We start from the raw sequence: 57671 nt of genomic DNA, 5'->3' as shown, positions 1-57671 counted from the left end.
GCCGCCGGTGTACTCGCGGATGCGCTTGCCGAAGCGCTTCCACTCCTTCGGGTCCTGGGTGCGCTCGTCCTTCCAGAACTTGTAGCCCTCGGCGTTGCGGTCGATGACCGCCTCGGCGCCCATAGCCCGGCAGATGTCGGCCTTCTCCGGGCTGGAGACGACACAGATCGGGTTGGCGCCGCCGGCCAGCGCGAACTGGGTGGCGTAGGAGCCGAGTCCGCCGCTCGCGCCCCAGATCAGCACGTTGTCGCCCTGCTTCATCCCCGCGCCGTTGCGCGAGACGAGCTGGCGGTAGGCGGTGGAGTTGACCAGGCCCGGGGCCGCTGCCTCCTCCCAGCTGAGGTGCTGGGGCTTGGGCATCAGCTGGTTGGACTTGACGAGCGCGATCTCCGCCAGCCCGCCGAAGTTCGTCTCGAAACCCCAGATGCGCTGCTCGGGGTCGAGCATCGTGTCGTTGTGCCCGTCGGAGGACTCCAGTTCGACGGAGAGGCAGTGCGCGACGACCTCGTCGCCCGGGTTCCAGGCGTTCACGCCGGGGCCGGTGCGCAGGACGACGCCCGCCAGGTCGGAGCCGATGACGTGGTACGGCAGGTCGTGGCGCTTGGTGAGCTCGCTGAGCCTTCCGTACCGCTCCAGGAAGCTGAACGTCGACACCGGCTCGAAGATCGAGGTCCAGACGGAGTTGTAGTTCACCGAACTGGCCATCACGGCGACGAGGGCCTCGCCGGGGCCGAGTTCGGGGACCGGGACCTCGTCGAGGTGGAGCGACTTGCGGGGGTCCTTGTCGCGGGATTCGAGCCCCGAGAACATCTCCGCCTCGTCCTTGTGCACGGTGATCGCGCGGTAGGACTCGGGGAGGGACAGGGCCGCGAAGTCCGCGGCGGTGCTGTCCTGGGATTGGATCGCGTCCAGGATTTCCTTCACGGTGTTGCCTCCGGTGATGCGGCGTCGAGGGAACGCTTGAGGGGCCCTGCTGGCAGGGGTGCGGTGTGGTGTGGAGGTGTTGCCGTCGGTTCGGCGGGGTGGAGCTCGGCTTTGCTCGGTGGAGCAGAAGGGTGCCTGTGACGCAGGCGTCCGGGCGCGCAGCACGGTGGTTGCGGGGACAGCCGGCGTACGTGTGAGTTCTCAGCACGCCGGCCGCCCGGACACCTTCAACGTATGGCACTCTGTGACACCTGACAAGGCACCCAGTGCCAACAATTTCTCTCACTTGTCATCTCGTAGGCACGCATGAGCAACACGATGGGCGTTGTGAGACGTTCTGTCCTGCTGGCGGACGGTTACCGGCCGGGTCGGTACACATACGGCGTCGTCGCCCCAAGCTCCCTGAAGCCGAGCCGGACCAGGATCGGGGCCGACATGTCGCTCGCGTCGACCTGGAGATACCGGTAGCCGCGCTCGGCGGCGATCCGCGCCCGGTGGGCGACCAGTGCCCGGTAGATGCCCCTGCCTCGCCAGGCGGCGACCGTCCCGCCGCCCCAGAGCCCCGCGAAGCCCGTCCCCGGGTACAGCTCCATACGGGCCGAGCTGACCGGCTCCCCGCGGGCCGTGACGACGAGCGCCACGAAGTCGTCGGGGGCCGCTTCCAGCCGCTTCACGACCTGGTGCAGGAGGCGGGTGCCGTCCGTGCCGAACGCCCGCTCATGGGCCAGCGCCATCAGCTCCGCCCCCGCCGCGTCGCTCACACGGTGCAGTGTGACGCCATCGGGCAGGGCGACCGCCCCGGTGAGCGGCCCGGCCGGGGCCGCCAGCAGGGTTTCCGGCGGCTCCGGCACGAACCCGGCCGCCCGCAGCCGGTCACCCAGATCGGCCGGCCGGTCGTGCGCGTACAGCTTCCACTCGAATTCCGGGAGGCCGAGCGCCGCGCAGTGCCGGATCTGGGCCGCGATCGCCGCGTCGGCCCCTTCGCCGTCCAGGTCCGGGGACGACCAGACGACCCCGTTCCAGTCGCTCCGGCCGCCCACCTGGCGCACCAGGGGTCCATCGCGCTCGACCCGGACGCCGGGGCCGTCGGGTCGGGCGTGCTCGCGCATCGTGCGGTCGTACAGGGCGCGTACTTCGTCGGTTCGCATGGCCGGAACCCCACCACGGGGCCGTGGCCCTCGCGAACGGTTTACGGCTCCGCCCGCGCGCCCTCAGCGGTCCTGGAGCGCCTGCTGGATCGTGCGCATGACCTCGTCCAGCGGGGCGTCGGTGCGGGCCACCGCGACCAGCACCTCGCCCTGCTCGGCGATCGTCGCGGCCGGGGCGCGCTCGGGATCGGCCCCTGCGGTCCGGCCCGCGCCGATGCCCGTGCCGAAGGTGTCGCGCACGATGGCGAAGGCCCGGTCGAGCTGGGCCTCCACATCGCCCTGGCCGCCCGCCCGCAGCCAGCGGCGCAGTACGTGGTTGTGCGCGGTGACCACGGCGGAGGCGGCGACCTCCGCCAGCAACGGGTCGTCGTTGCCCACATGGTGGTCGCGCTCGTCGAAGTGGCCCAGGAGATAGCGGGTGAACAGCCGCTCGTAGCGGGCCACCGAAGCGATCTCGGCCTCCCGGAGGGTCGGCACCTCGCGGGTCAGTTTGTAACGGGCCACGGAGACGGCGGGCTTGGCCGCGTACATCTTCATGACTTCCTTGATGCCGCGGCAGACGGTGTCGAGCGGATGCTCGTGCGCGGGGGCGGCATGGAGGACGGCCTCTGCCCTGACGAGGGTGTCGTCGTGGTCCGGGAAGATCGCCTCTTCCTTGGAGCGGAAGTGCCGGAAGAAGGTCCGCCGGGCGACGCCCGCGGCGCCCGCGATCTCGTCGACGGTCGTCGCCTCGTAGCCCTTCGTGGCGAAGAGCTCCATCGCGGCGGCGGCCAGCTCGCGGCGCATCTTCAGCCGTTGGGCGGCGGCGCGGGTTCCCGCGGTGGTGGTCTCCGGGGCGTCGGACGCTGCGGTGGCACGGGGTGGCCTGGCGGGCTGGGACATGGCATGAACGTAACGCATCGGTGCAGGAGAGCGCGCCTTCGGGGGCGGGCCGCCGGAGGGTCCCAGCAGCCCGCCCCACCCGGCTCCCGGGTCAGCGACGGGCATATTCGCGGAAGCCGCGCCCCGTCTTGCGGCCGAGGCAGCCCGCGGCGACCAGGTGCTCCAGCAGCGGCGCCGGGGCCAGGCCCGGGTCGCGGAACTCCTTGTGCAGCACCTTCTCGATGGCCAGCGAGACATCCAGGCCGACCACGTCGAGCAGCTCGAACGGGCCCATCGGGTACCCGCCGCCCAGCTTCATCGCCGCGTCGATGTCGTCCAGCGAGGCGTAGTGCTCCTCGACCATCTTGATCGCGTTGTTGAGGTACGGGAACAGCAGCGCGTTCACGATGAACCCGGCCCGGTCCCCGCAGTCCACCGGGTGCTTGCGGATCTTCGTGCACACCGTACGGACCGTGGCGTGCACATCGTCGGCGGTCAGGACCGTACGGACCACCTCGACCAGCTTCATCGCGGGCGCCGGGTTGAAGAAGTGCATCCCGATGACGTCCGCGGGCCGCGCGGTCGCCCGGGCGATGGCGATGACCGGCAGTGAGGAGGTGGTGGTGGCGAGCACCGCGCCGGGCCGGCAGACCTTGTCCAGCGTGGCGAACAGCTGCTGCTTGATCTCCAGGTCCTCCGCGACCGCCTCCACCGCGAGGTCGACCTCGGCGAACGCGTCCAGCGAACCGGCCGCCGTGATCCGGCCCAGCGTCTCGTCCCGGGCCTCGGCGGTCAGCCGCCCCTTGGACACCGATCGCTCCAGCGACTTGGCGATCCGGCCTTTGGCGAGGTCCGCCTTCTCCTGGCCGCGGGCCGCCAGGACCACGGTGTACCCGGCCTTGGCGAACACCTCCGCGATCCCGGAGGCCATCGTTCCGGAGCCCGCGACGCCGACGGAGGCCACTGCGCGCCCGGCTCCGGCGGCCGATTCCGCCGAAGGGGTCAGGGCGTCGGGCACCGCGGTCTGTCCGCCCGGGGCGTCGTACGTGTAGAAGCCGCGCCCCGCCTTGCGTCCGGTCAGGCCCGCCTCGCTGAGCTGGCCGAGGACGGGGGCCGGGGCGTGCAGCCGGTCGTGGGAGGCGGCGTACATGGCCTCCAGGACGGTGCGGGCGGTGTCGATGCCGATCAGGTCCAGCAGGGCGAGCGGGCCCATCGGCAGCCCGCAGCCCAGCTTCATCGCCGCGTCGATGTCCTCACGGGAGGCGTAGTTCGCCTCGTACATCGCGGCGGCCTGGTTGAGGTAGCCGAACAGCAGCCCGTCCGCGACGAACCCGGGCCGGTCGCCGACCGCGACGGGCTCCTTGCCCAGCTCCCGGGCCAGCCTGGTGACGGCCTCGACGGCGGGCGGTGCGGTCAGCACCGAGGAGACCACCTCGACCAGCTTCATCGCGGGCGCCGGGTTGAAGAAGTGCAGCCCGAGGACGCGCTCGGGGTGCCGGGACTCGGCGGCGAGCCGGGTCACCGACAGCGCGTTGGTGCCGGTGGCCAGGATCGCGGTGGGCGAGACGATCGCGTCCAGCTCCCGGAACACCTGCTGCTTGATCTCGTACGTCTCCGGCGTCACCTCGATGACCAGTTCGGCATCGACGGCGGCCCGCAGATCGTCGGACGTACGGAACCGGGCGAGCGCGGCGGCCCGCTCCTGCTCGGTGATCCGCCCGCGCCCCACGGCCCGTGCGGTGGACGCTTCGAGGGAGGCGATGGCCTGCCGGGCGGCCGCCTCGCTGATGTCGATGCCGATGACCTCGCGGCCCGCCAGGGCCAGGACCTCGGCGATGCCGGTGCCCATGGTGCCGAGGCCGACGACGGCGATGGTGGAGAGAGGGGTGTCCATCACGGGACTCCAGGGTGAGTGACGACTGTGGGAGCACGGCGCGCGCGGCGATGAGGGAGCGGCGCGAGGCGTACGGAAGCTGCGTGTCGTGGAGCACGGGGCCGACGCGCTGCGAGCGCGCGCCAGGCCGTGAGGGGTGACGGACTCTGTCCCGGAGTCACGTCATACAGAAACTGCCGAACCGACAAGCACTCCGGGTGGCTGCGTCACCAGGCCACCGGAGCCGGCGGGGAGTGTGTCCCGCTCAGATGAGATTAACCGGCGAGTAACGAGCGCGCCACCCCTGGATGCTTGTGCGCCGGCTCACACCGGTCCGTCGATGCCGTCCCGCACGCAGCGTGTCCGCCGTTACGCTGAGCGTCATGGATGAGGAGTTCCGTTCGCTCATGGACCGGCTGGAACCCGAGGCCGACGGGTCGCCGCTGTACGGGCGGCTCGCCGCCACCGAGGACGCCGAGGAGCTCGCCCGCGTCCTCGTCGAACCGCACCGCCCCCTGTGGGCCAGGGAGGTGGCCGCGTTCCGGCTCGGCTGCGCGGGCGACCGGCGGGCCTTCGAGGCGCTGGTGCTGCTGCTCAACCACCGCGACCCCGAGCGCTGTGTCTCCGCCGCCCACGCCCTGGCCCGCCTGGCCGACCCCCGCACCCCGAGAGCGGCCGCCGCCCTCGCCACGAACACCCTGCGCACCGCCTACGCCCTGCACCCGGTCCGCCTGCTCACCGCCCTGCGCGCCCCCGAGTCGGTCCCCGCCCTGGTGCTCACCCTCCAGGGGCTGCTGGCCCCCGGCGAGCCCCACTGGCGCGTCGCCCTGGCCTGCGTCGAGGGCCTCGGCCACCTCGGCGACGACCGGGCCCGCCCGGTCCTCACGGCGGCGCTCCCGCACCCCCGGCTGGGCCGGGCCGCGGCGGAGGCGCTCAGCCGGTTGCCGGGGGAGTGAGCGGGCGGACGTGGTGCGCCTCGGGCGCCATGGCCCCGTCGGCCTCGAAGTCCTCCACGCCTCGCAGCGGGCGAGGCGCCGGGCGGGTGCGGGGGAGCGGCGGAGCGCCTCATGCCGGCGTCCTCGTCCACGCCTCCCCCGCATCCCGCCCACCGCTTCCCGCGGGCCGCCGGGTCAGCGGTCGGTGCTCAGCGGCGGAAGCCGAGCAGGCCGTGCAGTCGGCTGCCCTTGCTGTTGTCCACCGACTGGGCCGTCGCCTTCTCGGCGGGCAGCGGCTTCGGGTCCGGCAGCGCCGGGCAGACCGCGTCCGCCTCGCCCCGGCCGCGCGGAACGGTCCCGTCGGCCAGATAGGCCGTCAGATGCCGGTCCAGGCAGTCGTTGCCGCTCAGCGTGATGCCGTGGTTGCCGCCGCCCTCCTCCACGACGAGGCTGGAGCCCTTGAGTTTGCGGTGCATGCTGACCGCGCCGCCGTACGGGGTCGCCGCGTCGTCGGAGGCCTGGAGGATGAGCGCCGGGCGCAGCTCGCGGTTGTGGACCGGACGCGGACGCAGCGGCGCCACCGGCCAGTCGGCGCACGGCGCGTTGTACCAGGTGTTGTTCCACGTCATGAACGGTGCCTTGTCGTGGATGCGGCGGCTGTCGTTGCGCCAGGTGCTCCAGTGCCGGGGCCAGCCCGCGTCGCGGCACTGGACGGCCGTGTAGACCGAGTAGCTGTTGTCGCCGCTCGCGTCGACCGCGCCGAAGTTCTCGTACACCTGGACCAGCGCCTCGGTGTCCCGCTTCTTCACGTACGCGGCGAACGCCTCGGCGAGATAGGGCCAGTAGCCGTTGTAGTACCCGCCCGGCAGGAAGGTGTCCTCCAGCTCGCTCGCGCCGACCTTGCCGCCCGCGGGCTTGCGCGCAAGGTCCGCCCGCATCCGGTACCAGGCGGCCTCGACCCGGGCCGGGTCGGTGCCCAGACGGTACGCGGCGTGGTGCTTCGCCACCCACGCGGCGAAGGCCTTGTGGCGGTCGTCGAACGCGTAGTTCTGGCCGAGGTTGCCCCCGTACCAGACCGCGTCGGGGTCGACGACGGAGTCCAGGACCAGGCGGCGCACGCGCTCCGGGTGCAGCTTGGCGTAGACCGCGCCGAGGTAGGTGCCGTAGGAGTATCCGAAGTAGTTGATCTGCGGGGAGCCCAGCGCCCGCCGGATCACTTCGAGGTCCTTGGCCGCGCTGACCGTGTCCATGTACGGCAGCACGTCGCGGTGCTTCTCGCCGCAGGCGCGGGCGAAGGCCTCGGCCCGGTCGCGGTTGATCCGCTCCGAGCGGTAGGAGTCCGGCACCGAGTCCGGGCGCACCGGATCGAAGTGCCCGGGCAGGCAGTTCAGGGCCGGAGTGCTCTTCCCGACCCCGCGCGGGTCGAACCCGATCACGTCGTACTGGGCGGCGACCTTCTTCGGCAGCGAGGACGCCACGAACCCGGCCATCGACAGACCGCTGCCGCCCGGACCGCCCGGGTTGACCAGCAGGGGGCCCTGGTAGGCCTTCCCGGTGTGCCGGACGCGGGACAGCGCGAGCGTGATCTGGCGGCCCGACGGACGGGTGTGGTCCAGCGGGGCGCGGACCTTCGCGCACTGGAGCTTCGGGTAGTTCTCGGTCGGGCAGTCGGTCCACTTGAGCGGCGGGGCGGGCGGGGTGCTCGCCCCGGTGGCGGCGGCCGGGGCCGGCGCCGCGGTCAGCAGACCGGCGACGGTCGCGCCGACGGCGACAAGAATTCCTGCACGTTTCGTCATGGGGCCTCCCGGGAGTGACGGGAACGCGGCGCCGGATCACCGGGTCCCCGCCGCATGGTCCCCGAACCGGCCGCCGGAAGGGGTCGTTCCGGGCTGAGTCGACCCGTACGGTCACGCCATCGGCCCTGCGAAAGCCTTTCTCGGCAGGCCCCGGGCTACAGAGGGCCGGCTGGCTGCGGCCGGGTTACAGCAGAGTCAGCTGGGTGGGGCCGGACTCCGGGGTGGCGGCCGGGGCCGGGTCGGGAGCGATACGGCGGGCCTCGCCGCGGTGCGCCGGTCCGATGCCGAACTCGTCCGCCAGCTCGTGCACCTGACGGGTGATCCGGCGCTGGTACCACGTGGGGGCGTACGAGCCGTCCGCGTACATCCGTTCGTAGCGCGGCACCAGCCGCGGATGGTGCTGACCGAGCCAGTGCAGGTACCACTCGCGCGCGCCGGGGCGCAGATGCAGGACGAGCGGGGTCACCGAGGTCGCCCCGGCGGTGGCGATGGCGGCGACGGTGGTGCGCAGCTGCTCCGGGCGGTCGCCGAGGAAGGGGATGACCGGGGCCATCAGGACCGAGCAACCGATCCCCGCGTCGGTGAGGGCCCGCACCACGTCCAGGCGGCGTTCGGGGGAGGGAGTGCCCGGCTCGACAGTCCGCCACAGCTCCCGGTCGGTGAAGCCCACGGAGACCGAGACACCGATCTCGGTGACCTCGGCCGCCTGCCGCAGCAGCTCCAGGTCCCGCAGGATCAGCGTGCCCTTCGTCAGGATCGAGAAGGGGTTCGCCCGGTCGCGCAGGGCGGCGATGATGCCCGGCATCAACCGGTACCGGCCCTCGGCCCGCTGGTAGCAGTCGACATTGGTGCCCATCGCGATGTGCTCGCCCCGCCAGTGCCGGGAGGCCAGCTCCCGCTGGAGCAGCTCGGCCGCGTTGACCTTGACGACGATCTGGGAGTCGAAGCCGATGCCCGTGTCCAGGTCCAGGTAGCTGTGGGTCTTGCGGGCGAAGCAGTACACGCAGGCGTGAGTGCAGCCCCGGTAGGGGTTGACCGTCCATTCGAACGGCATCCGCGAAGCCCCGGGCACCCGGTTCAGGATCGAACGGGCCCGGATCTCGTGGAAGGTGATGCCCCGGAACTCCGGGGTGTCGAACGTGCGCGTGGTCACCGCGTCCGCGGCGAAGAGCGCGCTGTTCCCGGCCGTCGAGCGGTTTTCGGCCAGATTGTCCCAGCGCATGGACGCCTCCTCGGTAGCACTGGCCACAGAATAGAACACTTGTTCCCTTGATCGTGCGGACCGGCCCGTCGGCCCCGATTTTGAGCGGCTGTGCCCGAGGTGGTTGGCTCAGCTCACCCACCGAACCACCGACTGCTGGAGGAACAGCCATGGCGCAGGTCGAGGCCACGACGGAGCGGATCATCGCGGCGGACGCGGAGGCGGTGTTCGACGCGCTGGCCGACTACAAGGACGTCCGCGGCAAGGTGCTGACCGGGCACTTCAGCGAGTACAAGGTCCGCGAGGGCGGCGACGGCGAGGGCACCCTGGTCCACTGGAAGCTCCAGGCCACCAGCAAGCGCGTCCGGGACTGCCTGCTGGAGGTCAGCGAGCCGACCGACGGGCAGCTCGTCGAGAAGGACCGCAACTCCTCCATGGTCACCACCTGGACCGTCACCCCGGCCGGTGAGGGCAGGTCCAAGGCCGTGGTCACCACCGTCTGGGACGGCGCGGGCGGCATCGGCGGCTTCTTCGAGCGGACCTTCGCCCCCAAGGGCCTCGGCAGGATCTACGACGAGCTGCTCCAGAACCTCGCCACCGAGGTCGAGAAGTAGTTCCGGGCGGCTGTCCTCCCCGCACCAGGGCTCGAACAGTCAGGCCTCACCGGAACGGGTGGTTTTCCGGGGCGGCCGGTTGTGCGCCGTAGCGGCTCCCACCGGCGCATGAGCCCTCCGTGCGCGCCCTGTACGCCCCTCGTCGCGTTCACCCCGCCTCGCCCGCACGATGCGAGAAGCGGGCGTCGCAGACGCGACGAGGGGAGCGGTACGTGGTGGGCGGCGGCGCGGGACGCCTCGCCGGGTCCGTCCTCACCGCCGACGGCACCCCGCTCAGCGTGCAGGCCGCCCGCGAGACCCGGCAGGACGTCGAGCCGGCGGGCGGGGCCGTGCTGCGCGGCGTCGTCCGGGCCACCGGCGGACTCCGCGTCGAGGACACCCGGGTCACCCTGCTCGACGCGGCGGGCCATGCGGTGGACACCCTCACGACCGGGCCCGACGGCTCGTTCCGGTTCGTCGACCTGTCGGCGGGCGAATACACCGTGGCCACCGCCGGGTACCCGCCGGTGGCCACCGTGCTCCAGGTCCCCGGTGAAAGCGTTCGACGCCTCGGACAGGAAAGGGACCGGCGGAGGGACCTTCGCCGGACTGGACCTCTGGCGAGCCGGATCTCCCTGGCCCACGCCGCTCGCGGCGCGTACGGTGTGGCGGCATGAAGATCCTCATCAGCGCCGACATGGAGGGCGCCACCGGAGTGACCTGGCCGGCCGACGTGCTGCCGGGGACTCCTCAGTGGGAGCGCTGCCGGTCGATGTTCACCTCCGACGTGAACGCGGCGGCCCTCGGCTTCTACGACGGCGGCGCCGACCAGGTCCTGGTCAACGAGGCCCACTGGTCGATGCGGAACCTGCTGCTGGAGCACATGGACGAACGGGTCCAGATGCTCACCGGCAAACACAAGTCGCTCTCCATGGTGGAGGGCATCCAACACGGCGACGTGGACGCGGTGGCCTTCGTCGGCTATCACACAGGCGCCGGCACGGAGGGCGTCCTCGCCCACACCTACCTCGCCAACTCCATCACCGGCGTCTGGCTCAACGGGGTCCGCGCGAGCGAGGGCCTGCTCAACGCGCATGTCGCCGCCGAGTACGGTGTCCCCGTCATCCTTGTCACCGGCGACGACCTGACCTGCGTGGACGCCGAGGGATACGCCCCCGACGCCCGCAAGGTCGCCGTCAAGGACCACGTCTCCCGCTACGCGGCGGTGTGCCGCACCCCGGCCCGTACCGCCGCCGACATCCGGGCGGCGGCGAAGGGCGCCACCGCGCTCGCGGGGCGGCGGGAGCCCGTCACCGGGGGGACGTTCACCGTGGAGCTGGAGTTCGACGCCGAACATCTGGCGGCCGCGGCGACCGTGGTGCCCGGTGTGGCGGCGACCGGCGAGAGGCGCGTCGCGTACACCGGCGCGACGATGTACGAAGGAATTCGCACGTTCAAGGCGGTGACGACGATCGTGTCGGCCGCTGTGGAGGAACAATATGGCTGACGCCCCCGGCCGGCTCGGTCCCGTGGACCGGCAGGCGCTCGACGAGGTGGTGACGTTCACCTCCGAGCTCATCCGGATCGACACCACCAACCGGGGCGGCGGCGACTGCCGGGAGCGACCGGCCGCCGAGTACGTCGCCGAGCGGCTCGCGGACGCCGGACTCCGGCCGACCCTGCTGGAGCGGACCCCCGGCCGGACCAACGTCGTCGCCCGCATCCCCGGCACCGACCCGACGGCCGACGCGCTGCTCGTCCACGGCCATCTCGACGTGGTGCCCGCCGAGCCCGCCGACTGGAGCGTGCACCCCTTCTCCGGCGAGGTGAGCGACGGAGTCGTGTGGGGGCGGGGTGCCGTCGACATGAAGAACATGGACGCGATGGTCCTCGCCGTCGTACGCGGCTGGGCCCGCGAGGGGTTCCGGCCCCGGCGCGACATCGTCATCGCGTACACCGCCGACGAGGAGGACAGCGCAGCCGACGGCTCGGGCTTCCTCGCCGACCGGCACGCACAGCTCTTCGAGGGCTGCACGGAGGGCATCAGCGAGTCCGGGGCGTTCACCTTCCACGCCGGGGGCGGCCTCTCGCTGTACCCGATCGCCGCGGGCGAACGCGGCACCGGCTGGCTGAAGCTCACCGCCGAGGGCCGGGCCGGGCACGGCTCCAAGGTCAACGGGGAGAACGCGGTGAGCGCGCTCGCCGCCGCCGTCGCCCGGATCGGCGAACACGAGTGGCCCATCCGCCTCACCCCGACCGTGCGCGCCGCGATCACCGAGATCGCCGCCCTGCACGGCATCACCGCCGACCCCGACGACCCCGGCTTCGACGTCGCCGAGCTCCTCGGCAAGCTCGGCCCCGCCGCTGCCCTCGTCGAGAACACCGTCCGCAACAGCAGCAACCCGACGATGCTGGACGCCGGTTACAAGGTCAACGTCATTCCCGGCCATGCCACCGCCTTCATCGACGGGCGCACGGTCCCCGGCGGCGACGACGAGTTCCGGGCGACCCTGGACCGGCTCACCGGCCCCCGCGTCTCCTGGGAGTTCCACCACCGAGAGGGGGCCCTCCAGGCCCCGATCGACTCGCCGACGTACGCCAAGCTGCGCGCTGCCGTCGAGCGGTTCGACCCGGGCGCGCACACCGTGCCCTACTGCATGTCCGGCGGCACCGACGCCAAGCAGTTCGCCCGCCTGGGCATCACCGGCTACGGCTTCACCCCGCTGAAGCTCCCCGTCGGCTTCGACTACCAGCGCCTCTTCCACGGCGTCGACGAACGCGTACCCGTCGACGCCCTCCACTTCGGCGTCCGCGTGCTCGACCACTACCTGCGCACCGCCTGACCGCACCTGGGGGGACCGACCGACGTGAACACCGTGCCCGCGCCCGCAGCCCCGTACGGAACCTGGCCGTCGCCGATCGACGCGGCCCTCGCCGCCTCGCACGACGGCAGGCCCGACCATCTCGGCACCGTCGGCGACGAGGTGTGGTGGACCGAGCCGCGCCCCGCCGAGGGCGGTCGCCGCGCCCTGATGCGCCGCCGCGCCGACGGCAGCACCGCCCCGGTGCTGCCCGTCCCGTGGAACGCCCGCAGCCGGGTCATCGAGTACGGCGGACAGCCCTGGGCGGGCGCGGTGCGCGAGGACGGCGAACTCGTCGTGGTGTTCGTCCACTTCACCGACCAGCGGCTGTACGCCTACGCCCCCGACGGGACCGGTGAGCCGTGGCCGCTCACCCCGGTCTCGGAGCTCGGCGGGGGGCGGCGCTGGGTCGACCCCCAACTGCGCCTGGAGCAAGGGGCCGAGGGGGAGGTGTGGTGTGTGCTGGAGGAGTTCACCGGACCCGCCCCGACCGACGTGCGCCGGGTCCTCGCCGCCGTACCGCTGGACGGCTCGGCGGCCGACGACCGCTCGGCGATCCGCGAACTCTCCGACGGCCGTCACCGGTTCGTCACCGGCCCCCGGATCTCCCACGACGGGCGGCGGGCCGCCTGGATCGCCTGGGACCACCCGCGGATGCCCTGGGACGGCACGGTGGTGATGCTGGCGGAGATCACGGAGGCCGGTGAACTCGGCGGCGTACGGCCCCTGGTGGGAGATGTCCAGGAGTCGGTCTGCCAGATCGAGTGGGACCGCGACGGCAGCCTCCTGTTCGTCTCCGACCTCGCCGGCTGGTGGGAGCTCCAGCGCATCCGCCCCGACGCCGTGGCGGGTGGCGTGGTGCCCAGCAGTCGCCTTCTGCCTCCCCGGGGCGAGGAGTTCGGCGGGCCGCTGTGGAAGATCGGGCTGCGCTGGTTCCACCCGCTGGACAACGGGCTGATCGCCGTCCTGCACGGCAAGGGCACCACCCGCCTGGGCATCCTCGACCCGGAGACCGGTGAACTCGCCGACGTGCCCGGCCCGTGGACCGCCTGGGCCGACACGCTCACCGTCCACGGCAGCCTGGTCGTCGGCGTCGCCGCCGGCCCCCGCACCGGCTACGAGGTCATCGAGCTGGACACCGCCACCGGGCACACCCGGACCATCGGCGCACCCCACCGCGACCCGGTCGATCCGGCCTACTACCCCGTGCCCGAGAACCGCACCTTCACCGGCCCCGACGGCCGCGAGATCCACGCCCACCTCTACCCGCCGCACAGCCCCGACCGCACCGGACCCGAGGGCGGGAAGCCCCCGTACGTCATGTGGGCGCACGGCGGCCCCACCGGCCACGCACCGCTCGTTCTCGACCTGGAGATCGCCTACTTCACCTCGCGCGGCATCGGCGTCGCCGAGGTCAACTACGGCGGCTCCACCGGCTACGGCCGCCGCTACCGGGAGCGGCTGCGCGGCGAGTGGGGCGTCGTCGACGTGGCGGACTGCGCGGCCGTCGCCTCGGCCCTGGTCGAGGAGGGGACCGCCGATCCGGACCGGCTCGCGATCCGGGGCGGCAGCGCGGGCGGCTGGACCGCCGCCGCGTCCCTGACCGGCACGGACCTGTACGCCTGCGGGACGATCATCTACCCCATCCTGGACCTCGAAGGGTGGGCCACCGACGAGACCCACGACTTCGAGTCGCGCTATCTGGAGTCCCTCGTCGGCCCGTACGCCGAGGTGCCCGAGCGCTACCGCGAACGCTCCCCGATCAACCGCACCGACCGGCTGACCTCCCCGTTCCTGCTGCTCCAGGGCCTCGACGACGTGATCTGCCCGCCCGCCCAGTGCGAGCGGTTCCTCGCCGCCGTCGCGGGCCGGGGCATCGCCCACGCCTACCTCGCCTTCGAGGGTGAAAGCCACGGCTTCCGGCGCGCGGAGACGCTGATCCGCGCGCTGGAGGCCGAACTCTCCCTCTACGCACAGACGTTCGGCATCGAACACCCCGACGTGCCCCGACTGGAGCTGACGACGTGACGCGCCAGAAGCGCGGCCCGGCGGCTCCCCTCGCTCGGCCGCCCCGGTTGCGCCCCGGTTCCCGGGTCGCCGTCGTGGCGCCCAGCGGTCCTGTCCCCGCCGACCGGCTGGAGGAGGGGCTCGCGATCCTGCGCGACTGGGGCCTCGACCTGGTTATCGGCCCCCATGTCCTGTCCGTACACCCGGAGTTGGACTACCTCGCCGGGTCGGACGCGGACCGGGCGAAGGACCTTCAGGCCGCGTGGTGCGACCCGTCCGTGGACGCGGTGCTGTGCGCCCGGGGCGGGTACGGCGCGCACCGCATGGTCGACCTGGTCGACTGGGCGGCGATCCGGGCCGCCGGGCCCAAGGCCTTCGTCGGCTACAGCGACATCACCGCGCTGCACGAGGCGTTCGCTCTGCGGGCCGGGTTCGCCACGCTGCACGGGCCCATGGTCGCCACCGACGCGTTCCTGAAGGACCCGGCGGCCCGGGAGCATCTGCGCGCCACCCTCTTCGAGCCCGAGACCGTGCGCACCCTCGGCCTGGACACGGCGGCCGCCCTGGTCCCGGGGCGGGCGCGGGGCGTCACGTTCGGCGGGTGCGTCAGCCTGCTCGCCGCCGGCACCCCGGGCGGCCGCACCGAGGCCCGGGGCGGGCTGCTGGTGATCGAGGACACCGGGGAGGAGCCCTACCGGCTCGACGGCATCCTCACCCGGCTGCTGCGGTCCGGCGCCCTGGAGGGGGTCGCCGGGATCGCCTGCGGGTCCTGGCAGGAGTGCGGACCGTACGAGAAGGTCCGCGCCGTGCTCGCCGACCGGTTCGGGCCGCTCGGCATACCCGTGGCCGAGGAGCTGGGGTTCGGGCACGGGTATGCCGCGCCGACGATCCCCCTGGGCGTGCCCGCGGTGCTGAACGCGCCGTCGGACGGCGGCCGTTGCACGCTGACCGTCGAGGTCCCCGCCCTGCTCTGAGCCTCCTCGGCCACCCGTCGTATCCGCGCCCGCGCCGCAGGCCGTGTGGGCGCGGAGTTGGCGTGTTTCCGCGCGCAGAACGTGAACATCCGTCAAGAACCACTGACAGAAGCGTTGACGCCGCTATGACGTGTGTCACAGCATGAGTGCGGCCCAATACTTACCGGTCGGTAAGGTTACCTCGGTGTGGAGGTCCTCGTGTCAGGTGCTGTTTCCCGATTGCGCTCCCCGCTCGTCGCCGTCGCCGGGGCGGCTCTCGTCGCCCCCCTGGCCCTCGCCGGCCCGGCCCGTGCCGCGGCGGACCCGGCGTACACCGTCACCCCCCTGACGTTCACCGTCGAGGCGGGCGACCGCTCCTGCGCGGTGGACGCCGATCTCTACCGCCCCGCCGGGGTCGACGCGGACCGGCCCGCTCCCGCCGTCCTCGCCACCAACGGCTTCGGCGGCAGCAAGTCCGACGGCTCGACCGACGCCATCGGCAAGGCCTTCGCCGAGCGCGGCTACGTCGGCCTGGTCTACTCGGGCCTCGGCTTCGGCAAGTCCGGCTGCCTGATCACGCTGGACGACCCCGCCGTCGACGGGCGGGCGGCGAGCGAACTCCTCGACTTCCTCGGGGGCGTCCGCGCGGCCGACGACGGCACCAAGGCCGACTTCGTCACCCAGGACGCCGACGGCGACCCGCGCGTCGGCATGATCGGCGGCTCCTATGGCGGCGCGATCCAGCTCGCCACCGCCGCCGTCGACCCCCGTCTCGACGCGCTCGTCCCGCTGATCACCTGGAACGACCTCGCCTACGCACTCGCGCCCAACGGCACCGGGGCGCACACCGGCGTCACCTCCGATGTGCCCGGCGTCTTCAAGTGGCAGTGGGCCAACGGCTTCTACCTCATCGGCGAGGGCCAGCCGCTCCTGAACCCGAGCCTGGACCCGTCCCGGATCAACCGGCTGGACTGCCTGCACTTCGCCACGCGCGCCTGCGAGACGATCCGTCTCCTCAACTCCGGTCGCTACCCCGCCGACAAGGCCGAGGCGATGCTCGCCTACGCGCGCAGTGTCTCGCCCGTCTCCTACCTCGACCGGGTCAAGGCTCCCACCCTGATCGTCCAGGGCCAGGCCGACAGCCTGTTCAACCTCAACGAGGCCACCGCCACGTACAGGACGCTCAAGGCGCAGGGCACCGAGACCAAGATGGTCTGGCAGTCCTGGGGGCACAGCGGCGGCCAGGTGCCCGGCGAACTCGACCTGGGTCAGGGCAATCTGGAGACCAGTCACGTGGGGCAGCGGGTTCTGGCCTGGTTCGACCGCCACCTCCGCAGGAAGGCGGACACCGACACCGGACCCGCGTTCTCCTACTACCGTTCCTGGCAGAGCGGTTACGGCACCGCCGACGACGTCCCGGACCTCTCGCGGACGATGTACCTCTCCGGCGACGGCAAGCTCGTCGACAACCGCTCCAAGGTGGCGCGCGGCAGCCGCAAGTACGTCAACTGGCCGGTGCCGACCAGCCACTCGGAGAGCTCGATCGCCCCGCTGATCGGACTGCCCGACCCCAAGCCGTACGACACCAAGGGCACCTACCTCGGCTGGCGCAGCGAACCGCTCACCGAGCCGCTCGACGTCGTCGGCGCGCCGAAGGCCACCCTGAAGGTCGTCTCCCCGAGGGCGGAACGGGTCCAGAACAGCGGCGACGCCTCGGACAAGCTCGTCCTGTTCGCCAAGGTCTACGACGTCGCGCCCGACGGCAGCCGCAAGCTCGTGAACCGGCTCGTCTCCCCGGTGCGGGTCCCCGATGTCACCCGGCCCTTCACGGTCGAGCTGCCCGGCATCGTCCACCGGTACGGGAAGGGGCACCGCCTGGAGTTCGTGATCGCCGCCAGTGACACCGCGTACTTCGGCAACCGGGGCATCAAGCCCGTCACCGTGGTCCATGCCCCCGAGGACACGGGTGTCCTGGAGCTGCCCGTGGTCCCGGCCGGCTGACACGGCTGTACCGCCGCTCACCCGAACGGCGGTACAGGACCGCCCCCCGGGCCCGGCGGACAGGCATGCTGGGGCTCCGGGGGCGGCCGCGTGCGCGATGGGCGGCGGGCCGAACGGCGCAGGGCGAGCGGAAGGGCCGGACCATGAGCCCCAAGGACGTATCGAACGGCAGGGGGCGCGTCGCGGGATGGTTCACTCCCGGGCGCATCGCGGTCTCCGTGCTGGTCGTGCTCGTCATCGTGTTCATCTGCGTGAACACGAAGAAGGTCACCATCCGCGTGCTGATCCCCGAGGTGACCATGCCCCTCTGGTTCGCCCTGCTGGCCATGTTCCTGATCGGCGGGGTCTGCGGCGGCTACCTCTTCCGCCGCCGGGGCAAGTGACGGCAGGCATGCTCCCGTGAGGGCCGGGTCAGGCCGTGACGTTGCGGTCCACGTACTCGAAGACCGAGCCGTCCGGGTGCAGCGCGATGAGGTTGCGGCCGGCCGGGGTCGGCACCGGGCCCGCGACGATCCGCGCGCCCGCCCGGGTCAGCGCAGCGTTCGCCTCGTCGACGTCCTTCACCGCGATGGTCGCGCCCACCTTGCGCAGCACCTCCAGCTCCGATTCGGGCCCGCTCATCAGGAGGAAGCAGCCGATCGCGGCGACCGACACCCCGCCGCGCTCGAAGCGCAGGGCCGGGGTGCCCGTCAGCCCCTCGTAGAAGGCCACCGCGGCCTCCAGGTCGTCGACGCAGATACGCAGCGTGGTTCCGAGGATCTCCATGACCACGAGGGTAGTTGGCGGCCGGTGGGAGCGTGATCGATTCTGCCCTGCCGGACTCCGGCTGCCGGACTCCGACTGCCGGGGGAACGGCCAAGCCCGCGCTCTCGTGGAGCGCGGGCTCCCGGCCGCCCCGGGGCGTCGCACCCGGCTGCGCGCCGGGCCCTCACGCCCGGCACAGCACCTCGCCGTGCGGGACCATGAACCAGCCGTCGCCCTCCTCGCCCCAGGCGCGCCACGCCGCCGCGATGGCCGTGAGCCGCTCGGCACTCGCATGGCCGCCCCGCACCGCCAGTTCGGCGTAGACCGAGTCCGTCGTACGGTCCGCCCACAGCCTGCTCCACCAGGCGCGGCTCTCCGGGGTCGCGAAGCACCAGGCGGCCGCTGTCGGGGTGATGTCGGTGAACCCGGCCTGCCGCGCCCAGGAGAGGAGCCTGCGTCCGGCGTCGGGCTCGCCGCCGTTGGCGCGGGCCACCCTTCCGTATACGTCCAGCCATTCGGTCAGGCCGGGCACCTCAGGGAACCAGGTCATCGCCGCGTAGTCGCTGTCGCGTGCCGCGACCACGCCGCCGGGCCGGCAGACGCGCCGCATCTCGCGCAGCGCCTGGACCGGGTCGCCCACGTGCTGGAGCACCTGATGGGCGTGGACCACGTCGAAGGAGTCGTCGGGGAAATCCAGGGCGTGGACGTCGGCCACCGCGAACTCGACGTTGGCCAGGCCCCGTTCGGCCAACACTCCGGCGGCCTGGTCGAGGATGGCCCTACCGGTGTCGACCGCCGTCACGCGGCCCGGCGCGACCAGGGCGGCCAGATCGGCGGTGATGGTCCCGGGGCCGCAGCCGACGTCCAGCACGGCCAGGCCCGGGCGGAGTTCACCGAGCAGATACGCCGCCGAGTTGGCGGCGGTCCGCCAGCGGTGCGAGCGCAGGACCGACTCGTGGTGGCCGTGCGTGTACACGGCGGTCTCCTTCGGCATGACGGTGAGTCCTCTCCCGAAAACCTCGCGCCGACGGGTGCGGCGACAGCCACCACCGTACGCGGAGATGCCGAATGGTGAGATATGCGTCTTGCCATATGGACTTGTTCGTCCGGGGGCTCAGATCGGCATCGGGCAGTAGACGGTCAGCGCCTCCGGCAGCTTGTCGACCGTCAACTCCGTTCCGGAGCGTGCTACTTCACCGTCGTACGCGTACGGAGTCCCCGGCGCCAGACCGGCGATCCGCACCCGCCGCCGACGTACCGCCGCATGGGCGGGGGAGCGGGTCAGTGGTCCCGCCACCGCCGCGGCGAGCAGCCGCAGCGCGGGGCCCCGGCCGCCGTGCACCACCCGTACGTCCAGCAGCCCGTCCGCCAGGTTGTGACGGCGGCCCGGGGCGGGGCCCACCCGCTGGAACAGCCCGTTGCCGACGAACAGCAGCCACAACGGCCTTCGGCGTCCCTGGAGTTCGGCCTCCAGTGGTCGCTGCCCGCGCAGTACGTGCAGCGCCGCGAGCACGCCCGCCGGCCAGCCGCCGATCCGGGGCGACCAGCGCTCCCTGGTGCGCACCAGGTCCGGATAGACGCCCAGGGAGAAGGCGTTGAGGAAGTAGCCGTCCGCGCCGTCCTCCCCCTTCGGCCCCGGCCGGAAGCGGCCCAGGTCCACCCGGATCGCATCGCCCGCCGTGAGGGCGGCCGCGGTGTCCTGGACGGTCTCGATGCCGAGGTCGTAGGCGAAGTGGTTGAGCGTCCCGCCGGGGAGGACGGCGAGCGGCATGCCGTGCGTCGCCGCTACCGAGGCCGCCAGGTTCACGGTGCCGTCGCCCCCGCAGATCCCGAGCGCCCGACCCCGGCCCGCCGCCTCGTCCAGGGCCGTCGGCAGCTCGTCGGGGGCGACCTCCACGACCTCCGCGGCGGGCAGCGCCTCGCGGACGAGCGACGCGGTCGCGGTGGCGGTGCCCGACTCCCGGTTCACCACGACCACGAGGCCCTTCCCGCCGGGCAGTGCCGGGGCCTCGCCGGGCGGGCGGCCGGGGGCGGGCAGCTGGCCCCGCGTCGGGACCACTCCGCGCAGGGCGAACGCGGCTCCTATGCCGAGTGCCGCCCCCGCCAGGACATCGCTCGGGTAGTGGACCCCCGTGTAGACGCGGGAGGCCGCCACAGCCATCGCGACCGGGGCCACGACCGCACCCCAGCCCCGGGACTCCAGGGCCACGCCGGTGGCGAACGCGGCGGCCGACGCGGCATGGCCGGAGGGGAAGGACGTGGTGACCGGCTGCCGCTTGAGCTGCCGCACGATCGGCACCAGATCGACTATCGGCCGCTCGCGGCGCACCGCGCCCTTGGCGACGGTGTTGATCGCCGCCGAGGCCACGGCGAGGGACGCGATCCCGCGCAGCGCGGCCCGCCGGGACCGTGCACTGCTGCCGAGAGCGGCGATCCCGGCCGCCGCCCCGAACCACAGCAGCCCGTGGTTGGCGCTCCGGCTCAGCCGGGGCAGCAGCGGATCGGCGCCCGGCCAGTGCCGGTCCGCGACGCTCCGGAACACGGCCAGGTCCTGGCCCTGGAGCCAGTGCCGCAACCGGGCAGTGGCAGGGGCGGCGGTGGGTGAGGTTCTCGGTGTCGGCATGGCTCAGCGAATACCCGGCCCGGCTGCCCTGAACCAGCAGGCGCGCTGAGACCCGCAGCGCGCGCCTCCGCCGACCGGCGCAACGGCCCACGGACCGGCCCCCCTCCCGCACGGCTGCCCGATTTGAGCGGGCGGCAGGCCCGGAACCTCCGTATAAAGGGCCCAGAGGTACAAAGGGCCCGGAGGCCACGGGCCCCGCCGTCTCCGGGCGAGCGGCAGGGACGGGCGGCGGGACGCGCGCGACGGGCGGCGGACGCGCGCGGCGAGTGGCAGGCGTGTGGCGGGCGAGCGGCGAACGACGGGCGAGTGGCGGAGGAGGGCCGGATACGGATGAACGGCACCGAGAACACCGGCGGCCCCGGGGATACCCCCCGCCCCCCGCACGGGGAACGCACGCCCGGCGGGCCCGATGATGCCCGGGGGAGGCCCCGCCCCCCGCACGAGGACCACGGCCCCGTCCGGTACGGGCCGTCCGCGCCCGAGCCCGGGCTGCCCGTGCTTCCCGAGCTGGCCGCCCACCTCGCCGCCGCCTCCACACGGACCCGCGCCGAGCCCCCCGGCGGCGGGACGGCGCTGCGGGAGGCGGCCCGGGGCTACTGGGACCGGCGCGGGCTGCACGGGACCGTCGGCGGCATCGCCGCCGCCCCCGGAGCCCAGCCGCTGCTCCTGGCCCTGATCGGCGCACACGGCGGTGACGTCCTCATGCCGCGCCCGTGCCCGGCCACCTGGACGCCCCAGGCCCGGCTGCTCGGGCAGCCCGCCTACCACGTGCCGACCCCCGCCGAGTGCGGCGGCGTCCCCGATCCGTACGCCCTGCTGGAGACCGTCCGCCGGGTACGCGCCGAGGGCGGCAGGCCCAAGCTGCTGCTCCTGTCCGTCGTCGACGACCCCACCGCCACCGTCGCCCCGCCCGAACTGGTCCGCGAGGCCTGCGAGGCCGCCGTCGGCGAGGGGCTGCACATCATCAGCGACGAGACCTGGCGCGACACCGTGCACCGGCCCCGCGACACCGTCCTGCTCAGCCCCGCCGAGATGTGCCCCGACGACGTCACCGTGCTCACCGACCTGTCCGGGGCCCTCACACCCGCCGCCTGGCCGGTCGCCGTCGCCCGTTTCCCGGACACCGCGAAGGCCGCCGTGCGCCACGCGCGTACCCTCGACATCCTCACCGCGCTCGGCGCCCTCGTCGCCGGACCGCTCGCACCCGCAGCCGCCCACGCCCTCGGCGAGCCGGAGTCCGTACGGGAACGGATCGCGAGGGCCGCCGCCCTCCAGGCCGAGGTCGCCGCAGCCGCCCACCGCGCGGTCCTCGCCTCCGGCGCGCTCGCCCGCCCCCCGCAGGCGGGCCGCCACCTCTACGCCGACCTGGGTCCCCTGCGCTCCCGGCTGGCCGATCTCCGCGTCACCGACTCCATGGAGCTGGAGGAGTACCTGACCGAACGCCTCGGCGCGCCGACCCCGGGCGGCCACCGCTTCGGCGACGAACTGGGCGCCCTGCGCGTACGGCTGGGCACCGGCCCTCTGCTGGGAGCCACCCCCCAGCAGCAGATGGAGTCCCTCACCTCAGCGGCGCCCCTGGAACTGCCGCATGTGGCGCGGGCACTGAGCGCCTTCGCAACGGCCCTCGGCGCACTGCGCTGACCCGAGCGCCGTCCCCGCTCAGGCCGCCGCGCCTCCCGTCCCGTCGCCGAACCGCGCCCGCAGCCTGCGCCACACCGCCGGAGCACCGCTGATCAGCAGCGTCAGGGCCACCGCCGCCACCACCCCCTGCCACGGCTCGGGAAACAGCGAACCGCCCAGGATGCCGATCAGCTGGTACGTCGCCGCCCAGGCCAGACACGCCGGAACATCGCCCCGGGCGAACCGCCGCAGCGGCATCCGGCCCAGCAGGCACGCCAGCATCACCGGAATCCGGCCGGCCGGCATCAGCCGGGACAGGACCAGCACCGTCCCGCCGCGCTCGTCCAGCTTCGCCTGGGCCTGGGCCAGCCGCTCCGGCGCGGCCCGCCGCGTGATCGCCTCCAGCCACCGCGAACCGTTCTTCGACCGCACCCCGCGCTGCCCCAGCCAGTACAGGCAGACGTCCCCCAGGAACGCGGCCGCCGAGGCCACCACGAACACGAAGAGCAGCGCGAACGGGGACGTCTGGTGGAGCGCCACCACAGCCGCCGAACTCACCAGTGCCCCCGTCGGCACCACCGGCACCAAGGACCCCAGTGCCACCAGGAGGAACAGTGTCGGGTAGCCGACCGCCTGCTGTGTCGACTCCGGCGGCAGCTCCCGCGCCACTGTCTGGATCTCGTCGATCACCGGCCGGCCTCCGGCCGCACCCGTTCACCGTGCCCCAGCAGGTGCACCGTCACCTCCGGCGCGCGCTTCGCCGCGTGCCGGACGAACTCCTCGCCCGGGGCGTGGAACTCGTGCGGCCGCACCCCGTCCAGGCCGATCGGCCAGTACGTGCCGTAGTGCACCGGCACCGCCGACCGGGGCCCCAGCCGGGTCAGCGCCTCGGCGGCCCGGGCCGGGTCGAGATGGCCCTGCCCGAGGTAGGGGCCCCAGCCGCCCACCGGCAGCAGCGCCACGTCCACCGCGCCCACCGCCTCCGCCATCCCGTCGAACAGCCCGGTGTCCCCGGCGAAGTACGTCCGCGCCTCGCCCTCGACGACATAGCCCAGCGCGGGCACCCGGCGTGGGCCCACCGGCAGCCGCCGCCCGTCGTGCGCCGCCGGAACCGCCCGCACCCGCACCTCGCCGACCCGCACCTCCTCGCCCGCCCGCACCTCGGTCACATGCAGCCGCCGCACCCGCCGCAGCACCCGCAGACCCGGCACGGCCGCCACCGCGCCGCTCGGCACGATCAGCCGGGTGCCGGGAGCCACCCGGGCCAGCGAGGGCAGATGGAGGTGGTCGGAGTGCAGGTGCGAGACCAGGACCACCTCTGCGACCGCGGCCTGCGGCGGCGGCACCTCGCCCCGGCGGCGGCGCAGATGCGCGAAGCGCCGCACGAACAGGGGGTCGGTCAGTACCCGCACCCCCGAATCCTCGATCGTGCAGGTGGCATGACCCCACCAGGTGACCTCCACCGGCACGTCCGCCTCCTTGCTCGACCCCGGCGACCCCGTGTCCCGGTCCGGCCCCCGCCGCCCGTGCGGGGGAGCGCTGCCCGTACGAGCCTATGCGCCCCCCGTGCGGTTGCGCCGCCGACCGGAAGCCGCCGACCGGGGCCGGCGCTGTGAAAAGCTGGAGAACGGGCCCTTGACGGCCGGGCCCGCGGCTGAGAGGGCACGAGGTGGACCGGCGTGGGTGACGGAAAGTGGCGTACGGCGGGCAGAGCCCTGATGCGGGTCACCGTGGTCTGGGCGGTGTCCACCCTCACCATGCTCGCGCTCGCCGGCATCCTGCCCGACTTCCGGCTCCAGTCCGACGACGGCGACACCATCACCAGGACCGCGTTCACCGCCGCCTGGGGCGCGGGCGCCTTCGGCCTGCTCTCCGCCCTGGTCTGGCCCGTGCTCGTCCGGGCCCTGCTCATCGTGCCCGCGCTCGTCCTCGGCGCGCTCGTCTTCTTCCTCAACGGTTCGCTGCTGCTGGTCGCGCTGCGCCTGATCCCGGACGGGCGCGGGGACGCCGCCCCGGAGACCGCGGTCGTCGTCGCCGCCGTCATGTCCGCCGTCGCCTCCGCCACCTCCACCGCCCTCGCCGTCCGCGACGACGAGGCCTACCGCCGCCGGCTCTCCCGCCTCGCCGACCGCCGACGCCGCCGACGCGGCCGCCCCTCCCCGGCCGACCACGGCCGCGACGGCCCGCCCGGCACCGTCTTCATCCAGCTCGACGGCGTCGGCCACGACGTCCTGGTCAAGGCAGCCGCCGACGGGCTCATGCCGACGGTCGCCCACTGGCTCGGCGACGCCGCCGGACACCGCCTCACCCTCTGGCGCACCGACTGGTCCAGCCAGACCGGCGCCAGCCAGCTCGCCATCCTGCACGGCAGCAACCACGACGTGCCCGCCTTCCGCTGGTACGAGAAGGAGACCCGAACGGTCATGGTCTCCAGCCGCCCCGCGAGCGCCCTCGAAATGCAGCGCCGCGCCATCGCGCACACCCGCGACGGCGGCCTGCTCACCGTCGACGGCGCGAGCCGGGGCAACCTCTTCAGCGGCGGCGCCGCACAGCTCGCCCTGGTGCTCTCGATGGCCGCCCGGCGCGGCAAGGGCCGCGGCTCCCGCGCCGGATACTTCGCCTACTTCTCCGACCCGGCCAACGCCACCCGTACCGCCCTCTCCTTCGTCGCCGAGGTCGCCCGCGAGATCGGCCAGTCGACCCGGGCCCGCGCCCTGAAGATCACCCCACGGGTCAAGCGCGGCGGCCTCTACCCCTTCATCCGTGCCTTCGCCACCGTCGTGGAGCGAGATGTGGTCGTCGCCGCCGTGCTCGGCGACATGTTCGCCGGACGCACCGCCGTCTACGCCGACCTCGTCGCCTACGACGAGGTCGCCCACCACTCCGGACCGTACAGCCGTGACGCGGAGAAGGTCCTCGAACGCCTCGACCGCTCCCTCGCGCTGATCGCCAAGATCGCCGACCACACCCCGCGCAGCTACCGGATCGTGCTCCTCTCCGACCACGGCCAGAGCCCCGGCGAGACCTTCGCCGGGAAGTACGGACTCACGCTCAAGGACCTCGTCCGGGCGGGCTGCGGACTGCCCGTGCCGCGCCGCGCCCGCGGCACGCACAGCGCCTCCGAGGCGCGCGACGCGGTACGGATCGCCCTGCACCGCCCGCCCGAGGAGCTGGAACCGGAGGCGGAGCACCCGGCCAGACACTCCGACCCGATCGTGCTGGCCTCCGGCAACCTCGGCCTGCTCTCCTTCCCCGACATCGAGGGCCGCGCCTCCCGCGAACAGATCGACCGCAGCCACCCGGCGCTGCTCTCCACGCTCGCCAACCACCCGGGGATCGGCTTCCTCCTCGTCCGCAGCGAGGAGCACGGCTCCCTGGTGCTCGGGCCGGGCTGTGCCGAGGTCCCGGTCTCCGAACTTCGTGACGGCGAGGGCCCGTTGGCGGACTTCGGCACCGGCGCGGCCGCCGCCGTACGCCGCACGGACACCTTCCCGCACGTCGCGGACGTCATGGTCAACTCCATGTACGACCCCGCCACCGGCACCGTGCACGCCTTCGAGGAACAGATCGGTTCGCACGGCGGCCTCGGCGGCGAGCAGTCCCGGCCGTTCCTGCTCTGGCCGCGCGGCATGACCGACCCCCTCGACATCGTCGCCGCCGAGACCGCCGAGGGGCACCCCGCCCCACCGGGCGGCGGGCTGGTGGGAGCGGAAGCGGTGCACCGGGTGCTGGCCCGCTGGCTGCACGAGATCTCGGGCCCCCAGGTGCCGGTCCACGCCGAGGGTTTCGCGGGGGCCGACCGGGCGGACGCGCCGTTCCCCCGGGAGGCCGCGGCAAAGGACGCGCCGGGCACGGTGTAGGGGGCGACCGGGCCGGTCTCACAGGCGGTCCGGGGTGGAAGTCAGCAGACCCGGATGCCGTCGGCCTTGTCGTTGTTGGAGCTACCGACGTAGGAGCTCTGCGCCGGGGCGGAGGAGGCCCAGAGCTGGGTCCACGAGCCGGTCCAGTTGTACACCCTGGTCACGGTGCCCCTGGACTGGTTGTTGTGCCAGGAAGACGTCTTGTCGTTGAAGCCCCAGGTGGAGAGGTCGTGGAACGCGCAGTCCGACCAGGTCAGCCGACGGCCGTCGAAGTTGCTGTGTTCGTAGAGACACGTCCAGAGGTAGCTGCAGTTCGCCGTACCGAGCGTCCCCACGGACTCGCCTACGGCCCGGGCCTGCTTCTCGCCCGGCAGTGGGAACGTCATGATCGCCTTGCCGTCACGCCAGGACACCTGGTTGACGCCGATCTGCTTGCCGCCCGGGGTGATGGCCATCTGCTCGTCGATCTGCTTCTGCAGATCGGCGACCTCGCTCTGGTTGAGACCGGCCTGTTCCGCCTGGGTGGCGATCGTGCTGTCGAGCGAGGTCGAGGCGGAGGTCGGACCGGCCAGCCCGAAGACGGCCATGGCGCTCGCGGAAAGAGTGACCGCCAGCTTGGTTCTCGTACGCACAGGAATCGTGTCCCTTCTGGACGTGGAACGTGTCGCGGAACTGTCTTCGCTGTCGCTGCCGTGCTGCTGTCGTACTGCTTTCGTGGAACTCGGAGCTTCTGGTAGTGCGCCCCATGCGCCCCGGGCGCAGCGCCGGGCGATGGGCGTGGATTACGTTGCCCGCCGCGAGGCGCCGAGCGGAAGCTGTCCCGGATTGCCGCAATCCCCGGGCATCAGGCTGATTCCCGTGCTACTCGCGGCGAACTCCGACACCTAGCATCTGGACCCGGCGAGCCGCGCTGAGTTCCGATCGGCCGCCGAACACCTTGCCAACAGCAGCGGCATCGCATCGGGGGAGATGTGCTTCGCATCCACTTCACTGCCCAGGATCTCGGACGGATCCGCTTGGCCCACCAGCCGGACGCCCTGTGGGAAACCGTTCTGAGCCTGCATCAACTGAGCCGCCCGAACCCCTTCTTCGCCCCGTGGTGCCGACGCACCCGCAGCGCGCTGACCGCCGCGGGCCTGGTGTCCGAGGCCCGGATGCTCACGGCCCTGGCGCCGCGCACCTCCTACTTCCCGGACTTCCTCACGCCTACTGCCGGACCGGAAGCCGAATCCGGGGCGGGAGCGGGCATCGACCGGGTGCTCTCCACCGGCCGTGACCGGCTGCGCGCCGACATCGCCCGACTCGCCGCCGGCCGGTCCCGGCCGTCCACCTGGCTCGACGAGATCGCCGCGGGCAGAACGCATGCCCTGCGCCGTCTCGGCGCGGGGCTGCACCGCTACTACGACCTCGCGGTGGCTCCGCACGCAGCCGCCTCGGCGGCCTGTGTCGGCCGGGACCGCCGGCACCGGGCACGCGACATACTCGATCACGGCAGCGAGAGACTTCTGGCCAATCTCGGCCCCACATCCCGCTGGAGACCGCCCGTGCTCGAAGTCGACTACTCCATCGAGCGTGAACTCCATCTGGAGGGACGCGGCTTGACGATCATTCCCAGCTTCTTCTGCCACGACCACCCCATCACGCTCGCCCTCCATGAGCTGCCGCCGGTGCTGGTCTACCCCGTGGCGCGCGGGCCGCTGTGGATCCCGGAGTCGCCCACCCGCATCCCGGGGGGACCCGCCCTCGACGAACTGCTCGGCGCCACGCGAGCCGCGGTGCTGCGCTCCCTCGCCACCGGACACAGCACCACCAGCCTCGCGGCGCGTCTGCGTATCTCCACTACGGCCGCCAGCCGCCACGCCGCCGCCCTGCGCGCGGCGGGTCTCGTCGCCACGGAACGACGAGGGGCCTCCGTACGGCACAGCCGTACGTCCTTGGGAACCGAGCTGGTGGACGGAGGCGGCCACGCCCTGGTCCGGGATGGCGCCTGATGTCGGCCCCCCGGAGCTGATCGCCGACTGGGGTACGTGCGCGGGCGTGCCTGCGAAACGGTGAGGAAGTGGCGTTCCAGTAAACGGTATTGCATAGTGAGGGCCCGGTCGTGCCTCACTATCAGCGGGTCGACGGAGGTGTGGGAGGCTGAGGTGGCCGACCAGGGGTGAGGGGCGATGCGTTCTGTGTACGACGGGCAGCGACCGGGGCGCTCCGTCCCCCCGTCGGCCGGGGGCGGCGGCGAGGGCCGCGCGCCTCGCGCCGTCCGCGGAGCCGGACCGTCCGCGACCGCGTCCGAGTCCCCGCGCGAGGGGCACGGGGCTTCGCGCCGTCCGGGCGCTGGTGCACGGGGAGAGGGTCCCGGGCCGCTCTGTGACGGGAGCGGCACCGGGGCGTTCGGCGCCGCGCGCGTGGGCGGAGGGCTCCGGCCGCACCTTGAGCCCCACGAGCACCGTGGCCCTGTCGGCAGGCACCCCGCCGCCCGGGGACTGGCCCTGGACCTCGGCAGCTCCCGCCCCCGGGCCTGGGTTCCCGGCCGCGGCCTGGTCCTCGACTCGCGTCCGTACGGGGGTGACGGGGATGACGGCGATCGCGGGAGTGACGGGGGTTACGGGGATGTCGAGCGGCCGGTCCGGCGCGGGCGCATCGTCGACCCCGAATCCTGCGGGCGGATGCTCGGCCGGATCGCCGACGCGGCCCTGGGCCCCGACCGCAGCGACAGCGTGATCGTGCTCAGCCACCCCGTCCTCGCCGGGGCCGAACACCGCAACGCCGCGCGTGCCCTGCTCGCCCGGCTCGGGACGCGGCACGTCGTGGTCCTCAGCAGCGCCCGCGCCGCCGCCGCGTTCGCCGGGCCCAGGGAGGTCGGGCCGCTCCTCGTCGTCGACATGGGCGCCGAGCTGACCGAGGTCACGCTCCTGATGAACGGTCTGGTCGCCGACGCCCGGCAGGCGGAGCACGGCCTCGTCGACCTCCGCGGCCTCGACCCGGCGACGCTGCCCGCCGTCCTTGTCCGTACTGTGCTCGACATGATCACGTCCATGTGGCGGCAGGACCGGCACGGCGCCATCCGTGGTGCCCTGCGCAGGGGCCCCGTGCTCGCGGGCGGCGGAGCGCTGCGCCCCGATGTCACCGACCGCCTCGCGCACCGTCTCGGCGTCCGCGTGCGCCTGGCCGACGACCCGTCGACCACGGTCGTCCGCGGTGCCGGGCAGATCCTCGGCTCCGTGCTCCGCCACCGGTCGGCCTCGCCCGAGCACCCCGGCCGGGCAGGGTGACCCGGCATCCGGAGCCGCCCCGGAGAAACGCGTTCCCGCCGCGACGGCCCGGCCCGGTGACCCGCGCCCGGTGCGCGCTGGCGGCGCTGCTCCTCGGGGTGCTCGCGGTGGTCGCCGGCGCGTCCACAGCGAATGGTGCCGCCCCCGTGCCCACCGTTGCGACGGGTGCCGCGACGGGCGGGACTTCCACCGCCGGAACTGCCACAGTGGGTGCCGCCCCCGCCGGGACGGCAGGCGCCGGAACTTCGGCCGGAGCGGCCGACGTGGGTGCTGCCACGGCCGGAACCGCGACCGCCAGTGCTGCCACCGCGCGTGCCGCCGTGGCCGACATCCCCACCGCTGTCGGCACCACCGCCCCCGCCCCGCGACCCCCCGGCGCAGGACCGCGCCTCGGCCAGGGCACCGAGCGTACGACCACGACCACCACCACGGCGGCTCCGGCCCAGGCCGTGCCCGGTTCCGTCCCGTACTACGTCGGTGCGAGCGGTGAGCTTGCCGTGTCCGAGGCGGGACACGAGCACCCTCGTGCCGCTGCCGACCCGGCACAGACCCCCCGCGCGGGTAGCGGCCGGGCCTATCTCCTCAGCCACGCGCCCCCGCCTCCGTACGCCGCCCTGCCGCCCTGTCAGCCGGGCCCGGCCGGGCCCCGCGACGGCCTGCGGCAGGTCGTCGCCGCGGCCTCCTTCGGTGCGCCCCGCACCCGCCCGGGCGAGCTTCCCGGTGTGCGGGGACCTCCGGGCCGGACCGCCGGTTCCACGACCGGTCATCCGTCCCGCTCTGCCGATCCGGCGCCGCTTCCTCACTGAGGGGAGGGCGCCCGGCGCCCCACCGGAGGATTTCCATGACTCGCGCCACCACGGTGCGGGCGGTTCTGGCTGCCGCCGTTCTGCTCGTCTCCGTCTTCATCACCCTGACCATGTCGCCCAGACTCGGCCTCGACCTCCAAGGCGGCACCCGTATGGTGCTCCAGGCCCGGGGCACCGCCACCGTCGAGGCGGACCGGGAGACCACCGACCGCACCCTGGAGATCCTGCGGCAGCGCGTCGACTCGCTGGGTGTCGCCGAACCGGCCCTGACCCGTTCCGGCGAGGACCGGATCATCGTCGAACTGCCCGATGTCCAGGACCCGCGCCAGGCCGCCGAGGTACTCGGCCGGACGGCCCAGCTCACCTTCCACGCCGTGGAGGGCCCCGAGGAAGGAGGCCCGGACCCCGATGCCACCCCCGGCCCCGACGCGGCCCCAGACCCCGAACGGCTGACGCTTCCCGACGAGCAGGGCCGCCCGCTCACCCTCGGTCCCGCCCGGCTCTCCGGTGCGGGTGTCGAGGACGCCACCGCCTCGTTCGACGCTCAGCGCGGCGCGGGCTGGAGCGTGTCGCTCGACTTCCGCAAGGACGCGGGGCGGGACTGGACCCGGCTGACCGGAGAGGCCGCCTGCCACCCGGCCGGGGACGAGCGGCGGAGGGTCGCCATCGTCCTCGACGAGATGGTCATCTCCTCACCGCAGGTCGACCCCTCGGTCGGCTGCCGGGCCGGTCTGCCGTCCGGCGCCACTCGGATCACCGGCTCGTTCAGCGCGGACGAGGCGCGTGACCTGGCGCTGCTCATCAAGGGTGGCGCTCTGCCCGTACCCGTGGAGATCGTCGAACAGCGGACCGTCGGTCCGACGCTCGGCGCGGCGGCCATCGAGGCGAGTGCGCAGGCGGCCCTCATCGGAGCGGCCGCCACCGCGCTCTTCGTCACCCTCGTCTACCGGCTCTTCGGCGCCCTCGCGGCCGTGGCGCTGGGCGCGTACGGGGTGGTCTCCTACGCCGCCCTCGTCGTCCTCGGTGTCACGCTCACCCTCCCCGGGCTCGCCGGATTCGTGCTGGCGATCGGGATGGCGGTCGACGCGAACGTCCTGGTCTTCGAACGGGCCAGAGAGGAGTGCGCCGCGCAGCCGAAACGTTCCCTGCGCTCCGCCCTGACCACCGGGTTCCGCAAGGCGTGGAGCGCGGTCGCCGACTCCAACGCCACCACCTTGATCGCCGCCGCGCTGTTGTTCTTCCTGGGCTCCGGACCGGTCAGGGGCTTCGGGGTCACCCTCGCCATCGGGGTCGCCGCCTCGATGTTCTCGGCGCTGGTCATCGCCCGCGCGCTCACCGAGATCGCCGCGAACTCCCGCTTCGTCAGCGACTACCGGGGCGTCAACGGAATCGCCCGCCCCGGCAGCGTACGGGCCTGGCTGGCCCGCAAGGACCCGCAGCTCTTCCGCAAGCCGGTCCGCTGGCTCGTCGTCGCGGCGGCCCTGGTCGCCGTCGCGGTGGCCGGAATCGTGGTGCGCGGGGTCGATCTGGGCGTCGAGTTCACCGGGGGCCGGCTGGTCGAGTACTCCACCGGCCGCCCGGTCGACGTGGAGACGGCCCGCGACGCGATCGCAGGGGCCGGCTTCGGCGACGCAGAGGTCACCACCGCGGGCGACGGCGACCTCTCCGTACGCACCGGAAAGCTCGACAACGACGGAGAGCAGGCGCTGCGGGCCGCCCTCGCGGCGGAGGGAGGCGAGGCCACGAAGGTACGGGACGAGCTCATCGGCCCGAGCCTCGGCGACGAACTGCGGCGCAACGCGCTGATCGCGCTGGGGGTCGCGGTGCTCGTGCAACTGGCCTATCTGGCGGCGCGGTTCCGCTGGACGTTCGCCATGGCCACGGTCGGGGCCATGGCGCACGACGTGATCCTCGTGGTGGGCGCCTTCGCCTGGCTGGGGCGGCCGGTCGACGGCATCTTCCTGGCGGCCCTGCTCACCGTGATCGGCTACTCGGTCAACGACTCGGTGGTGGTGTTCGACCGGGTACGGGAGCTGTGGGCGGCCGACCGGAAGTCACCCGTGGCCACGGTCGCCCGCCGGGCCGTCCTCCAGACCGTCCCCCGTACGGTGAACACCGGGATGGGAGCCCTGTTCATCCTGGCCGCCCTCGCGGTCCTGGGCGGCGACTCGCTCGCCGACTTCGCGCTCGCCCTGCTCATCGGCATCTGCGTGGGCACCTGGTCCTCGGTCTTCACCGCCGTACCCGGGGCTCTCGTACTGGAGCGGACCGCCAAGGCGCCGCCGCCCGTACCAGGAAAGGGGCAGGGGAAGGGGAGGAACAAGGGACCGGTGCGCGGGCGCGGCGGCACCGACCGCCGCGATCCGCTCGACAACGGGGCCCGCGTCTGACGCGATCCGCTCGGCGACGGGGCCCGCGTCCGAGGTGATCCCCGGGCGGGTCAGGACGGCACGTGGGCGCGCAGATGGGTGGCGGTCTCCCGGTCGGCGGGGAGAAACGTCTCGATGGCCAGCTCGGCCACCGTCACGTCCATCGGAGTGTTGAACGTCGCGATCGACGACAAGAACGACAGGACCCGGCCCCTGTGTTCGAGCAGCAACGGCAGCGCGAACACGGGCGGCCGGTCCCTCCCCGGGCCGTCCGCTCCCTCCGCTCGCGCGCCCCCGTCGGGCGGGTCGGCCAGGTCGGTCCGGCCGGCCAGGTCGGTCCGCGAAGGCACCGGGTAGGCGGCCACCTCGTCGTACAGCGCACGCAGCTCGGGTGAGCGGGCGAGGGCGATCTGACGGTCCATCTGCGCCAGCAGGTCCGCCCGCCACTCCGGGAGATTCACGATGCGCGGGGCGAGCCCCTCCGGATGGAGAGTCAGCCGCATCGCGTTCACCGGAGGGGTCAGCAGCCGCTCGGACACCCCCTCCAGCAGCAGAGCGACCCCCCGGTTTGCCGCAACCACCCCGTACGTGCCGTCCACGACGAGCGCGGGACAGGGCTCGTACGCGGTCAGCAGCCGCTCCAGGCTCTCGCGCAAGGACGCCATCGCGGGGTCGTCGAGCGGTGTCTGCGTATAGCGGGGTGCGTAACCGGCCGCCACCAGAAGGGCGTTGCGTTCGCGGACCGGGATGTCCAGCTGCTCGGCCAGCCGCAGGACCATTTCCTCGCTGGGCCGGGAGCGGCCCGTCTCGATGAACGAGATGTGGCGGGCCGAGGAGTCCGCGCGCAGCGCCAGCTCCAGCTGACTGATGCGCCGCTGCTCCCGCCCCCCCCGCAGTAGTGGCCCCACTCCCGTGTCGGGCACGACAGTCGTCATGCCGAGACCGTAACGTCACCGGCGTGCCGGGGCCGCAACGGTCGGCCCCGGTCCGCCGGGGCGTACGTCCCGCCGCCGGTCCACCGAGACACCAGGGAGCCGTTCCATGACCGCCGAACCGCTGTCGCCGACCGAGATCGAACGCCGCCTGGAGGGCCTGCCCGGCTGGGCGTTGGAAGGAGACCTGCTGACCCGGACCTTCCGGCTGCCCTCCCACTTCGCCGCCGCCGCGCTGACCGTCCACATCGCGCAGATCCAGGAGGAGCTGAACCACCACTCCGATCTGACGCTGGGCTACAACACGGTGGCGCTCTCCGTGCACACCCATGACGCGGGCGGCGCGGTCACCGAGAAGGACTTCACGCTCGCCGCCAGGGTGTCGACCGCCGCGCCGTCCCACGGAGCTGAATGAGCCGCATGAGCCGCATGAGCTGCCTGAGTCGCATGAGCTCCATGCGTCGTATGGGCCGGGTGGGCTGACGGTCTGGGGTGCCGGGGATGTACGCCGGCCCGGCGAGGGAGCCCCCTCCGGCCCCGCCTCAGGCCACCGTGCCGAACCGCGGGTGCGTCGTGAGCCACTGGGCGTAGCTCGGGCTCCGCGACACCGCCTCCGCGTACGCCGACCGGGTCGCCCCGGTCACCGTCGCCGCCGCGGCGTCCGCGGCGGAGGAGTGCGGGTGCCAACCCACCAGATGGCGCCAGCTGAGCGGCGCGCCGGCCAGCGGTCTGGTGACCAGCCCGGGGGCCGGCGGGAACGTCGCCCGGCACAGCCCGATCGCCCGCCCCACCTGGACCAGGTGGACGACGGACGCGGTGTCCGTCTCGTACACCGACACGGGGGTGAAGCCCGCCCGTGCGCAGGCCGTGGCGAAACAGTCCGCGAAGCAGCCGTCGCCCGGTACGTCCGCCCAGCACTCGTCCGCCAGCGCGGCCAGCTCCAGTTCGCTCTGTCCGGCCAGTGCATGGTCCTCCGGCAGCATCACGAAGACCGGGTCCACCCCGACGACCTCCCAGGCGAGCCGCTCGGCCAGCGGCGGCGGGCTCTCGCCGCACGTCCCGATGAGTGCGAAGTCCAGCCGCCCGTCGATCACCAGCGAGGCGATCTCGGCCACCGACCACGAGGTGTACGTCGACACGGGCGTCGACGGGTGAGCGGCGGCCATCCGGTCCACCAGACCTCCGAGCAGCGGGCCGTGCGTGCCGCCCAGCCGGAACCGGTCCAGCGCTCCCGTGGCGTTGGCGAACCGTACGGCCTCCGCCTGGAGTTCGCTCACCGCGGGCAGCACCACCCGGGCCCGTTCCAGCACCAGTTCGCCGAGCGGGGTGGCGCGGGCACCGGTGTGGTCACGCTCGAAGAGCGCGCCTCCCAGGGCCTTCTCGATCCGCCGCAGCTGGGCGCTGAGGGCGGGCTGAGCCAGCCCGAGGGTGGCAGCGGCCTTGGTGAGGCTACCTGTGTCGGCTATGGCACGGACGGTTCGTAGATGGCGCAACTCCAGCTCCATAATGGCAAGTTATGGGCCCATGGGCGGCGCGGCAATATGCGTGCTCCGCCTACCGTTCAGTCGGTGTCCTCGGCCCGTACTCCGCCGCGTCGGCCGACGGGCGTACGGGCCCGGCGTCGGCGGCGCCAGGCACCGACCGAATCTTCGACTCCCGCCCCAGGGGCCGCTTCACCCCGTCCGTCGCCGCCGTGTCGTGGCCGTCGCGCGCCTTCGCGAACAACTCGGCCGGGTCGTGGAGGTCCAGACGTCCCGCAGGCGGAAGGGGGTGAGTTGCTGAAACGGCAACAGAACTTGCCGACCGGCCGCATGCTGGGGAGCCTGGTCCCATGAACAGCAACGCCGGTCACGGCCACCACGAAGCGCCCGCACCCACCGCCACGGCTGTCCACCCTCATTCCCACGCCCACGCCCACACCCCCGCGCACGGGCCCGGGTCCGGGGCTGATCCGGGCACGGACATCGATTGGGACGTCATGGGCCCGCTGCTGGAGCGGGACGCCGAACTGAGCAGTACGCAGTACGAGGCAGCGGCCCGCTGGATGGCCGCCCTGCCCACCGCGCCGGAGGTCCGCCGGGTGCTGGACATCGGCAGCGGCCCCGGAGTCGTCTCCTGCCTGCTGGCCGACGTCTTCCCCGAGGCGGAGGTCGTCGCCGTCGACGCGACGCCCGCCCTCCTGGAGCGCGCGAGGAACCGGGCCCGGCGCCTCGGCGTGATCGAACGCTTCGACACAAGGGAGGCCGAACTGCCCCGTGATGTCGACCGGTTGGGTCAGGCCGACCTGGTCTGGGCGGGCAACTCCCTGCACCACATGGGAGACCAGCGCGCCGCCCTCGCCTCCTTCGCCGGGCTCCTGACGCCCGGCGGGACCGTCGCGCTCGTCGAGGGAGGGCTCCCCACCCGGCGGCTGCCCCGCGACATCGGCATCGGGCGGCCCGGTCTGGAGGCCCGGATGGAGGCGGCGGCCGCCGAGCGCTTCGACCGGATGCGCGCCGAACTCCCCGACACGAAAAGGGAGACCGAGGACTGGAGTGCGCTGCTCGCCGCCGTCGGACTCGCCCCGCAGGGCACCCGAAGCTTCCTGCTCGACCTGCCCGCCCCGCTCTCCCGCGCCGCCCGCGACCATGTCGTCGCGAGCATGGCCCGCGAGCGCGAGGTGTTCGGGGAACTGCTCACGGCCGAGGACGACGCCGTACTGGAAAGGCTGCTGGACCCCGATGACCCGCAGGGCCTCCACCACCGGCCCGACGTGTACCTGCTGACCGCCCGCACGGTGCACCTGGGGCGACGCGAGGCCTGAGAGACTCCCTGGAAGGTTGCTGACCTTCTAGGCCACCGGCTCCAACCTCCACCACTGGAACGGGGAGTCGGTGTCCTCCCACTGCTGCACCGTCCCCCCTTCCTCCGTCGAGCGGTCCGCCACCTCCATGACCAGGCCGCTGATGAAGCTCACCAGCGTCACTGTCCCCGGGGCCTCCGCGTGCTGCTCGATCAGCCACTCCTGAGCGCCGAAGTTGTTGGCCTTCCACTGCTGGATACGGGTGCCGTTCTCCGTGGCGGCGTTCGCCACGTCCAGCCGCTTCCCGCTGTGGGCGTTGACCAGGTGGAAGAGGGCGGCGCCCTCGTGGACGGGGGACAGCTGCCACACCTGCGCGTCCGTCCCGTCGTCCTTGCCCTGCTGGACCCGGGCGCCACTGCCCTTGGCCCCGCCGTAGACCTCCAGCACCAGTTCGCTGCCGACGTTGCGCAGGCGGTAGGGGCCTGCCTCGACGACGGGCGCGGGTTCGCTGCTCATGTTCCGTATCTCCCCGGTTGCGGTGTGCGCTTCGGCTCGGACATCGACCTGACCGACGACGGCGCCCCCACCGGTATCACGGTGGGGGCGCCGGGGGCTTCGACGCTCAGGCGCCGACGTTGAACTCCGCCGGGTCCGGGCCGAGCCGCTTGCCCTCGTCCAGCGCGGCGAACGCGGCGAGGTCATCGGCGTCCAGCTCGAAGCCGAACACATCGAGGTTCTCCTTGATCCGCGACGGGGTCACGGACTTCGGGATCACGATGTTGCCGGTCTGGAGGTGCCAGCGCAGCACCGCCTGGGCGGGGGTGCGGCCGTGCTTCTGGGCGATGGCGACGACCGTCGGCACCTCCAGCAGGCCCTTGCCCTGACCCAGCGGCGACCACGCCTCGGTGGCGATGCCGTGCTCCGCGTGGAAGGCGCGGGACTCGGCCTGCTGGAGCTGCGGGTGCAGCTCGATCTGGTTGAGAACGGGAACCACGGAGGTCTCCGCGAGCAGTCGCTTCAGATGCTCGGGGCGGAAGTTCGACACGCCGATGGCCTTGGCGCGGCCGTCGGCGTAGATCTTCTCGAACGCCTTGTACGTGTCGGTGTACGCGTCCTTCGCAGGGACCGGCCAGTGGATCAGATACAGGTCGACGTAGTCCAGGCCGAGCTTGTCCAGCGAGGCGTCGAAAGCGCGCAGCGTGCTGTCGTACCCCTGCTCGGAGTTCCACAGCTTGGTGGTGATGAACAGCTCGTCACGGGCGATGCCGGAGGTGGCGACCGCCTTGCCGGTGCCCGCCTCGTTCTCGTAGATCGCGGCGGTGTCGATGCTTCGGTACCCGGCCCTGAGGGCTGTGGCCACGGCCTTCTCCGCCTCGTCGTCCGGCACCTGCCAGACGCCGAAACCGAGCTGCGGCATGTCGAGGCCGTTGTTGAGGGTGATGGAGGGGACCTGGCTCACGAGCGATCGATCCTAACGTCGTCGATTGGTACTCCCCACCACAACGTCCGGGCGGCCACAGACATTCCCGCACCCGGCCGCGCCGCATCAGTGGTAGAGCGCGTCCACCTCCGCCGCGTACGCCGCCTCGATCGCCTTGCGTTTCAGCTTCAGCGAGGGCGTCAGCAGCCCGTGGTCCTCGGTGAACTGGTGGGCCAGTATCCGGAACGTACGGATCGACTCCGCCTGCGACACCGCCGTGTTGGCCGCCACCACCGCCCGGCGGATCTCCATCTCCAGGTCCGGGTCGCGCACCAGGTCGGCGGGGGCGAGCGGGGCCCGGCCCTGCATGGACAGCCAGTGCTCCACGGACTCCTGGTCGACAGTGACCAGCGCCGCGATGTACGGGCGGTCGTTGCCGACGACGATGCACTGGGCGACCAGCGGATGCGCCCGTACGCGCTCCTCCAGACCGGCCGGGGAGACGCTCTTGCCCCCGGACGTCACCAGGATCTCCTTCTTCCGCCCGGTGATCCTCAGATAGCCGTCCTCGTCCAGCGAACCGAGGTCGCCGGTGGCCAGCCAGCCGTCGCGCAGCACGGCCCGGGTGGCCTCGGGGTTGCCCAGATAGCCGGAGAACACGTTCGCCCCGTGCAGCCAGACCTCGCCGTCCTCGGCGATGTGCACCGAGGTCCCGGGAATGGGCTGCCCGACCGTGCCGTACCGGGTGCGCTCGGGCGGGTTCGCGGTCGCCGCCGCGGTCGACTCGGTCAGCCCGTACCCCTCGAAGACGCTCACCCCGGCGCCCGCGAAGAACAGTCCGAGCCGGCGGTCCATGCCCGAGCCGCCCGACATCGCGTGCCGCACCCGGCCGCCCATGGCATCGCGGACCCTCTTGTAGACGACCTTGTCGAAGAACTGGTGCTGCATCCGCAGCCCCGCCGAGGGCCCGGGGCCGTCCCCGAAGGCCTTCTGCTCCAGCGCCTCGGCGTACTTCACCGCGACCTCGACGGCCTTGTCGAACGGGCCTGCCCGGCCCTCCGCCGCCGCCTTGCGCCGCGCCCCGTCGAAGACCTTCTCGAAGATGTACGGCACCGCCAGGATGAAGGTGGGCCGGAACGTCATCAGGTCCGGCATCAGCGCGTTCGCCGACAACTCCGGCTGATGGCCGAGTTTGACCCGGCCCCGGACCGCCGCGATCTCCACCATCCGGCCGAAGACATGGGCCAGCGGCAGGAAGAGCAGCGTGGCCGCCTCGTCACCCGGCTTGGAGCGGAACACCGGCTCCCAGCGGCCGACCATCGTGTCGCTCTCGAACATGAAGCTCGCGTGGGTGATCACACACCCCTTGGGGCGGCCGGTCGTCCCGGAGGTGTAGATGACGGTCGCCACGGACTCGGGAGTCACCGCGCGCCGGTGCCGGTGGACCACCTCGTCGTCGACCTGCGCGCCCGCCGCGACCAGCTCGTCCACCGCCCCGGCGTCCAGCTGCCACAGCCGCTTCAGACGCGGCAGCCGGTCGATCACCGAACCGACGGTCATCGCATGGTCCTCGTGCTCGACCATCACCGCCACGACCTCGGCGTCGTGCAGCATCCACAGGACCTGCTCGGCCGAGGACGTCGGATAGATCGGCACCGACTGGGCCCCGACGGTCCAGAGCGCGAAGTCGAGGAGGGTCCACTCGTAGCGCGTACGGGACATCAGCGCGACCCGGTCGCCGAAGCGCACGCCGTGCGCGATCAGCCCCCTCGCCAGGGCCAGCACCTCGTCGCGGAATACCTCCGAGGTCACATCCCGCCACTGTCCGCCCGCGTCCTTGCGGCCGAGCGCGACCCGCCGCGGATCGTCCGCGGCGTGGTCGAAGACCACATCGGCCAGACCGCCGACCTGGGGCGCGGCTGCCATGGGTGGGACAGTGAATTCACGCAATGACCTGCTCCTCGTGGCGCTCCGCACAGCGCCGCGACGCTACCCCAAGCGGGGGCCGGGCGGGAGGGGTCCCGACACGCTCCGTGCACCGGTGCATCCGTCCCGTCAACCGTTGAAATCCGGCCAGATGGGCAAGGGTCGGGCGTTCACAGTGCCCGGTTCTGCCGGATGAGTAAGCGGCTCGCACCGGAATCTCCACCGAATCCGCCCGCCGCGGTCACGGCCGTGCCAGGCGGCCCACTACGAGGCGTCGTGGCCGCCGCCCCCTCGGTGCAGCCGGTCCCCGCCCGCCAGGATCGCCGCCGCCAGCGCGTCGGCCGCCTCCTGCGCCGGACCCCCGCCATTCCCGTGCAGCAGTACGAAGTCGACACCGCCCAGCTCGGGCAGCCCCGCCCTGGCCGGAACCGGCACCAGACCGGGCGGAATCAGCCCCCGGGAGTGCGCCATCACACCCAGGCCCGCCCGCGCCGCCGCCACAAGACCGCTCAGGCTCGTACTCGTGACCGCGATCCGCCAGGCCCGCCCGTGCTCCTCCAGCACCTCCAGGGCGCGGGCCCGGGTGAGCCCCGGCGGCGGGAAGACGACCAGCGGCACGGGGCGCTCCGGATCGAGCCGCAGGCTCGGCGCGCCGATCCAGTCCAGGGCGTCCCGCCACACCAGCTCGCCGTGCGTGTCGTCGGTGCGGCGCTTGGCCAGGACGAGATCCAGGCGGCCCGCCGCGAGCTGCCGGTGCAGGGTCCCCGACAGCTCCACCGTGAGCTGGAGCTCGACGTCCGGATGCTCGCGGCGGAAGGCCTCCAGGATCTCCGGGAGCCGCGTCAGTACGAAGTCCTCGGAGGCCCCGAAGCGCAGCCGCCCGCGCAGCCGGGTGCCCGCGAAGAACGCGGCGGCCCGCTCGTGCGCCGCGAGGATCGTCCGGGCGAAGCCGAGCATCGCCTCGCCGTCCTCGGTCCGATCGACCCGGTGGGTGTCGCGCGCGAACAGCTGCCGTCCCGCCGCCTCCTCCAACCGCCGCACGTGCTGGCTCACCGTGGACTGGCGGACCCCGAGCCTGCGGGCGGCCTGGGTGAAGCTCAGCGTCTGGGCGACGGCGAGGAAGGTACGCAGCTGAGCGGGGTCGTACGAGGCGTCCATCAGTCCAGGTTATCGAGAACCGTGATGACAGTCAGAGCGGTGTACGGGTTTCCCGATCGCCTGGCCAGGAGCAGGATGGTGCCGGTACGGCCGGGTGTCCCGCGCCTGGTACGGCTGGGCATTCCGGAGCCTGGTACGGCTGGGCTCCCCTCTGCCCGGTACGGCCTGGCTTCCCCGAGCCCGGTGCGGCCGGGGCTCCCGGGGCCCGGCATGGCCCGATGCCCGATGCCCGATGCCCGATGCCCGATGCCCGATGAACGAACCGTCCCGTGGAGCACCCGAGCACATGATCCGCCCCCTTCCGAAGCCGCCGTCCTGGCTGCCCGTCGACGCGTACGTCCTGGCGCTGATCGGCACCGTCGTGTCCGCGGCGCTGCTGCCCGCCCGGGGCACCGCCGCGGACGTGGCGGGCGGCGCCTCCACCGGTGCGGTCGCCCTGCTGTTCCTCCTGTACGGGGCGCGGCTCTCGACGGCTGAGGCGCTCGCCGGGCTGAAGCACTGGCGGCTCCACCTCACGGTCCTGGCCTGCACGTTCGTCGCTTTCCCGCTGCTGGGGCTGGCGAGCAAGGGGCTGGTGCCGTATGTGCTGACGCCGGAGCTCCAGGCGGGCTTCCTCTTCCTGTGCCTGGTGCCCTCCACGATCCAGTCCTCGATCGCCTTCACCTCGATCGCCCGGGGCAACGTGCCCGCCGCGATCTGTGCCGGGTCCTTCTCCAGCCTCGCCGGGATTCTCGTGACCCCGCTGCTGGCCGCCCTGCTGCTCGGCTCGGCCGCCGGCGGGTTCTCGGCGGACTCCCTGCTGAAGATCGTGCTCCAGCTGTTCGTCCCGTTCCTCGCCGGACAGCTGCTGCGCCGCTGGATCGGCGGGTACCTCGTCCGGCACAAGAAGGTTCTCGGCCTGGTGGACCGCGGCTCGATCCTGCTCGTCGTCTACACCGCGTTCAGCGAGGGGATGGTGGCCGGCGTCTGGCACCAGGTCACCCCGGCCCGCCTCGCCGCCCTGCTCGGCGCCGAGGCGGTGCTGCTCGCGCTGATGCTCGCGCTGACCTGGTCCGGGGCGCGGTGGCTCGGGTTCGGCCGGGAGGACCGGATCGCGATTCAGTTCGCCGGGTCGAAGAAGAGCCTGGCGGCCGGGCTGCCGATGGCGAGCGTGCTGTTCGGGGCGCACGCGAGCCTGGCAGTGCTGCCGCTGATGCTCTTCCACCAGATGCAGCTGATGGTCTGCGCGGTGATCGCCAAACGCCGCTCCCGCGACCTTGAGGCGCAGGACCCGGCGGCCGCCGGGGACTCCGTCGCCGGGCCGTTGTCGGACCCCGCGGTTACGGTGATCCGGTAGCGCCGATCACCGCCGACACGGAGGACCGCCATGCCCGGCCGGCCTGATGCCGACGACTTCCCGCACGCCGCGGGCAACCCGGCCCGCGGCGCCCTGCGCGCGGCGGGCCGCACCCGGCTCACCCAGCTCACCGCCCTGACGGCCGCCGAGGTGCTGGCGCTGCACGGGGTCGGCCCGAAGGCGATCCGGGTGCTGCGCGAGGCGCTGGCCGCCGAGGGGCTGTCGTTCTCGGGGGAGTGAACCACGGGTTCCGGCATGCCGTGGGGGCCGCCGAGCCGTCACCCTTGCCGGGCGCGAGCCCTCCCTCACCCCTGCCGGGCCCGAGCCGTCACCCCTGCCGGGCCCGAGCCGTCACCCCTGCCGGGCCCGAGCCGTCACCCCTGCCGGGCCCGAGCCGTCACCCCTGCCGGGCCCCCGCCTCCAGCGCGATCCGGTGCTCACCCGCGTACACGTTCATCGACGCCCCCCGCAGGAAGCCGACCAGCGTCAGGCCGCTCTCCGCCGCCAGGTCCACCGCCAGGGACGACGGCGCCGAGACCGCCGCCAGGACCGGGATGCCCGCCATCACGGCCTTCTGCGCCAGCTCGAACGAGGCCCGCCCGGACACCAGCAGCACCGCGCGCGACAGCGGCAGCCGGGAGTCCGTCAGCGCCCGGCCCACCAGCTTGTCGACCGCGTTGTGCCGGCCGACGTCCTCCCGTACGTCCAGCAGCTCGCCCTCCTCGGAGAAGAGGGCGGCCGCGTGCAGCCCGCCGGTCCGGTCGAACACCTTCTGCGCGGCCCGCAGCCGGTCCGGGAGAGCCGACAGCAGCTCGGGAGAGAGGCGGACCGGGGGAGCGTCGGCGACCGGGTGGCGGGTCGTGGTGCGTACCGCGTCGAGGCTCGCCTTGCCGCACAGGCCGCACGAGGACGTGGTGTATACGTTCCGTTCCAGCGTGATGTCGGGCACCACGACGCCCGGCGCGAGCCTCACGTCCACCACGTTGTACGTGTTCACGCCGTCCGCCGTGGCCCCGGCGCAGTAGACGACCGACTGCACCTCGTCCCCCTCGGCGACCACCCCCTCGCTGACCAGGAACCCCACGGCCAGCGCGAAGTCGTCGCCGGGCGTCCGCATGGTGATGGCCAGGGGTCTGCCGTTCAGCCGGATCTCCAGGGGCTCTTCCGCCACGAGGGTGTCGGCGCGGGCGGAGACGGCGCCGTCCCGGATACGGAGGGTGCGGCGGCGTTCGGTGACCCGTCCCATAGAGTTGAATCCGATCCTGTCCGTGCGCGGAGGCCCCGTGCCGAGTGCGGGAGCCGGAACCTGACCCCGCCATTGTCCGACACACCGACCGGCCTGTCGCAGTCGCCCACACAGCACGCTGACCAGGCAGTTGTCAACGCTCCAACGTCCGGCCCGGATTCCTGTGGGATCACGTGCCCCCGTACCGGGCGGTAGCGACCAAGACTGGATGGTTCCTGCCCTACGTCCCGAGGGGAACCCTGTATGACCGGCTCACGTGTCGTGGCGCTCGGCCACTATCAGCCAGCCAAGGTGCTCACCAACGACGACCTGGCGGCGATGGTCGACACGAGCGACGAGTGGATCACGAGCCGGGTCGGCATCAAGACCCGGCACGTGGGAGGCCCCGACGAGCCGGTGGACGAACTGGCGGCGCACGCGGGAGCCAAGGCGCTGGCCGCCGCCGGTCTGCAGCCCTCGGACATCGATCTGGTCCTCGTCGCCACATCCACCGCCATCGACCGGTCCCCGAGCATGTCGGCGCGGGTCGCCGCACGGCTCGGCATGGGCTCGCCCGCCGTGATGGACATCAACGTGGTGTGCTCCGGGTTCACCCACGCCCTGGCCACCGCCGACCACACGATCCGGGCCGGTGCGGCCACCCGGGCGCTGGTCATCGGTGCCGACAAGATGGGCGACATCGCGGACTGGACCGACCGCTCCACGTGCGTCCTGCTCGGCGACGGAGCGGGCGCCGCGGTCGTCACCGCCGACCCGGGCGCCCCCGACACCCCGGACGGCCCCGGGATCGGGCCGGTGCTGTGGGGATCGGTGCCGGAGATGGGCAACGCCGTACGGATCGAGGGGACGCCGCCGCGCTTCGCGCAGGAGGGCCAGTCCGTCTACCGCTGGGCCACCACCCAGCTGCCCCCGATCGCCCGGCAGGTCTGCGAGAAGGCGGGCATCGCACCGGAGGATCTGGCAGCCGTCGTCCTGCACCAGGCCAATCTGCGGATCATCGAGCCGGTCGCCCGGAGGATCGGCGCGGTCAACGCGGTCATCGCCCGGGACGTCGTGGACTCCGGCAACACCTCCGCCGCGTCCATCCCGATGGCGCTCTCCAAGCTGGTCGAGCGCGGCGAGGTCGCCTCCGGCGCGCCCGTCCTGCTCTTCGGCTTCGGCGGCAACCTCTCGTACGCGGGACAGGTCATCCGCTGCCCCTGAGCGCTGCCCGCGTCACTCCCCGCGTCACTCCCCGCGTCACCCCGGAGCACCTTTGTCCTGGGTGTGGAGAAAGTCGGGGCTGATTCCTGCGCAACTTCTTCCCACCCCGGGAAAGCGCTGCTACGTTCCCCTCGAAAGCCCGACGGACTGGCCGATGTGGCGGGGAGGGACGCGTGAGACGTATGACGGCACGGCCCGCGAACGCGCATCAGGCGCGGCTGCTCCGGCTGCTGCGCGACGGGGGCCCCAACTCCCGTGCCCAGCTGGGTGATCAGGTCGACCTCTCGCGCTCGAAGCTCGCCGTCGAGGTGGACCGGCTGCTGGAGACCGGCCTGGTGGTGGCCGACGGACTCGCCGCATCCCGTGGCGGACGCCGCTCGCACAACGTCCGCCTCGCTCCCGAACTGCGTTTCCTCGGGGTCGACATCGGCGCGACCTCGGTCGATGTGGCCGTCACCAACGCGGAGCTGGAGGTGCTGGGACACCTCAACCATCCGATGGACGTGCGCGAGGGGCCTGTCGCCGTCTTCGAGCAGGTGCTGTCGATGGCCGCCAAACTGCGGGCCTCCGGGCTCGCCGACGGCTTCGACGGCGCGGGCATCGGAGTCCCCGGCCCCGTGCGCTTCCCCGAAGGTGTGCCGGTCGCACCGCCGATCATGCCCGGCTGGGACGGCTTCCCGGTCCGCGAGGCGCTCAGCCAGGAGCTGGGCTGCCCCGTCATGGTCGACAACGACGTGAACCTCATGGCGATGGGGGAGCAGCACGCGGGCGTCGCCCGCTCCGTGGCCGACTTCCTCTGCGTCAAGATCGGCACGGGCATCGGCTGCGGCATCGTCGTCGGCGGCGAGGTGTACCGCGGTACGACGGGCAGCGCGGGCGACATCGGGCACATCCAGGTGACACCGGATGGCCGGGCCTGCGCCTGCGGCAACCGGGGCTGCCTGGAAGCCCACTTCAGCGGTGCGGCCCTCGCCCGGGACGCGGAGGACGCGGCCCGGGAGGGGCGGTCGCCCGAGCTCGCCGTCCGGCTGGCGGCGGCGGGCCGCCTCACCGCCGCCGATGTGGCCGCCGCCGCGGCGGCCGGGGACGCGGCCTCCCTCGACCTGATCCGCGAAGGCGGCAACCGGGTCGGCCAGGTCATCGCCGGTCTCGTCAGCTTCTTCAATCCCGGTCTGGTGGTGATCGGCGGCGGGGTCACCGGCCTCGGTCACAACCTCCTCGCCAGTGTCCGCACCCAGGTCTACAAGCAGTCCCTGCCCCTGGCCACCGGCAATCTCCCCATCGTGCTGGGCGAGTTGGGGCCCGCCGCCGGAGTGACCGGCGCGGCCCGGCTCATCAGCGACCACCTCTTCTCACCGGCCTGACCCAGGGGCCGTACGCACCACCGTTCCGTCACTCGCCAGGTCTTCATCAGGTACTCGTCAGGCATTCGTCCCTACGCATCAAGTACTCAGCTCCTCGGGTACCAGTCGGCAGCCGTTCGCGGTGCCGCCGGCTCCACGGCACCTCCAGCCCTGCGCCCTGTCCGCTCACCGGCCCTCCCCGCTCCCTCGGCCCGTCCGAGCAGGGGAGACCCCATTCGCCGAGGGGATTCGTCATGGCACCAGAACCACCCCTGCTCACCATGTCCGGCATCACCAAGTCCTTCCCCGGCGTACGCGCCCTGGACGGCGTCGACCTGGAGGTCCAGGCCGGCGAGGTCCACTGCCTCCTCGGCCAGAACGGTGCGGGCAAGTCCACCCTCATCAAGGTGCTCGCCGGAGCCCACCAGCCCGACGGCGGAGAGATCACCTGGCGCGGCGACCCCGTCCAGCTCAAGTCGCCGATCGCCGCCATGCGGCTGGGTATCGCCACCATCTACCAGGAACTCGACCTCGTCGAAGGGCTGTCGGTGGCCGAGAACGTCTTCCTCGGCCACGAACCGACCAGTGCGGGCTTCATCGTCCGTACGGGGGAGGGGCGTTCGGCCGCGAGGGCGCTGCTCGCCCGCCTCGGCCACCCGGAGATCGACCCCGCCCGGCCGGTCGGGGACCTCTCGGCCGCCCAGCAGCAGATCGTCTCCATGGCGCGGGCGCTCTCCCACGACGTACGGCTCATCGTCATGGACGAGCCCTCAGCCGCCCTCGACCCCGACGAGGTCGACAACCTGTTCCGGATCGTCGACGACCTCACCGCCGACGGGGTTGCCGTCGTCTACATCTCGCACCGGCTGGAGGAGATCCGCCGCATCGGCAACCGGGTCACCGTCCTCAAGGACGGCCGGGCCGTCGCCGTCGGGCTGCCCGCCGCTGACACACCCACACGCGACATCGTTGCCATGATGACCGGCCGGGACGTCGCGTACGTCTTCCCGCCGCGCCCCGAGGAGCCCGCCGGCACCCCAGTGGAGCCCGTACTGCTGGTCCAAGGCCTTTCCCGTGAAGGGGAGTTCGCCCCTGTCGACCTGGAGCTGCGGCCGGGTGAGATCGTCGGCCTTGCCGGACTCGTCGGCTCGGGGCGCTCCGAGATCCTGGAGACGATCTACGGCGCCCGCCGGGCGACCACCGGGACCGTCACCGTCGCGGGCAAGGAGCTCCGCCCTGGCAGCGTCCGCGCCGCCGTAGCCGCGGGCGTCGGGCTCGCCCCCGAGGAACGCAAGGCGCAGGCCCTGCTGCTCACCGAATCGGTCACCCGTAACGTCTCCGTCTCCTCCCTCTCCCGCTTCGCCCGGCTCGGCTGGATCGACCGGGGCGGTGAACGGAAGGCGGCCCGGCAGGCCACCCGGGAACTCTCGCTCCGGCCCGACAACCCGGACGCCGCCGTCCGGACCCTCTCCGGCGGCAACCAGCAGAAGGCCGTCCTGGCCCGCTGGCTGCTCCGGGGCTGCCGGGTCCTCCTGCTCGACGAACCGACCCGTGGCGTCGACGTCGGCGCCCGCGCCGAGCTCTACGCCGTGATCCGCCGGCTGGCCGACGAAGGCCTCGCCGTCCTGCTCGTCTCCAGCGAAGTGCCCGAAGTGCTGGGCCTCGCCGACCGGGTGCTGGTGCTCCGGGAGGGCCAGGTGGTCCACACCGCCCCCGCCCGGGAGCTCGACGAGCACCGCGTACTCGACCTCGTGATGGAAGGGAGCCCGACGCCATGACACAGCCCGCCCCGTCGGCGCAGCACAACGGGCCGGACAAGGGGGACCTCACCGGTCCCGCCGGCCCGCCGCCGTCGAAGACGGGCGGTGAGCGGCCCGGCCTCGGCCTGCGGTTCGACGTCCGGACCCTGTCCCTGCTCGGCGTGCTCGCCGCCCTCGTCCTGGTCGGCGGCATCACCGAACCGGACGCCTTCCTGGACACCGGGAACCTCCAGCTGATCCTGACCCAGGCGTCCGTCATCGGGGTCGTCACCGTCGGCATGACCTTCGTCATCACCAGCGGCGGCATCGACCTCTCCGTCGGAGCCATGGTCGCCCTCGCCTCCGTCTGGGCGACGACCCTGGCCACCCAGGAGTTCGGCTTCGCGGGCATCGCGTTCACCGCCGTGATCGTCGGTGTCGCCGCCGGACTCGTGAACGGCGTCCTCATCGCGTACGGCGGAATGGTCCCGTTCATCGCGACGCTCGCCATGCTCGCCTCGGCCCGCGGTCTCGCGCTCCAGATCACCGACGGCAAGACCCAGATCGTCACCGTCGACTCGGTGCTGAACCTCGGCCTGCCCGACTCCTACATCCTCGGGGTCCCGCCGCTCGTCATCATGTTCGCCGTGGTCACGATCGTCGGCTGGCTGATCCTCAACCGCACCACCTTCGGCCGCCGGACGGTCGCCGTCGGCGGCAACGCGGAGGCCGCCCGGCTCGCCGGAATCGACGTCCGCCGCCAGCGCCTCTACCTCTACGTCCTGTCCGGCCTCTGCTGCGGCATCGCCGCCTTCATGCTGATCGTGCTGTCCGGATCCGGCCAGAACACCAACGGCAACCTCTACGAGCTCGACGCCATCGCCGCCGCGATCATCGGCGGGACCCTGCTCAGCGGCGGCCGCGGCACCATCGTCGGGTCCGTCCTCGGAGTCCTCGTCTTCACCACGATCACCAACATCTTCGCGCTCAACAACCTCCAGAGCGACGTCCAGCAGATCGCCAAGGGCGCCATCATCGTCGCCGCCGTCCTCGTCCAGCGCCGCACCCTGCGCGGCGGCGAAACCTGAGCAGCCGTGTAACCCCCGGGCACACCCGCACCCCCCCGCACCCGCACGCCCTACCCACCCACCGGACGAAGGGTCAGACCGCCATGCCGGAAACCAGCCGCAGAGGGCTGCTGTTCGGAGCCGCAGCCGTCTCCACGGGCGCCCTCCTCACCGCCTGCACCAGCAACGAGCCGAAGAACGCCGAGCCCGCGGGCAACAGCCAGCCCGCGGCCGACGACAAGCCGGGCAAGCCCGTCACCATCGGCTTCGCCGGACCTCAGGCCGACCACGGCTGGCTCAACGCCATCAACGTGAACGCCAAGTCCCGGGCGGGGAAGTACTCCGAGGTGACGCTGGAGATCACCGAGGGCTCCAACGACACCGCCGCCCAGATCGGCCAGGTCAAGACCCTCATCAACAAGAAGGTCGACGTCCTCGTCATCCTCCCCGCCGACGGCAAGGCCCTCACCCAGGTCGGCCTGGAGGCCATGAAGGCCGGCATCCCCGTCGTCAACCTGGACCGCATCTTCGCCTCCCCCCAGGCCTACCGATGCTGGGTCGGCGGCGACAACTACGGCATGGGCCTCAACGCCGGGCACTACATCGGCGAACAGCTCAAGGGCAAGACGAACGCCAAGGTCGTCGAACTCGCCGGGATCGACAACCTGGAGCTGACCAAGCAGCGCAGCCAGGGCTTCTCCGACGCGCTCAAGAACTACCCCGACATCAAGCTGGTGGCCCGTCAGGCCGCCGACTTCACCGTTGAGTCGGGCCAGGCGAAGATGGCTCAACTCCTCCAGGCGCAGAAGCAGTTCGACGCCCTGTGGAACCACGACGACGACCAGGGCGTCGGAGCGCTGCGCGCCATCGAGCAGGCGGGTCGCGACGAGTTCATCATGGTCGGCGGGGCCGGGGCCAAGTCCGCGATGGAAGCCATCAAGGCCGACGACGGAGTCCTGAAGGCCACCGTCCTCTACCCGCCGACGATGGCCGCTTCCGCCATCGACCTCGCGCGCGCCCTCGGTCAGAGCAAGGGCATCAGCGGCCTCTCCGAGATGGAGATCCCGACCTCGCTGACCCTGTACTCCGCCGTGGTCACCAAGGACAACATCGACCAGTACCTGCCGACGGGCTTCAACTGACCGGGAGTCCGGGGGATGCGGACGGCGCATCCCCCCGCCCGTTACCGCACACCGACGAGGAGGAAGTCCGCATGGCCCGTAGTCAAGAGACGGAAACGCAGACCGCCGCAGCACCGCCGCCGCAGCGGGCGCCGGGAACGCTCGGGGTCGGCATGGTCGGTTACGCGTTCATGGGCGCCGCCCACTCCCAGGGCTGGCGCACCGCGGGACACGTCTTCGACCTGCCGGTGCGGCCCGCTCTCGCCGCGATCTGCGGACGCGACCGTGCGGCGGTCGACGCCGCGGCCGCCCGGCACGGCTGGGCGGCCGCCGAGACCGACTGGCGGGCGCTGATCGTCCGGGACGATGTCCAGCTCATCGACATCTGCACCCCCGGCGACAGCCACGCGGAGATCGCCATCGCCGCCCTGGAGGCGGGCAAGCACGTGCTGTGCGAGAAGCCGCTCGCCAACACCGTCGCGGAGGCCGAGGAGATGGTCCGCGCCGCCGAAGCGGCGAAGGCCCGCGGCCAGGTGGCGATCGTCGGCTTCAACTACCGCAAGGTGCCCGCCATCACGTACGCCAGGCAGCTCATCGCGGACGGCCGCCTCGGCACCCTGCGCCACGTCCGGGCCAGCTACCTCCAGGACTGGCTGGTGGACCCCGCCTCCCCGCTGACCTGGCGGCTCCAGCGCGAACGCGCGGGCTCGGGCGCGCTCGGCGACCTGGGGGCGCACATCGTTGACCTCGCCCAGTACCTGGCGGGGGAGCTGCTGACCGGGGTGTCGGCCGTGGCCGAGACCTTTGTGCGGGAGCGGCCGCTGCTCGCCGGGCCCGTCGCCGGTCTCTCCGGCGGCGCGGACGCGACGGAGCTGGGCGACGTGACCGTGGACGACGCTGCGGTCTTCACCGGCCGCCTCGCCTCCGGGGCGGTGGCCTCCTTCGAGGCGACCCGGATGGCGGCGGGACGCAAGAACGCGCTGCGGCTGGAGATCAACGGGGAGCTGGGGTCGCTCGCCTTCGACCTGGAACGGCTCAACGAGCTCTCCTTCCACGACCACACCGAACCCGCCGCCACCGCCGGCTTCCGCCGCATTCTGGTCACCGAACCCGAACACCCCTACCTGGAGGCCTGGTGGCCGCCGGGCCACGGCCTCGGGTACGAGCACACCTTCGTCCACCAGGCGCGCGACGTGATCCGCACGATCACCGAAGGCACCGAACCCCGGCCCTCGTTCGCGGACGGGCTCCAGGTGCAGCGGGTGCTCGCCGCCGTCGAGGAGAGCGCCGCCAAGAACTCCGTACACACCCCGGTCCCCTCCTAGGAGGTCCTCGCCCATGCCCCGACCCTTCACCCTGTTCACCGGCCAGTGGGCCGACCTCCCGCTTAAGGAGGTCTGCCGCCACGCCCGGGACTTCGGCTACGACGGACTCGAACTCGCCTGCTGGGGCGACCACTTCGAGGTCGACAAAGCCCTCGCGGACCCCGGCTACCTGGACGGCAGGCGCCAACTGCTCGACAAGTACGGGCTGAAGTGCTTCGCCGTCTCCAACCACCTGGCCGGCCAGGCGGTCTGTGACAGCCCGATCGACGAACGCCACCAGGGCATCCTGCCCGCCCGCATCTGGGGTGACGGCGAGGCCGAAGGCGTACGGCAGCGGGCCGCCGCCGAGATCGCCGACACCGCACGGGCAGCCGCCGCCTTCGGCGTCGACACGGTGGTCGGATTCACCGGGTCCTCGATCTGGCACCTCGTCGCGATGTTCCCGCCGGTCCCGCCCCACATGATCGAGCGGGGCTACGAGGACTTCGCGGAGCGCTGGAACCCGATCCTGGACGTCTTCGACGCGGAGGGGGTGCGCTTCGCCCACGAAGTGCACCCGAGCGAGATCGCGTACGACTACTGGACCACCGCGCGGGCCCTCGAAGCGGTGGACCACCGGACCGCGTTCGGGTTGAACTTCGACCCGAGCCACTTCGTCTGGCAGGACCTCGACCCGGTCGGCTTCCTCTACGACTTCCGGGACCGGATCTACCACGTGGACTGCAAGGAGGCCCGCAAGCGCCTCGACGGCCGCAACGGCCGCCTGGGCTCGCACCTGGCCTGGGGCGACCCCCGGCGCGGCTGGGACTTCGTCTCGGCGGGGCACGGCGACGTGCCCTGGGAGGACGTGTTCCGGATGCTCCGGTCCATCGGCTACGAGGGCCCCATCTCCGTGGAGTGGGAGGACGCGGGCATGGACCGGCTGACCGGTGCGCCGGAAGCGCTTGCCAGCCTCAAACGGTTCGACTTCGACCCGCCGTCGGCCTCCTTCGACGCGGCCTTCGGCGGCGGCGAGTAGCGCCGTAGACAGGGAAGCTCCGGGGGGAACGCGGCCTCCATGAAGGCCTCCCGGGGCTGCCTCGCCCTGCCCGAAATCTCGTTTGTCCTGCCGGAAGCAGAAGTTCGACTTACCTGTTGCACAAGGGCTTTCCGACACGGACGAACAGGTCTACCGTCCACCTCGTGTACACGACATGACTCGCGTCACCGGGGACGCTCCCGGCTCCGGTGACGCACGCGCGGCAGTCCCCGCGCGGCACGGCACGGCTCCACCCCGCCCGTACAACCGGCACTCCCCGGAGGACCTTTCGTGCACCGAACCAGACAGCGGCTCCTTGCCCGGACCCGCGTACGCAGATCGCTCGCGCTGTTCACCGGCGGACTCCTCACCGCCGCGACCCTGACCCTCGGCTCCGCGCCCGGTGCCACCGCCCACCCGGGCCACCCCGGGCACGAGGCGCCCGCTGCGGAGGACTTCCAGCAAGTCACCCTCGCCAAGGGCGTGGCGGAGACCGGCGAGCCCATGTCGCTGGCCGTCCTCCCCGACCGCAGCGTGCTGCACACCTCGCGCGGCGGCGAGCTGCGGATCACCGACAGCGCGGGCAACACCCGTATCTCCGGCACCCTCCCCGTGTACACCCACGACGAGGAAGGCCTCCAAGGTGTCGGCGTCGACCCGGACTTCGCCGAGAACCGGGCCATCTACCTCTTCTACGCGCCCCCGATGGACACCCCGCCCGGCGACGCCCCCGAGACCGGAACCGCCGCCGACTTCGAGCGATTCGAGGGCGTCAACCGGCTCTCCCGCTTCGTCCTGAACGAGGACGGCACCCTCGACGCCGCCAGCGAGAAGAAGGTCCTCGACGTCCCCACCTCGCGCGGCATCTGCTGCCACGTCGGCGGTGACATCGACTTCGACAAGGACGGCAACCTCTACCTCTCCACCGGCGACGACACCAACCCCTTCGCCTCCGACGGATTCACCCCGATCGACGAACGCCCCGACCGGAACCCGGCGTTCGACGCCCAGCGCACCTCCGGCAACACCAACGACCTGCGCGGAAAGATCCTGCGCATCAAGGTCGCCGAAGACGGCTCGTACACCGTCCCCGAGGGCAACCTCTTCGAGCCCGGAACGGACAAGACCCGCCCCGAGATCTACGCGATGGGCTTCCGCAACCCGTTCCGCTTCTCCGTCGACCAGGCCACCGGCATCGTGTACGTCGGTGACTACGGCCCCGACGCCGGCGCGGCCGACCCGGACCGCGGGCCCTCCGGGAAGGTCGAGTTCGCCCGGGTGACGAAGGCGGGCAACTTCGGCTGGCCGTACTGCGTGGGCGACAACGAGCCGTACATGGACTACGACTTCGCCACCAAGAGCTCCGGCGCGGCCTTCGACTGCGCCGCGCCGAAGAACGAGTCGCCGCACAACACCGGCCTCGTCGACCTGCCGCCGGCCGAGGCCGCCTGGATACCGTACGACGGTGGATCGGTACCCGAGTTCGGCACCGGCTCCGAGTCCCCGATGGGCGGTCCCGTATACCGTTACGACGCCGACCTCGACTCCCCGGTCAAGTTCCCCGAGGCCTACGACGGCGACTTCTTCGCCGGTGAGTTCGGCCGCAGGTGGATCAAGCGCATCGAGCAGGACGCCGACGGCGCGGTCCAGTCCGTCAACGACGTGCCGTGGTCCGGTACGCAGATCATGGACATGGCCTTCGGCCCGGACGGGGCGCTGTACGTCCTCGACTACGGCCTCGCCTGGTTCGGCGGCGACGAGAACTCCGCCCTCTACCGCATCGAGAACGCCACCGGAGGCCGCTCGCCCATCGCGGAGGCCTCGGCGAACAAGACGTCGGGCACCGCACCGCTGAAGGTGAGGTTCTCCTCGGCGGGCACATCGGACGCCGACGGCGACGCGCTGGACTACTCCTGGGACTTCGGCGACGGCGGCACCTCTACCGCCGCCAACCCCACTTACAGGTACAAGAAGAACGGCACGTACGTCGCGACGCTCACCGCCGAGGACCCGACCGGCCGCACCGGCTCGGCCAGCGTCCACGTGACCGTCGGCAACACCGCCCCGACCGTGGAGCTGGTGCTCCCCGAGGACGGACAGCTCTTCGAGTTCGGTGACTCCGTGCCCTTCAAGGTGAACGTCAGAGACCCGGAGGACGGGACCATCGACTGCACCGAGGTCGAGGTCAAGTTCACCCTGGGCCACGACAGTCACGGCCACGACATCACCACCGAGCACGGCTGCGAAGGCACCATCAAGACCGCCATGGAAGGCGGCCACGACCCCAACGCCAACATCTACGGCGGTATTTCGGCCTCGTACACGGACAACGGAGGCGGCGGCCAGGCCGAGCTGACCGGCAAGGACCAGGCGCGGCTCCAGCCCAGGCACCGGCAGGCCGAGCACTACGACGACTCCTACGGTGTCACCACCCCGGGCAAGGAGAGCGCGCACGGCGGCAAGACCGTCGGCGACATCCACAACGACGACTGGATCTCCTTCAGGACGTACGTCCTCGGCACCACCACCAAGCTCACCGCCCGTATCTCGTCGGCCGGTTCGGGCGGCTTCCTCGAAGTGCGCACCGGTTCGCCCACCGGGAGGATCCTCGGCTCGGGACCGATCCCGGTGACCGGCAGCTGGGACACCTTCCAGGACGTCGACATCCCGCTGCGCGGAGCCCCGAAGAAGCAGACGGAACTCTTCCTCGTCTTCAAGGGCGGCGACGGAGCCCTCTACGACGTGGACGACTTCGAGCTGTCGAACACCCCGGTCGACAGGACGGCCAAGCGCGTCCTGGTCTTCTCCAAGACCGCCGGCTTCCGCCACGACTCGATTCCGGACGGCATCGCCGCCCTGAAGGAGATCGGCAAGGGCGCCAGCATCACGGTCGACTCCACCGAGTCCGCCGCCCAGTTCACCACCAGCAACCTCGCCCGCTACGACGCCGTCGCCTTCCTCTCCACCACCGGTGACGTCCTCAACGCCGAGCAGCAGAAGGCGTTCGAGAACTACGTCGCCACCGGCGGAGGTTACGTCGGCATCCACGCGGCCGCCGACACCGAGTACGACTGGGAGTTCTACGGCGGCCTCGTCGGCGCCTACTTCGACTCCCACCCGCAGATCCAGCCCGCCACCGTCCGCGTCGAGGACCACGACCACCCCGCCACCGCCCATCTGGACGAGGAGTGGGAGCGCACCGACGAGTGGTACAACTACCGCACCAACCCCCGGGACAAGGCCAGGATCCTCGCCACCCTGGACGAAACCACCTACACCGGCGGCAACATGAAGGGCGACCACCCGATCTCCTGGTGCCAGGCCTACCAGGGCGGCCGCTCCTTCTACACCGGCCTCGGCCACACCAAGGAGTCCTACGCCGAACCGGCCTTCCGCAGCCACGTGCTGGGCGGCCTGCGCTACGCCACGGGCCAGGTCAAGGCCGACTGCAAGCCGGACAAGGGCTACCGGGCCATCTTCAACGGCAAGACCCCGGAAGGCTGGAAGCAGGCGGGCCCGGGGCAGTTCTCCGTCAAGGACGGCACCCTGCACTCCGAGGGCGGCATGGGCCTGCTCTACTACCAGGCGAAGGAGCTGAAATCCTACTCCCTCAAGCTCGACTGGAAGATGGCGGGCGACGACAACTCCGGTGTCTTCGTGGGCTTCCCGGAGTCGGACGACCCCTGGTCGGCGGTGAACAACGGCTACGAGATCCAGATCGACGCCACCGACGCGGCCGACCGCACCACGGGCGCCGTCTACGGGTTCAAGTCGGCCAATATCAAGGCCCGTGACCGTGTCCTGCGGCCGCCGGGGCAGTGGAACAGCTACGAGATCAAGGTCCAGGGCGAACGTCTGCGGATCTTCCTCAACGGAACGAAGATCAACGACTTCACCAACACCGACCCCGTCCGCAGCCTGAAGGACGGCTACATAGGCCTCCAGAACCACGGGGCCGCCGACCAGGTGTCGTTCCGCAACATCCAACTGAAGGAGCTGCCCTCGACGTAGGGCGGCCGCCTCTGCCGACGGCGGGCGGGGGAAGCGCACACACCTTCCCCCGCCCGTCGTCCTCCACCCCGACCCCCCTCAGGGAGGCAGCCCGTGACCGCACACGCCGATCGTGAACGCCGTGCCGACGCCCCAGGCCGCACCGGCGTCTGGTTCATCGGGGCACGCGGCTCCGTCGCCACCACCGCCACCGCAGGGTGCGCGGCCATCGCAGCGGGCCTCCACCCGCCGACCGGCATGGTCACCGAGACGTCCCCCTTCGCCGACAGCGGCCTGCCGCCCCTGACCAGCCTGGTCTTCGGCGGCCACGACACCCTCGACTGCCCGCTGTCCAAGCGGGCCGAGGCGCTGGCCGAGGGCGGGGTGCTCCCGTACGGGCTGCCCTCCGCCGTACGCGCGGAACTCGACGCCGCCGACGCCGAGATACGCCCCGGCGGACCGCTCCCCGGCGACCACCGCGGCGACGAGGAGCACATCGCCGCGTTCGCCGCCGACCTCACCGACTTCGCCCACCGTCACGACCTGGCACGCACCGTCGTCATCAACGTCGCCTCCACCGAACCCGCTCCCGGCCCCGACGCCCCCCGGCTGCCCGCCAGTTCCCTGTACGCGGCAGCGGCCCTGAGGGCCGGCTGCGCCTACGCCAACTTCACCCCCTCCACCGGACTGCGCACCCCCGCACTCACCGACACCGTCGCCTCCTGCCGACTTCCCCACGCCGGACGCGACGGCAAGACCGGCCAGACGCTGCTCCGTTCCGTACTCGCCCCGATGTTCCTCCAACGCGCCCTCGCAGTACGGGCGTGGTCCGGGTCGAACCTGCTGGGCGGCGGGGACGGGGCGGCGCTGGCCGATCCGGCGGCCGCGGCCGCCAAGAACGCGGGCAAGGAACGCGTCCTCGCCGACACCTTCGGCACCGCCCCAGAGGGCGAGGTCCACATCGATGACGTACCGGCGATGGGAGACTGGAAGACGGCCTGGGACCACATAGCCTTCGACGGCTTCCTCGGCTCCCGCATGATCCTCCAGACCATCTGGCAGGGCTGCGACTCGGCGCTCGCGGCCCCCCTGGTCCTGGACCTGGCGAGGCTGCTCGCCCGAGCCCACGAGACCGGGATCAGCGGCCCCCTGCCGGAGCTGGGCTTCTACTTCAAGGATCCGGACGGCGGCACGTCGGCCGCGCTGGCGGAGCAGTACGCCGCCTTGCTGGCCTTCGCCGAGCGGCTGCGGGACCAGGTATGAGGCGACGCCTGTCGGCCCTCGCGGCCGCCTTCCGGGCCACCCCGCCCGCCCTCCGGGCCGCCCCTGAACGCGGCGGCCGGACGCCCGCCGCTCCCGAAGACGGCCTGTCCGGTACGGGCGGGACTGCGCCCGCACCGGACAGGCTCCGGACGCCCCCCACGGGCCTGAACGGGGGAGGGGGCAGCGATATGTCGGCGTCCCGGCATGGAAGCCGGGGCGGGGGCGGGGAGACGGCGGCCGCCCCGGGCGCGGAGCCGTGGGCCCGGGCAGGGCGCGGTGGCTCGGGCCCGGGCGGGACCTCGGGCCCTTGCCCGGGCGGGACCTCGGCCTCGGCCTCGGCCTCGGCCTCGGGCCCGGG

The 57671-nt window shown here is 72.6% G+C and carries 46 protein-coding genes and 1 pseudogene (1 of these 47 running past the window's edge); 28 read left to right on the top strand and 19 right to left on the bottom strand.

All coding sequences use genetic code 11. From position 1 onward, the window contains the following. The 4 genes from ccrA to CIB93_RS19135 form a co-directional block, all read right to left on the bottom strand. Positions 1-924 carry the 5' portion of a crotonyl-CoA carboxylase/reductase gene (gene ccrA, locus CIB93_RS19150; RefSeq protein ID WP_096628319.1) on the bottom strand. 414 nt of this gene lie to the left of the window's left edge, so 924 of the gene's 1338 nt are visible here — the first part of the coding sequence; the start codon lies at positions 922-924; the stop codon falls past the left edge of the window. 356 nt (positions 925-1280) lie between these two features. After that, on the bottom strand, positions 1281-2072 hold the full coding sequence (locus CIB93_RS19145) for a GNAT family N-acetyltransferase (RefSeq protein WP_096628317.1): 792 nt from the start codon (positions 2070-2072) through the stop codon (positions 1281-1283). A gap of 63 nt (positions 2073-2135) precedes the next feature. Further along, the gene (locus CIB93_RS19140) at positions 2136-2954 is read right to left on the bottom strand and encodes a TetR family transcriptional regulator (protein ID WP_096628316.1); all 819 of its coding nucleotides are present in this window, start codon (positions 2952-2954) and stop codon (positions 2136-2138) included. A gap of 91 nt (positions 2955-3045) precedes the next feature. Continuing rightward, the gene (locus CIB93_RS19135; RefSeq protein WP_096628314.1) at positions 3046-4827 is read right to left on the bottom strand and encodes a 3-hydroxyacyl-CoA dehydrogenase family protein; all 1782 of its coding nucleotides are present in this window, start codon (positions 4825-4827) and stop codon (positions 3046-3048) included. Between the two features lie 362 nt (positions 4828-5189). On the opposite strand from CIB93_RS19135, the gene CIB93_RS19130 reads away from it, so the two are divergent. Next, positions 5190-5762: an adenylosuccinate lyase gene (locus CIB93_RS19130; RefSeq protein ID WP_096628312.1), complete on the top strand. Its 573-nt coding sequence runs from the start codon at positions 5190-5192 to the stop codon at positions 5760-5762. Positions 5763-5950: 188 nt separating this feature from the next. On the opposite strand, the gene CIB93_RS19125 is transcribed toward CIB93_RS19130, so the two are convergent. Both CIB93_RS19125 and CIB93_RS19120 read right to left on the bottom strand, forming a co-directional pair. Next, positions 5951-7537 (bottom strand): alpha/beta hydrolase, encoded by a 1587-nt coding sequence (locus CIB93_RS19125; RefSeq protein ID WP_096628311.1) that lies wholly within the window; start codon positions 7535-7537, stop codon positions 5951-5953. Between the two features lie 184 nt (positions 7538-7721). Continuing rightward, positions 7722-8759 (bottom strand): Rv2578c family radical SAM protein, encoded by a 1038-nt coding sequence (locus CIB93_RS19120; protein WP_096628309.1) that lies wholly within the window; start codon positions 8757-8759, stop codon positions 7722-7724. Between the two features lie 149 nt (positions 8760-8908). On the opposite strand from CIB93_RS19120, the gene CIB93_RS19115 reads away from it, so the two are divergent. From CIB93_RS19115 to CIB93_RS19080, 8 genes and pseudogenes are all read left to right on the top strand, one after another. Further along, entirely contained in the window at positions 8909-9352 is a 444-nt protein-coding gene (locus CIB93_RS19115; protein WP_096628307.1) for an SRPBCC family protein, read from the top strand. A gap of 212 nt (positions 9353-9564) precedes the next feature. Next, a pseudogene (locus CIB93_RS19110) lies at positions 9565-9885 on the top strand (carboxypeptidase regulatory-like domain-containing protein); the annotation flags it as partial. A gap of 119 nt (positions 9886-10004) precedes the next feature. Continuing rightward, positions 10005-10838, top strand: a complete 834-nt coding sequence (locus CIB93_RS19105) for a M55 family metallopeptidase (RefSeq protein ID WP_096628306.1) — start codon at positions 10005-10007, stop codon at positions 10836-10838. Beyond that, complete coding sequence (locus tag CIB93_RS19100) at positions 10831-12174, top strand: M20/M25/M40 family metallo-hydrolase (RefSeq protein ID WP_096628304.1); 1344 nt, start codon at positions 10831-10833, stop codon at positions 12172-12174. Before CIB93_RS19105 ends, CIB93_RS19100 begins: the two co-directional genes overlap by 8 nt. Positions 12175-12198: 24 nt before the next feature. After that, on the top strand, positions 12199-14220 hold the full coding sequence (locus CIB93_RS19095; protein ID WP_096628303.1) for a prolyl oligopeptidase family serine peptidase: 2022 nt from the start codon (positions 12199-12201) through the stop codon (positions 14218-14220). Beyond that, positions 14217-15173 carry an LD-carboxypeptidase gene (locus CIB93_RS19090; RefSeq protein ID WP_096628301.1) on the top strand — a complete coding sequence of 319 codons (957 nt, stop codon included), beginning with the start codon at positions 14217-14219 and terminating at the stop codon, positions 15171-15173. Before CIB93_RS19095 ends, CIB93_RS19090 begins: the two co-directional genes overlap by 4 nt. A 219-nt stretch (positions 15174-15392) precedes the next feature. Next, positions 15393-17153 (top strand): CocE/NonD family hydrolase, encoded by a 1761-nt coding sequence (locus tag CIB93_RS19085; RefSeq protein ID WP_096628300.1) that lies wholly within the window; start codon positions 15393-15395, stop codon positions 17151-17153. Between the two features lie 143 nt (positions 17154-17296). Continuing rightward, positions 17297-17536, top strand: coding sequence for a LapA family protein (locus tag CIB93_RS19080; RefSeq protein WP_096628298.1), 240 nt, complete (start codon positions 17297-17299; stop codon positions 17534-17536). 28 nt (positions 17537-17564) lie between these two features. On the opposite strand, the gene CIB93_RS19075 is transcribed toward CIB93_RS19080, so the two are convergent. The 3 genes from CIB93_RS19075 to CIB93_RS19065 all read right to left on the bottom strand — a co-directional run bounded on the left by CIB93_RS19075 (position 17565) and on the right by CIB93_RS19065 (position 20520). After that, entirely contained in the window at positions 17565-17918 is a 354-nt protein-coding gene (locus CIB93_RS19075) for a VOC family protein (RefSeq protein WP_096628358.1), read from the bottom strand. A gap of 163 nt (positions 17919-18081) precedes the next feature. Beyond that, positions 18082-18891, bottom strand: coding sequence for a class I SAM-dependent methyltransferase (locus CIB93_RS19070; protein WP_096628297.1), 810 nt, complete (start codon positions 18889-18891; stop codon positions 18082-18084). A 120-nt stretch (positions 18892-19011) separates the two neighbouring features. Continuing rightward, complete coding sequence (locus tag CIB93_RS19065) at positions 19012-20520, bottom strand: bifunctional phosphatase PAP2/diacylglycerol kinase family protein (protein ID WP_096628295.1); 1509 nt, start codon at positions 20518-20520, stop codon at positions 19012-19014. 330 nt (positions 20521-20850) lie between these two features. Between CIB93_RS19065 and CIB93_RS19060 the strand changes: the two genes are divergently transcribed. Next, positions 20851-22161, top strand: coding sequence for an aminotransferase class I/II-fold pyridoxal phosphate-dependent enzyme (locus tag CIB93_RS19060; RefSeq protein WP_257002255.1), 1311 nt, complete (start codon positions 20851-20853; stop codon positions 22159-22161). Between the two features lie 18 nt (positions 22162-22179). On the opposite strand, the gene CIB93_RS19055 is transcribed toward CIB93_RS19060, so the two are convergent. Both CIB93_RS19055 and CIB93_RS19050 read right to left on the bottom strand, forming a co-directional pair. Beyond that, positions 22180-22830 (bottom strand): DedA family protein, encoded by a 651-nt coding sequence (locus CIB93_RS19055; RefSeq protein ID WP_096628294.1) that lies wholly within the window; start codon positions 22828-22830, stop codon positions 22180-22182. Beyond that, positions 22827-23609: an MBL fold metallo-hydrolase gene (locus tag CIB93_RS19050; RefSeq protein ID WP_179500161.1), complete on the bottom strand. Its 783-nt coding sequence runs from the start codon at positions 23607-23609 to the stop codon at positions 22827-22829. Before CIB93_RS19050 ends, CIB93_RS19055 begins: the two co-directional genes overlap by 4 nt. Before the next feature lie 210 nt (positions 23610-23819). On the opposite strand from CIB93_RS19050, the gene CIB93_RS19045 reads away from it, so the two are divergent. Beyond that, positions 23820-26000, top strand: coding sequence for a phage holin family protein (locus CIB93_RS19045; RefSeq protein ID WP_096628292.1), 2181 nt, complete (start codon positions 23820-23822; stop codon positions 25998-26000). A gap of 41 nt (positions 26001-26041) precedes the next feature. Here CIB93_RS19045 and CIB93_RS19040 read toward each other — a convergent pair whose 3' ends face one another. Further along, positions 26042-26632, bottom strand: a complete 591-nt coding sequence (locus CIB93_RS19040; protein WP_257002254.1) for a peptidase inhibitor family I36 protein — start codon at positions 26630-26632, stop codon at positions 26042-26044. A gap of 384 nt (positions 26633-27016) precedes the next feature. Here CIB93_RS19040 and CIB93_RS19035 point away from each other — a divergent pair, with 384 nt between their 5' ends. The 4 genes from CIB93_RS19035 to secD all read left to right on the top strand — a co-directional run bounded on the left by CIB93_RS19035 (position 27017) and on the right by secD (position 32465). Further along, entirely contained in the window at positions 27017-27991 is a 975-nt protein-coding gene (locus CIB93_RS19035) for a helix-turn-helix transcriptional regulator (protein WP_143660065.1), read from the top strand. A gap of 495 nt (positions 27992-28486) precedes the next feature. Further along, on the top strand, positions 28487-29269 hold the full coding sequence (locus tag CIB93_RS19030; RefSeq protein ID WP_373558771.1) for a rod shape-determining protein: 783 nt from the start codon (positions 28487-28489) through the stop codon (positions 29267-29269). A 263-nt stretch (positions 29270-29532) separates the two neighbouring features. After that, the gene (locus CIB93_RS37980) at positions 29533-30075 is read left to right on the top strand and encodes a hypothetical protein (RefSeq protein WP_179500160.1); all 543 of its coding nucleotides are present in this window, start codon (positions 29533-29535) and stop codon (positions 30073-30075) included. Positions 30076-30110: 35 nt separating this feature from the next. Continuing rightward, entirely contained in the window at positions 30111-32465 is a 2355-nt protein-coding gene (secD, locus tag CIB93_RS19020; RefSeq protein WP_096628287.1) for a protein translocase subunit SecD, read from the top strand. A gap of 50 nt (positions 32466-32515) precedes the next feature. On the opposite strand, the gene CIB93_RS19015 is transcribed toward secD, so the two are convergent. Then, positions 32516-33379: a helix-turn-helix domain-containing protein gene (locus CIB93_RS19015; RefSeq protein WP_096628286.1), complete on the bottom strand. Its 864-nt coding sequence runs from the start codon at positions 33377-33379 to the stop codon at positions 32516-32518. A 106-nt stretch (positions 33380-33485) separates the two neighbouring features. Here CIB93_RS19015 and CIB93_RS19010 point away from each other — a divergent pair, with 106 nt between their 5' ends. Beyond that, complete coding sequence (locus CIB93_RS19010; RefSeq protein ID WP_096628284.1) at positions 33486-33791, top strand: 4a-hydroxytetrahydrobiopterin dehydratase; 306 nt, start codon at positions 33486-33488, stop codon at positions 33789-33791. Positions 33792-33918: 127 nt separating this feature from the next. Here the strand turns inward: CIB93_RS19010 and CIB93_RS19005 are convergent, their stop codons facing one another. Then, positions 33919-34881, bottom strand: coding sequence for a LysR family transcriptional regulator (locus tag CIB93_RS19005; protein ID WP_096628283.1), 963 nt, complete (start codon positions 34879-34881; stop codon positions 33919-33921). A gap of 326 nt (positions 34882-35207) precedes the next feature. On the opposite strand from CIB93_RS19005, the gene CIB93_RS19000 reads away from it, so the two are divergent. Then, complete coding sequence (locus tag CIB93_RS19000) at positions 35208-36179, top strand: trans-aconitate 2-methyltransferase (RefSeq protein WP_096628281.1); 972 nt, start codon at positions 35208-35210, stop codon at positions 36177-36179. 27 nt (positions 36180-36206) lie between these two features. On the opposite strand, the gene CIB93_RS18995 is transcribed toward CIB93_RS19000, so the two are convergent. The 4 genes from CIB93_RS18995 to CIB93_RS18980 form a co-directional block, all read right to left on the bottom strand. Then, positions 36207-36674 (bottom strand): RICIN domain-containing protein, encoded by a 468-nt coding sequence (locus CIB93_RS18995; protein ID WP_096628280.1) that lies wholly within the window; start codon positions 36672-36674, stop codon positions 36207-36209. Between the two features lie 106 nt (positions 36675-36780). After that, positions 36781-37617 (bottom strand): aldo/keto reductase, encoded by an 837-nt coding sequence (locus CIB93_RS18990; RefSeq protein WP_096628278.1) that lies wholly within the window; start codon positions 37615-37617, stop codon positions 36781-36783. 87 nt (positions 37618-37704) lie between these two features. After that, positions 37705-39504: a long-chain fatty acid--CoA ligase gene (locus CIB93_RS18985; protein WP_096628277.1), complete on the bottom strand. Its 1800-nt coding sequence runs from the start codon at positions 39502-39504 to the stop codon at positions 37705-37707. 264 nt (positions 39505-39768) lie between these two features. Continuing rightward, positions 39769-40662: a LysR family transcriptional regulator gene (locus CIB93_RS18980; RefSeq protein ID WP_096628275.1), complete on the bottom strand. Its 894-nt coding sequence runs from the start codon at positions 40660-40662 to the stop codon at positions 39769-39771. Between the two features lie 286 nt (positions 40663-40948). On the opposite strand from CIB93_RS18980, the gene CIB93_RS18975 reads away from it, so the two are divergent. Next, on the top strand, positions 40949-41998 hold the full coding sequence (locus CIB93_RS18975) for a bile acid:sodium symporter family protein (protein WP_096628274.1): 1050 nt from the start codon (positions 40949-40951) through the stop codon (positions 41996-41998). A 30-nt stretch (positions 41999-42028) separates the two neighbouring features. Then, entirely contained in the window at positions 42029-42238 is a 210-nt protein-coding gene (locus tag CIB93_RS18970) for a DNA-binding protein (RefSeq protein ID WP_096628272.1), read from the top strand. 157 nt (positions 42239-42395) lie between these two features. Here CIB93_RS18970 and fdhD read toward each other — a convergent pair whose 3' ends face one another. After that, positions 42396-43244: a formate dehydrogenase accessory sulfurtransferase FdhD gene (fdhD, locus tag CIB93_RS18965; RefSeq protein WP_096628271.1), complete on the bottom strand. Its 849-nt coding sequence runs from the start codon at positions 43242-43244 to the stop codon at positions 42396-42398. Between the two features lie 243 nt (positions 43245-43487). Here fdhD and CIB93_RS18960 point away from each other — a divergent pair, with 243 nt between their 5' ends. The 9 genes from CIB93_RS18960 (at position 43488) to CIB93_RS18920 (ending at position 57313) form a co-directional block, all read left to right on the top strand. Further along, entirely contained in the window at positions 43488-44447 is a 960-nt protein-coding gene (locus tag CIB93_RS18960; protein ID WP_096628269.1) for a beta-ketoacyl-ACP synthase III, read from the top strand. Between the two features lie 182 nt (positions 44448-44629). Next, positions 44630-45811 carry an ROK family transcriptional regulator gene (locus CIB93_RS18955; protein ID WP_096628268.1) on the top strand — a complete coding sequence of 394 codons (1182 nt, stop codon included), beginning with the start codon at positions 44630-44632 and terminating at the stop codon, positions 45809-45811. Between the two features lie 233 nt (positions 45812-46044). Beyond that, positions 46045-47568: a sugar ABC transporter ATP-binding protein gene (locus CIB93_RS18950; protein ID WP_096628266.1), complete on the top strand. Its 1524-nt coding sequence runs from the start codon at positions 46045-46047 to the stop codon at positions 47566-47568. After that, a complete protein-coding gene (locus tag CIB93_RS18945) occupies positions 47565-48617 on the top strand; it encodes an ABC transporter permease (protein ID WP_096628265.1) in 1053 nt (350 codons plus the stop codon). Before CIB93_RS18950 ends, CIB93_RS18945 begins: the two co-directional genes overlap by 4 nt. An 83-nt stretch (positions 48618-48700) precedes the next feature. Continuing rightward, positions 48701-49738 carry a substrate-binding domain-containing protein gene (locus tag CIB93_RS18940; RefSeq protein WP_096628263.1) on the top strand — a complete coding sequence of 346 codons (1038 nt, stop codon included), beginning with the start codon at positions 48701-48703 and terminating at the stop codon, positions 49736-49738. 71 nt (positions 49739-49809) lie between these two features. After that, positions 49810-51042: a Gfo/Idh/MocA family protein gene (locus CIB93_RS18935; RefSeq protein WP_096628262.1), complete on the top strand. Its 1233-nt coding sequence runs from the start codon at positions 49810-49812 to the stop codon at positions 51040-51042. Between the two features lie 13 nt (positions 51043-51055). Further along, entirely contained in the window at positions 51056-52060 is a 1005-nt protein-coding gene (locus tag CIB93_RS18930; RefSeq protein WP_096628260.1) for a sugar phosphate isomerase/epimerase, read from the top strand. Between the two features lie 291 nt (positions 52061-52351). Further along, positions 52352-56071, top strand: a complete 3720-nt coding sequence (locus CIB93_RS18925; RefSeq protein WP_096628259.1) for a ThuA domain-containing protein — start codon at positions 52352-52354, stop codon at positions 56069-56071. 93 nt (positions 56072-56164) lie between these two features. Next, positions 56165-57313: an inositol-3-phosphate synthase gene (locus tag CIB93_RS18920; RefSeq protein ID WP_096628257.1), complete on the top strand. Its 1149-nt coding sequence runs from the start codon at positions 56165-56167 to the stop codon at positions 57311-57313. Positions 57314-57671 lie beyond the last annotated feature (358 nt).

The organism is Streptomyces sp. WZ.A104 (genome assembly GCF_002382885.1).
In the GTDB taxonomy this organism is placed as follows: Bacteria; Actinomycetota; Actinomycetes; order Streptomycetales; family Streptomycetaceae; genus Streptomyces.
This window is presented reverse-complemented; position numbering and strand designations above follow the sequence as displayed.

Coding starts and splice junctions, on each gene's coding strand:
- CIB93_RS19145 (WP_096628317.1), bottom strand. CDS start 2,072: ATGCGAACCGACGAAGTACGCGCCCTGTACGACCGCACGATGCGCGAG.
- CIB93_RS19140 (WP_096628316.1), bottom strand. CDS start 2,954: ATGTCCCAGCCCGCCAGGCCACCCCGTGCCACCGCAGCGTCCGACGCC.
- CIB93_RS19135 (WP_096628314.1), bottom strand. CDS start 4,827: ATGGACACCCCTCTCTCCACCATCGCCGTCGTCGGCCTCGGCACCATG.
- CIB93_RS19130 (WP_096628312.1), top strand. CDS start 5,190: ATGGATGAGGAGTTCCGTTCGCTCATGGACCGGCTGGAACCCGAGGCC.
- CIB93_RS19125 (WP_096628311.1), bottom strand. CDS start 7,537: ATGACGAAACGTGCAGGAATTCTTGTCGCCGTCGGCGCGACCGTCGCC.
- CIB93_RS19120 (WP_096628309.1), bottom strand. CDS start 8,759: ATGCGCTGGGACAATCTGGCCGAAAACCGCTCGACGGCCGGGAACAGC.
- CIB93_RS19115 (WP_096628307.1), top strand. CDS start 8,909: ATGGCGCAGGTCGAGGCCACGACGGAGCGGATCATCGCGGCGGACGCG.
- CIB93_RS19105 (WP_096628306.1), top strand. CDS start 10,005: ATGAAGATCCTCATCAGCGCCGACATGGAGGGCGCCACCGGAGTGACC.
- CIB93_RS19100 (WP_096628304.1), top strand. CDS start 10,831: ATGGCTGACGCCCCCGGCCGGCTCGGTCCCGTGGACCGGCAGGCGCTC.
- CIB93_RS19080 (WP_096628298.1), top strand. CDS start 17,297: ATGAGCCCCAAGGACGTATCGAACGGCAGGGGGCGCGTCGCGGGATGG.
- CIB93_RS19075 (WP_096628358.1), bottom strand. CDS start 17,918: ATGGAGATCCTCGGAACCACGCTGCGTATCTGCGTCGACGACCTGGAG.
- CIB93_RS19070 (WP_096628297.1), bottom strand. CDS start 18,891: ATGCCGAAGGAGACCGCCGTGTACACGCACGGCCACCACGAGTCGGTC.
- CIB93_RS19065 (WP_096628295.1), bottom strand. CDS start 20,520: ATGCCGACACCGAGAACCTCACCCACCGCCGCCCCTGCCACTGCCCGG.
- CIB93_RS19060 (WP_257002255.1), top strand. CDS start 20,851: ATGAACGGCACCGAGAACACCGGCGGCCCCGGGGATACCCCCCGCCCC.
- secD (WP_096628287.1), top strand. CDS start 30,111: ATGACTCGCGCCACCACGGTGCGGGCGGTTCTGGCTGCCGCCGTTCTG.
- CIB93_RS19015 (WP_096628286.1), bottom strand. CDS start 33,379: ATGACGACTGTCGTGCCCGACACGGGAGTGGGGCCACTACTGCGGGGG.
- CIB93_RS19010 (WP_096628284.1), top strand. CDS start 33,486: ATGACCGCCGAACCGCTGTCGCCGACCGAGATCGAACGCCGCCTGGAG.
- CIB93_RS19005 (WP_096628283.1), bottom strand. CDS start 34,881: ATGGAGCTGGAGTTGCGCCATCTACGAACCGTCCGTGCCATAGCCGAC.
- CIB93_RS19000 (WP_096628281.1), top strand. CDS start 35,208: ATGAACAGCAACGCCGGTCACGGCCACCACGAAGCGCCCGCACCCACC.
- CIB93_RS18995 (WP_096628280.1), bottom strand. CDS start 36,674: ATGAGCAGCGAACCCGCGCCCGTCGTCGAGGCAGGCCCCTACCGCCTG.
- CIB93_RS18985 (WP_096628277.1), bottom strand. CDS start 39,504: ATGGCAGCCGCGCCCCAGGTCGGCGGTCTGGCCGATGTGGTCTTCGAC.
- CIB93_RS18980 (WP_096628275.1), bottom strand. CDS start 40,662: ATGGACGCCTCGTACGACCCCGCTCAGCTGCGTACCTTCCTCGCCGTC.
- CIB93_RS18975 (WP_096628274.1), top strand. CDS start 40,949: ATGATCCGCCCCCTTCCGAAGCCGCCGTCCTGGCTGCCCGTCGACGCG.
- CIB93_RS18970 (WP_096628272.1), top strand. CDS start 42,029: ATGCCCGGCCGGCCTGATGCCGACGACTTCCCGCACGCCGCGGGCAAC.
- fdhD (WP_096628271.1), bottom strand. CDS start 43,244: ATGGGACGGGTCACCGAACGCCGCCGCACCCTCCGTATCCGGGACGGC.
- CIB93_RS18960 (WP_096628269.1), top strand. CDS start 43,488: ATGACCGGCTCACGTGTCGTGGCGCTCGGCCACTATCAGCCAGCCAAG.
- CIB93_RS18955 (WP_096628268.1), top strand. CDS start 44,630: ATGACGGCACGGCCCGCGAACGCGCATCAGGCGCGGCTGCTCCGGCTG.
- CIB93_RS18950 (WP_096628266.1), top strand. CDS start 46,045: ATGGCACCAGAACCACCCCTGCTCACCATGTCCGGCATCACCAAGTCC.
- CIB93_RS18945 (WP_096628265.1), top strand. CDS start 47,565: ATGACACAGCCCGCCCCGTCGGCGCAGCACAACGGGCCGGACAAGGGG.
- CIB93_RS18940 (WP_096628263.1), top strand. CDS start 48,701: ATGCCGGAAACCAGCCGCAGAGGGCTGCTGTTCGGAGCCGCAGCCGTC.
- CIB93_RS18935 (WP_096628262.1), top strand. CDS start 49,810: ATGGCCCGTAGTCAAGAGACGGAAACGCAGACCGCCGCAGCACCGCCG.
- CIB93_RS18930 (WP_096628260.1), top strand. CDS start 51,056: ATGCCCCGACCCTTCACCCTGTTCACCGGCCAGTGGGCCGACCTCCCG.